40 protein-coding genes, 1 tRNA gene and 1 pseudogene are annotated in these 45632 nt (G+C 46.2%); 21 read left to right on the forward strand and 21 right to left on the reverse strand.

The window, feature by feature from the left end; genetic code table 11:
• A pseudogene (locus LGT40_RS06085) lies at positions 1-427 on the forward strand (DUF4124 domain-containing protein); the annotation flags it as partial.
• Here LGT40_RS06085 and hisC read toward each other — a convergent pair.
• From hisC to LGT40_RS06135, 10 genes are read right to left on the reverse strand one after another with little or no spacing between them, the layout of a single operon-like run.
• Positions 424-1479, reverse strand: a complete 1056-nt coding sequence (gene hisC / locus LGT40_RS06090) for a histidinol-phosphate transaminase (protein WP_226071535.1) — start codon at positions 1477-1479, stop codon at positions 424-426. The pseudogene LGT40_RS06085 and the gene hisC sit on opposite strands and share 4 nt — an antisense overlap.
• The gene (hisD, locus tag LGT40_RS06095; protein WP_226071533.1) at positions 1479-2783 is read right to left on the reverse strand and encodes a histidinol dehydrogenase; all 1305 of its coding nucleotides are present in this window, start codon (positions 2781-2783) and stop codon (positions 1479-1481) included. The genes hisC and hisD overlap by 1 nt, the downstream gene beginning before the upstream one ends.
• A complete protein-coding gene (gene hisG / locus LGT40_RS06100; protein ID WP_226071532.1) occupies positions 2767-3420 on the reverse strand; it encodes an ATP phosphoribosyltransferase in 654 nt (217 codons plus the stop codon). The genes hisD and hisG overlap by 17 nt, the downstream gene beginning before the upstream one ends.
• Entirely contained in the window at positions 3413-4699 is a 1287-nt protein-coding gene (gene murA / locus LGT40_RS06105) for a UDP-N-acetylglucosamine 1-carboxyvinyltransferase (protein WP_226071531.1), read from the reverse strand. The genes hisG and murA overlap by 8 nt, the downstream gene beginning before the upstream one ends.
• Positions 4700-4729: 30 nt before the next feature.
• Positions 4730-4954 (reverse strand): BolA family protein, encoded by a 225-nt coding sequence (locus LGT40_RS06110; RefSeq protein ID WP_226071530.1) that lies wholly within the window; start codon positions 4952-4954, stop codon positions 4730-4732.
• 23 nt (positions 4955-4977) lie between these two features.
• On the reverse strand, positions 4978-5274 hold the full coding sequence (locus tag LGT40_RS06115; RefSeq protein WP_226071529.1) for an STAS domain-containing protein: 297 nt from the start codon (positions 5272-5274) through the stop codon (positions 4978-4980).
• Complete coding sequence (locus tag LGT40_RS06120) at positions 5271-5897, reverse strand: MlaC/ttg2D family ABC transporter substrate-binding protein (RefSeq protein ID WP_226071528.1); 627 nt, start codon at positions 5895-5897, stop codon at positions 5271-5273. The genes LGT40_RS06115 and LGT40_RS06120 overlap by 4 nt, the downstream gene beginning before the upstream one ends.
• A gap of 1 nt (position 5898) precedes the next feature.
• On the reverse strand, positions 5899-6363 hold the full coding sequence (gene mlaD, locus LGT40_RS06125; RefSeq protein ID WP_226071527.1) for an outer membrane lipid asymmetry maintenance protein MlaD: 465 nt from the start codon (positions 6361-6363) through the stop codon (positions 5899-5901).
• Positions 6364-7146 (reverse strand): lipid asymmetry maintenance ABC transporter permease subunit MlaE, encoded by a 783-nt coding sequence (gene mlaE, locus LGT40_RS06130; protein WP_226071526.1) that lies wholly within the window; start codon positions 7144-7146, stop codon positions 6364-6366.
• The gene (locus LGT40_RS06135; protein WP_226071524.1) at positions 7143-7949 is read right to left on the reverse strand and encodes an ABC transporter ATP-binding protein; all 807 of its coding nucleotides are present in this window, start codon (positions 7947-7949) and stop codon (positions 7143-7145) included. The genes mlaE and LGT40_RS06135 overlap by 4 nt, the downstream gene beginning before the upstream one ends.
• A gap of 202 nt (positions 7950-8151) precedes the next feature.
• Between LGT40_RS06135 and LGT40_RS06140 the strand changes: the two genes are divergently transcribed.
• The 3 genes from LGT40_RS06140 to LGT40_RS06150 are packed head-to-tail and all read left to right on the forward strand — an operon-like array spanning position 8152 to position 10468.
• Entirely contained in the window at positions 8152-8715 is a 564-nt protein-coding gene (locus tag LGT40_RS06140; RefSeq protein ID WP_226071523.1) for an SRPBCC family protein, read from the forward strand.
• Positions 8715-9707 carry a YVTN family beta-propeller repeat protein gene (locus tag LGT40_RS06145; RefSeq protein WP_226071522.1) on the forward strand — a complete coding sequence of 331 codons (993 nt, stop codon included), beginning with the start codon at positions 8715-8717 and terminating at the stop codon, positions 9705-9707. The genes LGT40_RS06140 and LGT40_RS06145 overlap by 1 nt, the downstream gene beginning before the upstream one ends.
• Positions 9708-9712: 5 nt before the next feature.
• Positions 9713-10468, forward strand: a complete 756-nt coding sequence (locus LGT40_RS06150) for a class I SAM-dependent methyltransferase (RefSeq protein ID WP_226071521.1) — start codon at positions 9713-9715, stop codon at positions 10466-10468.
• A gap of 6 nt (positions 10469-10474) precedes the next feature.
• Here the strand turns inward: LGT40_RS06150 and LGT40_RS06155 are convergent, their stop codons facing one another.
• From LGT40_RS06155 to LGT40_RS06165, 3 genes are read right to left on the reverse strand one after another with little or no spacing between them, the layout of a single operon-like run.
• Complete coding sequence (locus LGT40_RS06155; RefSeq protein ID WP_226071520.1) at positions 10475-11797, reverse strand: replication-associated recombination protein A; 1323 nt, start codon at positions 11795-11797, stop codon at positions 10475-10477.
• Complete coding sequence (gene lolA, locus LGT40_RS06160; RefSeq protein WP_226071519.1) at positions 11797-12429, reverse strand: outer membrane lipoprotein periplasmic chaperone LolA; 633 nt, start codon at positions 12427-12429, stop codon at positions 11797-11799. The genes LGT40_RS06155 and lolA overlap by 1 nt, the downstream gene beginning before the upstream one ends.
• Before the next feature lie 58 nt (positions 12430-12487).
• Positions 12488-14788: a DNA translocase FtsK gene (locus tag LGT40_RS06165; RefSeq protein WP_226071518.1), complete on the reverse strand. Its 2301-nt coding sequence runs from the start codon at positions 14786-14788 to the stop codon at positions 12488-12490.
• 134 nt (positions 14789-14922) lie between these two features.
• On the opposite strand from LGT40_RS06165, the gene trxB reads away from it, so the two are divergent.
• The 4 genes from trxB to LGT40_RS06185 all read left to right on the forward strand — a co-directional run bounded on the left by trxB (position 14923) and on the right by LGT40_RS06185 (position 18999).
• Complete coding sequence (trxB, locus tag LGT40_RS06170) at positions 14923-15861, forward strand: thioredoxin-disulfide reductase (protein ID WP_226071517.1); 939 nt, start codon at positions 14923-14925, stop codon at positions 15859-15861.
• A 54-nt stretch (positions 15862-15915) separates the two neighbouring features.
• A complete protein-coding gene (locus LGT40_RS06175; RefSeq protein WP_226071516.1) occupies positions 15916-16362 on the forward strand; it encodes a universal stress protein in 447 nt (148 codons plus the stop codon).
• 252 nt (positions 16363-16614) lie between these two features.
• Positions 16615-17934 (forward strand): MFS transporter, encoded by a 1320-nt coding sequence (locus LGT40_RS06180; protein WP_226071514.1) that lies wholly within the window; start codon positions 16615-16617, stop codon positions 17932-17934.
• 27 nt (positions 17935-17961) lie between these two features.
• Positions 17962-18999 carry a GGDEF domain-containing protein gene (locus LGT40_RS06185; RefSeq protein ID WP_226071512.1) on the forward strand — a complete coding sequence of 346 codons (1038 nt, stop codon included), beginning with the start codon at positions 17962-17964 and terminating at the stop codon, positions 18997-18999.
• Here LGT40_RS06185 and LGT40_RS06190 read toward each other — a convergent pair whose 3' ends face one another.
• Together LGT40_RS06190 and LGT40_RS06195 are read right to left on the reverse strand one after the other, a co-directional pair.
• Positions 19000-19275, reverse strand: a complete 276-nt coding sequence (locus LGT40_RS06190) for a cytochrome c (RefSeq protein ID WP_226071510.1) — start codon at positions 19273-19275, stop codon at positions 19000-19002.
• 3 nt (positions 19276-19278) lie between these two features.
• Positions 19279-20523, reverse strand: coding sequence for a M48 family metallopeptidase (locus LGT40_RS06195; RefSeq protein ID WP_226071509.1), 1245 nt, complete (start codon positions 20521-20523; stop codon positions 19279-19281).
• Between the two features lie 109 nt (positions 20524-20632).
• Between LGT40_RS06195 and orn the strand changes: the two genes are divergently transcribed.
• The 6 genes from orn (at position 20633) to LGT40_RS06225 (ending at position 26217) form a co-directional block, all read left to right on the forward strand.
• Positions 20633-21184, forward strand: coding sequence for an oligoribonuclease (gene orn, locus LGT40_RS06200; RefSeq protein WP_226071508.1), 552 nt, complete (start codon positions 20633-20635; stop codon positions 21182-21184).
• An 87-nt stretch (positions 21185-21271) separates the two neighbouring features.
• Complete coding sequence (locus LGT40_RS06205; protein WP_226071507.1) at positions 21272-21424, forward strand: DUF2256 domain-containing protein; 153 nt, start codon at positions 21272-21274, stop codon at positions 21422-21424.
• Positions 21421-22866, forward strand: a complete 1446-nt coding sequence (locus LGT40_RS06210) for an exonuclease domain-containing protein (RefSeq protein WP_226071506.1) — start codon at positions 21421-21423, stop codon at positions 22864-22866. The genes LGT40_RS06205 and LGT40_RS06210 overlap by 4 nt, the downstream gene beginning before the upstream one ends.
• On the forward strand, positions 22866-23279 hold the full coding sequence (locus LGT40_RS06215; protein ID WP_226071505.1) for a DUF3429 domain-containing protein: 414 nt from the start codon (positions 22866-22868) through the stop codon (positions 23277-23279). Before LGT40_RS06210 ends, LGT40_RS06215 begins: the two co-directional genes overlap by 1 nt.
• Positions 23272-24804 carry a cryptochrome/photolyase family protein gene (locus tag LGT40_RS06220; RefSeq protein WP_226071504.1) on the forward strand — a complete coding sequence of 511 codons (1533 nt, stop codon included), beginning with the start codon at positions 23272-23274 and terminating at the stop codon, positions 24802-24804. Before LGT40_RS06215 ends, LGT40_RS06220 begins: the two co-directional genes overlap by 8 nt.
• 9 nt (positions 24805-24813) lie before the next feature.
• Entirely contained in the window at positions 24814-26217 is a 1404-nt protein-coding gene (locus tag LGT40_RS06225; protein ID WP_226071503.1) for a cryptochrome/photolyase family protein, read from the forward strand.
• 31 nt (positions 26218-26248) lie between these two features.
• Here LGT40_RS06225 and LGT40_RS06230 read toward each other — a convergent pair whose 3' ends face one another.
• The 4 genes from LGT40_RS06230 to queG all read right to left on the reverse strand — a co-directional run bounded on the left by LGT40_RS06230 (position 26249) and on the right by queG (position 33010).
• A complete protein-coding gene (locus LGT40_RS06230) occupies positions 26249-27748 on the reverse strand; it encodes an alkaline phosphatase D family protein (protein ID WP_226071501.1) in 1500 nt (499 codons plus the stop codon).
• Positions 27749-28026: 278 nt separating this feature from the next.
• The gene (locus LGT40_RS06235) at positions 28027-29910 is read right to left on the reverse strand and encodes a PhoX family protein (protein WP_226071500.1); all 1884 of its coding nucleotides are present in this window, start codon (positions 29908-29910) and stop codon (positions 28027-28029) included.
• 28 nt (positions 29911-29938) lie between these two features.
• Positions 29939-31876 (reverse strand): methyl-accepting chemotaxis protein, encoded by a 1938-nt coding sequence (locus tag LGT40_RS06240; protein WP_226071498.1) that lies wholly within the window; start codon positions 31874-31876, stop codon positions 29939-29941.
• Positions 31877-31936: 60 nt separating this feature from the next.
• A complete protein-coding gene (queG, locus tag LGT40_RS06245) occupies positions 31937-33010 on the reverse strand; it encodes a tRNA epoxyqueuosine(34) reductase QueG (protein ID WP_226071497.1) in 1074 nt (357 codons plus the stop codon).
• Between the two features lie 48 nt (positions 33011-33058).
• Here queG and LGT40_RS06250 point away from each other — a divergent pair, with 48 nt between their 5' ends.
• The 5 genes from LGT40_RS06250 (at position 33059) to LGT40_RS06270 (ending at position 39382) form a co-directional block, all read left to right on the forward strand.
• Positions 33059-34549, forward strand: coding sequence for an NAD(P)H-hydrate dehydratase (locus LGT40_RS06250; RefSeq protein WP_226071496.1), 1491 nt, complete (start codon positions 33059-33061; stop codon positions 34547-34549).
• Complete coding sequence (gene tsaE, locus LGT40_RS06255) at positions 34549-35001, forward strand: tRNA (adenosine(37)-N6)-threonylcarbamoyltransferase complex ATPase subunit type 1 TsaE (protein WP_226071495.1); 453 nt, start codon at positions 34549-34551, stop codon at positions 34999-35001. The genes LGT40_RS06250 and tsaE overlap by 1 nt, the downstream gene beginning before the upstream one ends.
• Positions 35002-35102: 101 nt before the next feature.
• The gene (locus LGT40_RS06260) at positions 35103-36512 is read left to right on the forward strand and encodes an N-acetylmuramoyl-L-alanine amidase (RefSeq protein WP_226071494.1); all 1410 of its coding nucleotides are present in this window, start codon (positions 35103-35105) and stop codon (positions 36510-36512) included.
• Between the two features lie 47 nt (positions 36513-36559).
• On the forward strand, positions 36560-38239 hold the full coding sequence (gene mutL / locus LGT40_RS06265) for a DNA mismatch repair endonuclease MutL (protein WP_226071493.1): 1680 nt from the start codon (positions 36560-36562) through the stop codon (positions 38237-38239).
• A 27-nt stretch (positions 38240-38266) separates the two neighbouring features.
• Positions 38267-39382: a hypothetical protein gene (locus LGT40_RS06270; RefSeq protein ID WP_226071492.1), complete on the forward strand. Its 1116-nt coding sequence runs from the start codon at positions 38267-38269 to the stop codon at positions 39380-39382.
• A gap of 39 nt (positions 39383-39421) precedes the next feature.
• Here LGT40_RS06270 and LGT40_RS06275 read toward each other — a convergent pair whose 3' ends face one another.
• Together LGT40_RS06275 and LGT40_RS06280 are read right to left on the reverse strand one after the other, a co-directional pair.
• Entirely contained in the window at positions 39422-42544 is a 3123-nt protein-coding gene (locus LGT40_RS06275; RefSeq protein ID WP_226071491.1) for an efflux RND transporter permease subunit, read from the reverse strand.
• A 45-nt stretch (positions 42545-42589) separates the two neighbouring features.
• Complete coding sequence (locus LGT40_RS06280) at positions 42590-43663, reverse strand: efflux RND transporter periplasmic adaptor subunit (RefSeq protein WP_226071490.1); 1074 nt, start codon at positions 43661-43663, stop codon at positions 42590-42592.
• A 134-nt stretch (positions 43664-43797) separates the two neighbouring features.
• Here LGT40_RS06280 and LGT40_RS06285 point away from each other — a divergent pair.
• Together LGT40_RS06285 and LGT40_RS06290 are read left to right on the forward strand one after the other, a co-directional pair.
• Positions 43798-43873: transfer RNA gene (locus LGT40_RS06285), tRNA-Phe, on the forward strand.
• Between the two features lie 484 nt (positions 43874-44357).
• Entirely contained in the window at positions 44358-45554 is a 1197-nt protein-coding gene (locus tag LGT40_RS06290; RefSeq protein ID WP_226071489.1) for a porin family protein, read from the forward strand.
• The last annotated feature ends 78 nt before the right edge of the window (positions 45555-45632 follow it).

Here is a 45632-nt window from a genome sequence, read left to right on the forward strand (position 1 = left end):
AAAAAAAATGGAACTAGAACAACAAAAACAGGCGGAAGAAGCCGCCAGAATAGCAGCCGAAAAACGTCGTAAACAGGCTATTTATGATCATAATCTGCTCTCCGCGTATCAATCTGAACAGGACTTGCTCAATGAACGGGATGAAGATCTGCAATATCGTGAAAATCGCATTGAAATATTAAAAGCCAAACGCAAAGGCTTGCAGCAACGTCTGCAACAAGTGCAACAGCAAGCAGCAGATAATGAGTTAAGTGGATTAGGTCTTAGTCCCAATCTGCAAAGCAGATTAAAAGCCGCGCAGCAGGAGCTGGACAATAATCAGTCCAGCCTTCAACAGTTACAAACGGAAATTGATGCGCTCAATATGCAGTATGAACTGGATCAACAGCGCTTACGTGAACTGCTGGGTAAAGCGACTGCTGATTAAACCAACAAGTCCAGCTGGCTCATCAATAATTGATTTTCTGTATGGTTACCAATACTGATACGTAAAAACTGATCAATCCTCGGCTTTTTAAAGTGGCGAACAATCACGCCTTTTTCCCGCAATCCTGCTGCTAATGTCGCAGCATCCTGTTGAGGATGACGGGCAAACACAAAATTTGCTGCCGAAGGTAAAACATCAAACCCCAACTCAGTTAAAGACTGGGTTAACCATTCACGCTCAGTAATAACTTGTTGCTGACACTGCTTGAAGTAGGCTTCGTCCTGATAGGCTGCGACGCCTGCGGCAATTGCCAAACTATCAAGCGGATAAGAGTTAAAACTATCTTTTACCCTGACTAAAGCTTCAATCAATTCTGGATGGCCCACTGCAAACCCGATACGCATACCTGCCAGCGAACGTGATTTCGATAGCGTCTGGGTAACCAGCAGATTGGGGAATCGTTGAGTTAACGGGATGGCCGTTTCTCCGCCAAAATCGATATAAGCTTCATCAATGACCACCACACTGTCACGATTCATTTCTACCAGACGCCGAATATCATCCAGCGATAACAAACACCCGGTCGGTGCGTTGGGGTTTGGCAGAATAATGCCGCCATTATCACGCTCGTAATCGGTTATTTCGATTTCAAACTCGGCATTTAATGGCACTAAAACCGATTCAATTTCATATAACTGACAATAAACAGGATAAAAACTATAAGTGACATCGGGGAATAACACCGGTTTTCCATGCTTGAAAAAAGCATTGAAAGCATGGGCTAACACTTCATCCGAACCATTTCCCACAAACACACACTCGGCTGGTACCTTATGGTAATCCGCAATTGCCTGTTTTAATGGGCCACCGTCTGGAACAGGATACAGTCGTAACCGCTCTGTTGTGGCCATACGGATCGCTTCCAGTACCTTGGGTGAAGGACCGAATGGGTTTTCATTGGTATTGAGCTTGACCAGATTATGGCCGCGCGGCTGTTCACCCGGCACATAGGGTTCTAGTGAATGAACGAAATCACTCCAGAAACGGCTCATTATTTTTCCTGTAAACGATACTCAGCACTGCGAGCATGCGCTGTCAGACTCTCACCACGCGCCAGTACTGATGCAATTTGTCCCAGGCTTTGTGCTCCTTGCGATGAAACCTGAATCAGGCTCGAACGCTTTTGAAAATCATAGACACCCAGGGGTGAACTGAAACGTGCAGTGCGTGAGGTTGGCAAGACATGATTAGGCCCGGCACAATAATCACCTAATGCTTCAGGAGTATAACGTCCCATAAAAATTGCACCTGCATGACGGATTTGTCTGGCCATTTCCATTGGCTCATCCACTGACAGCTCCAAATGTTCAGGCGCAATATAATTACAGACCTCTACCGCTTGTTGCATATCCTCAACCAGAATCATGGCGCCTCGATTTTTCAGCGATGTTTCAATAATCGCCTGGCGTTCCATTGTCGGTAATAATCGGGTAATTGAATCTTTTACTTTCTGCAGAAACTCAGCATCAGGAGAAATCAGAATTGATTGAGCATCTTCATCGTGTTCAGCTTGTGAGAACAGATCCATGGCGATCCAATCCGGATCCGTCTTGCCATCACAAATCACCAGAATCTCTGATGGACCGGCAATCATATCAATACCAACGGTACCGAAAACCATGCCTTTGGCCGTGGCCACAAAGATATTGCCCGGACCGACAATTTTATCGACCTGCGGAATGGTTTCAGTCCCATAGGCCAATGCCGCAACGGCTTGTGCACCGCCTATAGCAAAAATACGATCAACACCGGCAATCGCTGCTGCCGCTAATACCAGATCATTTACTTCATCATCGGGAGTAGGTACCACCATGATTAACTCTTGCACACCTGCCACTTTGGCAGGGATAGCATTCATCAACACCGATGAAGGATAAGCCGCTTTACCACCAGGTACATATAATCCAGCACGGTCTAACGGAGTAACTTGCTGGCCCAATAAAGTGCCATCGGCCTCAATGTAGTGCCACGATTCCTGTTTCTGATGTTCATGGTACTGTCGTACACGATCCGCTGCCTGCTCCAGCGCCTGACGCTGCGCAGCCGGGATAGATTCCAGAGCAGCGGCCGCCCGAGTCAGAGGAATCTCCAAATCCGTCATCGCAGTGGCTTTAACACGATCAAACCGCTGGCTATACTCAATAACCGCTTGATCTCCGCGCTGTTTTACGTCCACTAAAATAGCTCGAACAGTATCTGTAACTGCTGTATCCGACACATCTTCCCAAGCCAATAGCTCAGAAAGCTTTGACCAGAAATCAGCTTGTTTGAAGTTTAATTCACTTATTTGCTTCATTTGCCTGCTCTTTTACTGCTTTGCGGATCTGCTCAATAAATTGTTGAATCCGCGCATGCTTGGTTTTCATGGATGCCTTATTGACCACTAATCGCGAACTTATATCCGCGATATGCTCCATTGGTATCAAACCATTAGCTCGTAAAGTATTGCCAGTATCCACCACGTCGACAATCCGGTCAGCCATACCCACCAATGGGGCCAGTTCCATTGAGCCATATAATTTGATGATCTCGACTTGTTGTCCCTGCTCGGCATAAAACCGCTTGGTGCTCTCAACAAACTTGGTTGCCACTTTCAATCGGCCCTGCGGCTGATCTGCATCTTTTTTACCCGCCGTCATCAGTTTGCAGCAGGCAATATTCAGGTCAACCGGTTCGTAAAGCTCTGCTTCCGGGTGCTCCATTAGGACATCCTTACCCGCGACGCCCATGTCTGCACCACCATACTCAACATAAGTCGGCACATCTGAGGCTCGCACGATAATCAATCTGACATCCGCTAGATTGGTTTCCAGAATCAATTTTCGGCTTTTTTCCGGATCATCCAGAGGTTCAATACCCGCCGCCTTTAAAAGGGGTAGCGTTTCCTGAAAGATTCGTCCTTTAGATAATGCCAGCGTTAACATTTCAGCCATTGGATGCCACCCTGGCCTGCGTCGGAATTCGGCGGATTCGCGCACCTAATTGCTGCAACTTCTCTTCAATACATTCATAACCACGGTCAATGTGATAGATACGTTCAACCTGGGTTTCCCCTTCTGCCACCAGCGCGGCCAACACCAGACAGGCGGAAGCACGTAAATCAGTGGCCATTACCGGAGCAGCAGTTAATTTTTCCTGTCCTTTACACACCACGGTATTACCTTCGATCTGTAAATTAGCACCCATACGCTGCATTTCCTGCACATGCATAAAGCGGTTCTCGAAAACCGTTTCAACGATGGTGGCCTGTCCTTCGGCAATGCTATTCAGGGCGGTAAACTGGGCCTGCATATCCGTTGGAAATGCCGGATAAGGCGCGGTGCGAATATTGACGGCCTTGGGACGTCGACCTTCCATATCTAAGGTGATCCAATCCTCACCCACTTCAATTTTTGCTCCTGCCTCTTCCAGCTTCAGCAACACCGCCTCTAATTGATTAGCATCGGTATCTTTAAGTTTAACGCGGCCACGGGTGATTGCCGCCGCAACCAGATAAGTACCCGTTTCGATACGATCAGGAAGAATCGCATAATGTGTACCATTGAGTTTCTCAACCCCTTCAATCTGAATGGTCGTTGAGCCAGCACCGGTGATTTTGGCGCCCATTTGATTAAGATACTTGGCTAAATCCACCACTTCAGGTTCACGCGCAGCATTTTCGATAATGGTGGTACCAGTAGCCAGGGTTGCCGCCATCATCAGGTTTTCAGTTCCGGTTACTGTCACTTGATCCATAAAGATGTGAGCCCCTTTCAGGCCTTTTCCGCTCGTGGCACGGATATAGCCGTTTTCCACTTTAATTTCGGCGCCCATCTGCTCCAGACCGCGTAAATGCAAATCCACAGGACGTGAACCAATCGCACAACCACCAGGTAATGAAACATCGGCTTTGCCGAATTTGGCTAATAATGGTCCCAGCACCAGAATCGACGCTCGCATGGTTTTGACCAAGTCATAGGCCGCTTCAGTAATGGTCAATGTCGAAGGATCAATTAGTACGCCGGAACGTTCATCCACGGTTAGTGTGACACCCATGCGGCCCAATAACTCCAGGGTAGTGGTAATGTCATGCAGATGCGGAACATTACCGATACGTACAGGCGAATCAGCTAACAATGCCCCCATCAATATTGGTAACGCAGCATTCTTGGCACCGGAAATACGGATCTCGCCATCGAGCGCGACACCACCTTTAATGATTAATTTGTCCATGAATTTGCTCTGGAAGAATAAGGGAATGGATTAGCGAGAGACACCCGTTTTGAGTGACAAGGCATGCACAGCACCACTGCTGAAACTGTCTCCCAAGGTCGCTTTGACCATACGGTGTTGCTCGATCAGGCTTTTTCCAGAGAATGACGGACTAAAAACCCGAGCATCAAAATGCTGGCCATCTTCACCAAACACCTCAACATCAGCATCAGGTAAGCCTGCTTCTATCATTGCTTTGATATCTGCTGCTTTCATGTTTCACCACTTAATTTATAAATTTATTGCAGAGGAAGAAGTTCTTCCAATCCGCTTGCTTCCGCCATCGCCAACATTTGAGTAGGCATATTAAAATAACGAATTGGTTTATTTAATTTCTCAGCTTGACGCATCCATTCAATCAATAGCGCCAAGCCCGCACTATCACTTCGTGTGACTTCACTAAGATCAACATCCAGAACGGCGATATCCGTAAATAACTCTTCGGTCATGTCGATCCCGTTTGCTGCCGTGTCAAACGTTAGTTCTCCCGAAACCAAAATACGTTTCGCGACTTCATCAAAAATCAGATTCATCATCTGGCTTTATCATTTCGTTTGGACAAGCTTTCAATTAACGCATCCATACCGTTGGTGCGAATATCACGATTGAAAGTAGAACGGTAGTTTGTGACCAAACTGATGCCTTCAATCTTGACGTCATACACTTTCCATTCATTATTTTTGTTTTTGTAGAGAGCCAACGCCATGGGAATAGATGGACCATTAGGCTGAACCACTTCCATCGACACGTTTACCCGACCTGTTTCAATATCGTCACGGAAAGGTAAAAAGCGAATCTCTTCGTTGGTGTATTCCAGCATTGCCGTTGAATACGTCCGGACTAGCAACAAACGAAACTCTTCCACGAACTTGGCTTGCTGATCAGCCGAAGCATCGCGCCAACTCCGACCCAATGCCAATCTCGCCATCCGCTCAAAATCAAAATGGGGGATGAGAATATCCTGAACCAGGGAGTAGATTTTTTGCGGATCACTTTGCAACTCTGCTTCATGCTCTTTAAGTGCTTTCAGCATATTGTCTGAGGCTTCTTTTACCAAAGCCTGAGGTTCCGGCATCGCCTGTGCGGAAGCACTAATCGTAATAAAGCCTAAAAACAGGGCCGTCAGGATCTGAGTGGAATATTGCTTGATTCTAATCATCTTATTCACCTTCTGCTGTGCTGTATAAGAACTGGCCAATTACCTGTTCTAAGACAACTGCCGGTTGAGTTAAATCAATAATGTCACCATCCTGCAGGAAGAAATCATCTGCCCCCGGTGACAAACTGATGTACTGCTCGCCTAATAAGCCTGCTGTAAAAATACTGGCAGACGTATCTATAGGAATGTTGTCATATTGTGGATAGATATTAATGGTGACTTTCGCATCATAGGAGTCTGGATCCAGTGAAATAGAGGTTACGCGTCCCACTCTCACTCCGGCCATTGTCACTGGAGAACGTGCTTTCAACCCGCCAATGTTCTGGAAGTGAGCGACCACCTCATAGCCTTTTTCATCGGTAAAGTCGCCTAGATTACTTACCTTCATTGCCAGAACGAATAATGCGGCAATGCCAGCAGCTACAAATAACCCGACAAGGATTTCGGTACTTCTTTTCGAATTCATTTAAATATCTCCAAACATCAACGCAGTCAGAACAAAGTCCAGGCCGAGAATAGCGAAAGCGGAATGGACAACTGTCCGCGTTGTGGCACGTCCCACACCTTCAGATGTTGGGGAGGCATCATATCCCTCAAACAAAGCAATCCAGGTGACAACAAAACCAAAGACAATACTTTTCACAACACCATTCAGAATATCTTCATACCAGTCGGTTTTGGCCTGCATTTGTGACCAGAAAGCGCCATCATCGACTCCGAGCAGGCCATGCCCAACCAAAAATCCACCCAAAATACCGACAGCACTAAATATAGCTGCCAATAATGGCATGGAGATCAAACCAGCTAAAAATCTTGGGGCAATGATGCGACGCATCGGGTCGACAGCCATCATTTCCATACCGGATAACTGCTCAGTACTTTTCATCAAACCAATTTCAGCCGTCAGCGCTGACCCGGCACGGCCGGCAAACAACAACGCGCTGACAACGGGTCCAAGCTCTCTGACCAAAGATAATGAAACCAGCACCCCGAGAGATTCTTCGGCGCCAAAATCGACTAGCGTATTATACCCTTGAAGACCGAGTACCATGCCGACAAATAAGCCTGATATCAAAATAATCAGAATCGACAACACACCGACATAGAATAATTGCTGAATAACCAGGGAAAAACGGAATACCGAACTTGGAACCCCTGCCAGCATCTGCATCAAGAAAATATGGCCTCGACCAAGTCGCTGAAAAGTATTAATACCCCAGCCACCGAGGCTGCGCAGCAGCTCAATCATCGTTTTTCCTCTGCATTCAACAGGTCTTTTTTAAACTCATTACCAGGATAATGAAATGGAACCGGCCCATCAGGTAAACCTTGTAAAAACTGTTTAACCCACTCAGAACCTGAATTCTTGAGCGTCTCCGGTGTGCCTTGTTCGATGACTTTGCCACCGGACAACAGATAAATCTCATCGGCTATCTGAGTGGTTTCAGCGACATCATGAGAAACAATGATACTGGTCAGCCCCATTGCATCATTGAGGCGACGGATAAGATTAACCAATGTGCCCATCGAAATCGGATCCTGTCCGGTAAAGGGTTCATCATACATAATCATCATTGGATCGAGAGTCACGGCACGTGCCAGGGCGACTCTTCTGGCCATACCACCAGACAGCTCTGCAGGCATCAGATCCCGGGCATTCCTCAAGCCGACAGCCTGCAGCTTCATCAGCACTAAGTCACGAATCATCGATTCGGGTAATTTGGTGTGTTCGCGTAGCGGAAAAGCTACGTTTTCAAAAACATTTATATCCGTCAGCAAAGCGCCACTTTGAAACAGCATCCCCATTCGCTTGCGCAATTCATAAAGCTTTGAATGAGACAGTTTGTGAACATTCTGACCATCGACTTCAATGCTGCCGCGATCGGGTTTGAGTTGGCCGCCGATGAGTTTCAGCAGAGTTGTTTTTCCGGTGCCGCTCGGCCCCATGATTGCGGTTACCTTGCCTTGGTAGATATCAATATCTACGCCGCTGAAGATAACTTTGTCTCCACGGTTAAAATGCAAATCCCTGATTTTGATCAGTGGTGCCATTATTTATTGCCGATATCAAATATAAAGACCGCTAATTTTCTTGAATCGCTGATACTAAGTCAAATCGCTGTGTGGAAAATCCAACCGGTATCGGCTAAAGTGTTGTCGCCATGTTCAGTTTCAGGAACTTGTACAGTCATCGTTGACTCGAACTTTCTGTAAACATTTTGGCAAATAACCGATCAAACGGAGACTTTTAAGAATGAAGAAATTTTTGCAAATCGTTGCAGCCACCGTTATTGCTTTACCTCTGGTAGCAACAGCTCACGGCCCAACTCGCCAGGAAGTTGATGAGAAAATTGTGATTAACGCAGCACCAGAAAAAGTCTGGGGCATGCTCAAAGACTTCAGCGCCATTGATAAATGGCATCCAGCAGTAGAAAAAGTTGAAATGAAGGATGATAAGGTTCGAGTTTTAACGCTGAAAAGTGAAGGCAACCCAACTATCACTGAAGAGTTGGAAAAAATTAATGACGAAAAAATGTCTCTGATATACAAAATCACGGATATGAGTGTTGTTAAGACGATTACTTTCAATAGTAAAGATACTCCTTATTACACACTGCCTGTTTCAACCTACAAATCATGGATGTTCGTAAAAGAAGTCGATGGTGGTACGGAAGTAAGATGGCGTGCTAAGTTTTATCGGTCTTTCATGGACAACCCGCCTGTACCAGAAGGTCAATCTGATGCTGAAGCGGTTGAAGCCGTTACAGCTGTTTACAAAAGTGGTTTGGAAAATCTGAAAAACATCATGGAGAAATAATGCGAATTTCTGCCAAGGAAAACGCATTTCTGAAAGCGACCCTTAATCGGGTCGCTTTTTTTGTGCTCACTGCTTTTAGTCTGACGACTTATGCCGAGCCCGCAAATTATGCGTTTATTACCAATCAACTAAGTAACGATATCAGTGTCATTGATATCGATAAACAAGTTGTTGTCAGTACGATCTCTGCGGGCAAAGCGCCTGCTGGAATTGCGCTGAGTCAGGATGGGCAAAGAGCCATTGTAACGAACCCTGACAGCCAGAATATATCAGTACTGGACGCGAAACAGTTTACTGAGATCAGCCAGATTCCGGTAGGCCAAGGCCCAGTAGGAATTGCCACCAATCATGATGGCAGCATTGCCTATGTTGCCGATTGGTATGAGCATAAAATCAGCGTGGTTGATGTCAATAAGCAACGAATTCGCCACCGCATTGATGTGGGTAAATCTCCCGCAGGCATCATTTATGATGAACCCAGAAATCGGCTTTACGTTGCTAATCGTGATGATAATACGGTGAGTATGATTGACGCGAAGAGTCAACAGGTTTTGGCTACAGTCGCCGTGGGTAAATCGCCGTTTGGTCTTGCATTAACAGCGGATGGTCAACGTCTTTTCAGTGTGAATGTTCAGGATAGCAGTGTCACGATGATTGATACGCAAAACTTAAGCGTCGCAGCGACTATCGCGGTTGGTGAATGGCCTTATTGTGCCGTCAGCAGTCCAGATGGCAAGTTTCTTTATGTGACCAATCAGGATGAAAACAGTGTCTCCGTTGTAGATATTGCTGCGGCTAAAAGCATCAACACTATTGATGTCGAAGACAGTCCGGAAGGTATTGATATCTCCGCCAATGGCAAGCATTTGTACGTATCAAACTGGGGTGATGACAGCGTTTCTGTCATAGATACCACTACCGGTGCTCGAGTTACTGATATCAAAACCGGAAAAGGCAGCCGCGCTTTTGGTGATTTTATTATCAGTCAATAAACTCTGTGACAATTCAGATAAATACGCTGGCGGTGACCGATCCGGCCTTAGATGATAAGGCGGCTTTTATCGCTGATCAGTATCAGCTTGAATTGACGCCTCTTGATGCAAATAGACCTCAACTGGTTTTAACCGATCTCAGATTGGAAATTCGAGCACCTCAGCTTGGTGGCCCGATCTTTATTGATTTTGCAGCCGGTAAAAATCAGCATCGGCGCCAATTTGGCGGCGGTCGTGGTCAACCCCTGGCGAAAGCCGTTGGACTCAAACAAGGTCTTAATCCCCATATTATCGATGCAACGGCTGGCTTTGGCAGAGATGCATTTGTCTTTGCCAGCCTCGGGTGCCGGGTGACGATGATTGAGCAGCACCCCTTGGTGGCCGCTTTATTAGAGGATGCACTAAAGCGCGGGCAGAGCGCTGCAGAAACCGCGCAGATTATTTCACGCATGCAGCTTCATCATGGCAATGCGATGAATTATCTGGCTACACTGAATGAAACCGACCGAGCAGATGTCGTTTATCTGGATCCGATGTACCCCGCCCGAGAAAAATCGGCGTTAGTTAAAAAGGAAATGCAGCTTTTACACCAACTGGTCGGGCCCGACAATAATAGCGAAGACTTGCTTAACCTTGCCCGTCGAGCAGCTTTGAAACGAGTCACGGTAAAAAGGCCCAAAGGCGCAGAATATTTTGCCGGGCAAAAACCGCATGTCAGCATTGAAAGCAAAAATACCCGCTATGACATTTATACGGGTTAATTTGCTTTAACGATGCTGTTTATCCAACGCCCTCAAATGGGCCAGCTTTTCAGCGATTTTAATTTCCAGGCCGCGATTCACCGGTTGATAATACTGCCGCTGTGGCATGGTTTCAGGAAAATAATTTTCCCCCGCCGCGTATGCATCGGGTTCATCATGGGCATAACGATATTCTTTGCCATAATCCAGCTCTTTCATTAACTTGGTTGGCGCGTTACGCAAATGTAACGGCACTTCAGCTGATCCAAAGTTCCTGGCGTCCTGCATGGCAGCTTTAAAGGCGGTGTATACGGCATTGCTTTTTGGCGCACTGGCCAAATAAACCACGGCCTGTGCAATCGCTAACTCACCTTCGGGGCGGCCCAATTTATCAAAACTTTCCCAGGCATCCAGTGCAATACGCAAGCCACGGGGATCAGCATTACCGATATCTTCAACAGCCATACGCACAATTCGCCGCATCAGATAAACCGGATCACATCCGCCATCAAGCATCCGACATAACCAATACAATGCCCCATCAGGTGAAGAACCACGCACCGATTTATGTAATGCCGAGATTTGGTCGTAAAAGGCTTCTCCACCCTTATCGAAACGCCGTAGCGTACCTGATAATACCTCAGCGAGATCAGTTTCTTCGACTTCAGTTTGCTGCTTGCTATCGGCAAGATCGATGGCAATTTCCAATAAATTAAGTACTCTTCTGCCATCCCCATCTGCGGCCTGTGCCAATTGCTCCCGCAACATCTCACTCATTTTAATTTCGCGGCCGGCAAGTCCACGAATACCATCTTGCATAGCCCGGTTAATAATCAGTATTAAATCCTGAATTTCCAGCGACTTTAGGACATAGACACGAGCGCGCGATAACAAAGCGTTATTTAATTCGAATGATGGGTTTTCGGTGGTAGCACCAATAAATGTAAAGGTGCCGTCTTCAACATAAGGCAGGAAAGCATCCTGTTGAGACTTATTGAAACGGTGCACTTCATCAACAAACAACATGGTTCGGCGGCCACGTTCCTGTTGCAATTGTTTAGCTCTGGTAACGGCTTCCCGGACTTCTTTCACACCCGCCAAGACGGCTGAGATACTGATAAACTCCGCATCGCAATAACCGGCAATTAATCTTGCCAGTGTCGTTTTACCGGTACCGGGCGGGCCCCAGAAGATCATGGAATGTGGATGCCCGGTCGCAATGGCTTGTCTTAAAGGTTTGCCCTCGGCCAGAAGATGTTGTTGACCGATATACTCATCAAGAGTTTGCGGCCGCATCCGATCAGCCAGTGGACGGCCGACCTGTGGATGCAGATTATCAAACAGACTCATTACGGAACGTCGCCCACCACATCAACACCTGGTGGCGCTTTAAATTCAAAACGCGAAGCTGGCAAGTCCGGATTAATTTGCAGATTTTTAAACACCAGACGAGTGCGTTGATCAAAACTATCGACCATCAGCATTTCACGAATACCATTTGCATCAAACGCCAGAGCGACGGTTTGATAATTGTTATCGGTTTCTTTGGGCACCAGTCGGACCCATTGCAGATCATCTTCTGATTCCAGCTCACGAATATGATATTCCGCTTCCGGCAGAGTATTGCCAGACAATAATCCAGCTGGTGTCTCAGCCAACGCTTCATCTTGCAATTTGACCGTGATTTGCTCTAAATCCACATCATAAAACCAGATCCGCTCTCCATCCGCGACGATTTGTTGTGGAAACGGTGTGTCGTAATCCCAACGAAACCTGCCTGGTCTGGATAACAAAAATTGTCCGGTGGCTTCTTCGACTACCTGACCATCGGTATCAATTACCGTTTGCTGGAAGTCTGCTTGTAACTCTGTCACTTCCTGAACAAAGTTGTTGAGTCTATCAACAGCTGACTCGGCCAATGCCAATGAGGGCAATATGAACCATCCAAGCATTAACAACTGTGATGCACAGCGTTTTATCATTTCTTTCTCCAAATAAATTCAGAATAGCTAAGACAGCAGATATGACCCACTAATTGCATTAGTTGCGTGGTGGTGGCGCCAGTACTTCCCTGCTGCCATTACTTTGCATGGCAGAAACCACACCAGCAGCTTCCATCGCTTCCACAATACGGGCGGCCCGGTTATAGCCAATTTTCAGTCGGCGCTGTACCCCGGAAACCGAAGCACGACGGCTCTCTGTCACAATCTGCACGGCCTGGTCATAAAGCGGATCTGTTTCCCCATCGCTGGCATCGCCAACGCCCCCACTTTCACCATCATCATCAGAATTATCCTGGGTAATTTCTTCCAGATAATTCGGCCCACCCTGTGTTTTCAGAAAATTGACCACCGCATGCACTTCGTGATCATCGACAAACGCGCCATGTACCCGTTCAGGTAAACCACTGCCAGGAGGCAGATATAACATATCGCCCTGTCCCAATAACTGCTCAGCACCCATCTGATCCAGGATAGTGCGTGAATCAATTCGCGACGATACCTGAAATGCCATTCGTGTCGGAATATTAGCTTTAATCAGACCGGTAATAACATCCACTGACGGTCTTTGGGTTGCCAGAATTAAATGAATACCGGCAGCCCGAGCTTTCTGTGCGAGTCGAGCAATTAATTCTTCCACCTGCTTACCCACCACCATCATCATATCGGCCAGTTCGTCGATGATGACGACAATAAATGGCAGAGTCTCCAATGTAGGAATCGGTTCTCCAGGTAACACTTCAGCCAATGGATCGGGGATCGGTTCACCACTATCGATGGCATCCTGCACTTTTTTGTTAAAGCCTGCGATATTACGCACGCCCAAGGCTGCCATCAGCGGATAGCGTCTTTCCATTTCAGCCACACACCAACGCAGCGCATTGGCGGCTTCTTTCATATCGGTAACCACCGGAGTCAACAAATGTGGAATATCTTCGTAAATTGATAATTCCAGCATTTTGGGATCTACCATGATCAGGCGAACATCTTTAGGTGTTGCTTTGTAAAGCAGACTCAGAATCATTGCATTGACCGCGACTGACTTACCGGAACCCGTCGTGCCCGCCACCAATAAATGTGGCATTTTTTCAAGGTTTGCCACCACCGGCCTGCCAGCGATGTCTTTACCCAAGGCCATCACCAGCGGCGATTTGCTGTTTTCATAATCACTGCACGCCAGGATTTCACGTAAACGCACCACCTCGCGAATTTCATTGGGAATTTCCAGACCAACGAACGGTTTACCGGGAATAATTTCTACAATACGTACACTGGTTATTGATAAGGCCCTGGCCAGATCTTTCGCCAGCCCACTGATACGACTGACTTTAATACCGGCTGCAGGTTGTAATTCAAAACGGGTAACCACTGGACCAGGTTGCACTTCAACCACCTGTACTTCCACCCCAAAATCTTTTAATTTCAATTCCACCAGACGAGATAAGGCTTGCAAGACTTCTTCGCTGTAACCGGCTGAAACAGCTTTAGGGAGATCTAATAGAGATAACGTCGGCATACCAGGCGCATCTGGCGTCTCGAATAAAGGTTGCTGTCGTTCTTTCTCTTCACGTTTACTCGGCTCTTTTACCTGTAATTGAGGTTCTAGCCGAACTTTCGCCTTATGCTGCATTTTTTCTTTCTGTGCGATAAAGCTTTCTTCACGTTGCTGGCGGGTACGTCTGACTTGCAAATTACCTTGCACCTCACGACTCCAGCGAGCTACATGAATCAGCACCACCATGGCCACAGCCCCGAGGCGATCAATCACCATGAGCCAGGATAATCCCGTGAATAACGTTACCCCGGTCAGCAATAAGGCCAATAATAATAAGCTGGTACCTGATGCGCCAAAAACCGATTCAAAACCATGGCCCACCACTTCACCCAGTACACCACCGGCTCCCAGTGGCAACAATGCTGCGTAATCCATCAAGCTCAAGGAAGACAGACCGCTGGCCGCAGCCAGCGCCATCACTAGCCCGACAGCTTTCAATACCCAGAAATGTAATGCATCATCGCCATCTGCCCGCTTGCCCCAACTAAATAAAAGCCAACCGCTAAAACCCACCATAAAAGGCGCAAGGTAAGCCGGGAAACCAAAACCATATAACAACGCATCAGCTAACCACGCCCCCACGATACCGCCCCGATTCGCGATAAGATCATCGGTTCCGGTAGTCGACCAACCCGGGTCAGTGGGTTCGTAGGTTATTAATGACAGAAGTAAATAAGCTGCCAAAGCCAGCGCCAGAATCAGTGCTGCTTCACGAAGTCTGAATCCGACTGCGCCAGCGGTGACATCTGTTTTATTTTTGTCGTTTGCCCGTGTCGCTTGTGCCAATGTGATAATTCCAATGAAGCCAATTAATTAAGAGCAAATTCTAACACAGGTTTTAACAAGTGATGCTTGTCCAAAGGTAAAGCAATGGGTACTCTAATCCATTCGTTTTTTATTCGATACTGGGAGACACTCTTATGGCGGACAGCAAACACTGCCGACTCTTGATTCTAGGCTCAGGCCCTGCGGGCTATACAGCCGCGGTTTATGCTGCTCGTGCTGCTCTGGAACCCGTTTTAATTACCGGTATTGAACAAGGCGGTCAGCTGACAACCACCACGGATGTTGATAATTGGCCTGGAGATGCTGATGGCGTTCAAGGTCCAGAGTTGATGCAACGCATGCAAAAACATGCTGAGCGTTTTGGCACCGACATTATTTTTGATCATATCCATACTGCGGATTTAAGCCAGCGTCCATTTAAACTCACTGGCGATGCAGGCGAATACACTGCAGATGCCTTGATCATTGCCACCGGTGCGTCAGCCAAATATCTGGGAATGGAATCTGAAGAAGCCTTTAAAGGACGCGGCGTTTCAGCTTGTGCCACCTGTGATGGTTTTTTCTATAAAAATCAGCCGGTCGCCGTTATCGGTGGTGGTAATACAGCAGTAGAAGAAGCATTGTATCTATCGAATATTGCTTCGAAAGTAACCGTTATCCATCGTCGTGACAGCTTCCGTAGCGAAAAGATCCTGAGTAATCAGTTATTGAAAAAAGCTGAAAATGGGAATGTCGAAATCCTCTGGAACCATACTTTGGACGAAGTACTGGGGGATGACGCCGGTGTCACAGGTATTCGTGTTAAAAGCACAGAAAACGATAATACTCAGGAGTTTGCTGTCCAGGGCGTATTTATTGCCATTGGTCACCAGCCAAATACGGCTATGTTTAAAGGCCAATTGGAGATGCAACACGATTACATTATCCTCAAAAAAGGCACGCAAACCAGTATTCCTGGTGTATTTGCGGCGGGGGATGTGTCCGATCCCATTTATCGTCAAGCGATTACTTCAGCTGGTGCTGGTTGTATGGCGGCACTGGATGCCGAGCGTTTTCTGGAAAGTGAAAAATAATACTAATTAAGGCAGGGATTTCTCTGCTTTTTTTATTTCCTAGGAGAGATAGCAATGGCCCTTTATCAACATATTCTAATTGCAGCGGATTTTTCCGATCATACTGATATGGTCATTCAACGTGCCAAAGCCTTGGCGGCAGCTAACAACACACGTTTGAGCCTTTGTCACATCGTCGAAGATTTTCCGTTAACCGATTTTGCCTATGAACCAATGATCAGTGTGGATGCTGATATGCGGGATGCATTACTCGATGCTGGTAAAAAACAGTTATCCGCTTTGGGCCAGAAATTTGATATAGCAACCGAGAATCAGTGGATTGAGTTTGGCAGTCCCGGCCGAGATATCGTACGTATTGCAGAAGAAAATAATGTGGACCTGATAGTCGTTGGTTCACATGGTCGAAAAGGCATCAAAATGTTATTGGGTTCGACCGCTAACGCCATATTGCACCATGCCCTTTGTGATGTATTGGCAGTCCGACTTCAGGATAAAAGTTAACCCAAAGAGGCTTTACGACTGTCGGCTTTAGGGTCGGTCTATCTTTCAGACCACCACTGGAGGTTTGTCAAACAAGGCGGAAATGATCGATGTAGCTGATCTGCATAAGTCATTTCCAAGGCAGTTGGACGAAAATAGCCGCCCTTCGCGTTGAGGCTGAAAGTGCACCACTCTTCGTTGCTCGTTGTTTATTTAAAATGATTACAAAAACGCCGGGAGCGTTTTTGAGCGTCAGCCCCGAAGGTGAGAGACATGAATGTATCTCACAAACTGCTCTCCTCGCGCCTGGATTGGTGCATTTCAGTCACAACAGAGGTGGCCATGAAAGATAGACAGACCCTAGCCCCCTTTCTTGCTGTGGCATTTATTAATGCTATGGTGGATCTGGGCCATAAGATTATTGTGCAAAATACCATTTTCAAGATTTACGATGATGCTGCACAAGTGGGCCTGACAGCCATTGTTAACGCTCTGATTCTCCTGCCATTTATTCTGTTATTTACGCCTGCGGGTTATCTTTCAGATCGGTTTGCCAAACCGGGCATCATGCGATGGTCAGCTCTTTCTGCCGTGATGGTTACCCTGCTGATAACACTTTCCTATTATCAGGGTTGGTTTATTTTTGCCTTTGCATTGACCTTTGTTCTGGCGGCCCAAAGTGCCATTTATTCGCCGGCTAAATATGGTTATATTCGTGAATTGGCTGGCAAAAATGAAATCGCACCGGCCAATGGTTTTCTTCAGGCAACCAGTATCGTGGCCATTCTAAGTGGCATCATTGTTTTTACCGTGCTGTTCGAATGGCTATTAAGCGGTCAGACTTATCAGAATGAGGCCGATATTATTCGATTGATTGCGCCATTGGGCTGGTGTCTGGTTGGTCTTTCATTATTGGAATTATGGTTAGCCTGGCGTTTGCCAGTAAAGCTATCAGGCCAATCTGACAAACAGTTCAACTGGAAAGCCTATGGGCAGGGCAAACAGTTAAAAACCAATGTTAAACTGGTTACCTCGAATCCTATCATCTGGTTTTCAATTCTTGGATTATCCTTGTTCTGGGCACTTTCTCAAACGATGCTGGCGGTGTTCCCCGCTTTTGCCAAAATTGTCCTTAACGAAGACAATACCATTGTGATTCAAGGCTTACTTGCCTGCTCAGGTCTTGGCATTATCAGCGGTTCATTATTGGCGGGTAAACTTTGCCGTCAACAGATCTATTTCTCGGTCATTTTAGTTGGTGCGATGGGAATGATAGCGATGCTATTTACTATTCCTTACCTCACTGCGGTCATACCGTTTGCTCTGAGCATAATTGGCTTTGGTTTTTTTGGCGGTTTGTTTATTATTCCGCTCAATGCATTAATCCAGACGCATGCTGATATCACTCAATTAGGAAGTGTTTTGGCTGCAAATAACTGGGTACAGAATCTGACAATGATCAGTTTCCTAATACTCACGTATATGGTGGCTAAAGCGAATACATCGAGCGCATTATTTTTAACATATTTACCCTGGTTGGCTGTTTTATTGATTGGTCCAGTGTTGTTCAAATTAAAACGCAAATTTGCTTGAATAAACCTCATCAAGAAGGATAATTTTGTGTCGACACCATCATCATTCCCACCTGTCTATACCGAGCCTTTTCATCAAGCCTCTGAAAATCTGCGTCGAACATTACCTTTTATCAATCAACATCAAACGCCGGTGAACCCGGTTAACTACGCTGTCTGGTATGAATATGTAGCAGGCACCAATCAGGAATTAAAAAAAGCCATCGATAGTCGATTGCAAAAACAACAGAAAATCACTGCTGAAATCACTCAACAGCTGTATGAAAAATATGTCTTGATGGGGATGCCGGAAAGGCTTGAGGCGACGAATAATGGTCTCAGACTGGTTGTTGACAATACGATAAATCAAATCAATAGAGTGGAACTGGCGGCAGATGATTTTTCTGAGGATTTAGCGGTTCAACAATCCAGACTGGAACGATCAGACGATATTTCTGAAATCAAAGGATTCCTTTCAGAAATTCTGGAAAATACTCGTAAACTTGGCCAATCAAGCAGCGACCTGAAACACGAACTGGCTGAAACCACCCAGGAAATTCTCAAACTGCGAAAAGAACTGGAAGCGGTAAAGCAGCAGGCTAAAACTGATAGTCTGACGGGTTTGTTAAATCGGGGCTGTCTGAATCAGAAACTGGGTGAACTTTGCCACAAAGGCGAAACCCTATTTACCTTTGCCCTGTTTGATATTGATAACTTTAAACTGGTAAACGACAAGTTCGGTCATTTACTTGGAGACCGGGTTCTGCAGTTTTTTGCCAGCCTGCTGAAAAAACATTGTCAGAATGAGCCTCATATTGCCGCACGTTTTGGTGGGGAAGAAATGGCATTAATTTTTATGGATATCCCTGCTCACAAAGCAGTACAAATTGCCGATGTCATTCGTCAGCAACTGGCCAACAGCAATCTGAAGAAAAAAGACAGTGAAGAAACTATCGGAACGGTAACGGTTTCTGTCGGCCTCAGCCAATATCAGCCCGGGGATACCACTTTGAATATCATTGAACGTGCCGATGTCGCTTTGTATGAATCAAAAGCGGCCGGCCGGAATTGTATTACGCTACGCTAGTCAGAATTTATAAAACTGACTGTTGAGATAATCCACTACTTGTTTTTGCTGAGCTGGAGTCCAGTTCACATCGGCTGCAATCGCGCAGTTTGCTACCCGCTTATTTAATCCATCCAGACTTTTCACTCCTCGCTCTGCACGAGTATATAGCGAATTTGGTTGACCACCGGTCAGCGAGGCATGACATTGCATGCAGTTATTATCGTGTAATTGTTTTCCCTGTGCCAGCGCTGTCGCGCTGACACCCAGAAAAAGCATTGCGATCAAATAACGCATTAATCAAACGGACCTTGTTTGCAATGCCGCTATACGCAGCGATGCAGGAGGATGCGAATCGTAAATAGCTGACACTAAAGGATCCGGTGTCAACGTACTGGCATTTTCCTTGTAAAGCGCCACCAGAGCCGTAATCAAATCATCAGCGTTAGAAACGGATGCGGCATAGGCATCGGCTTCAAATTCATACTTACGTGAGAGCGAGGTCATTAACGGATGCAAGAAAAAGCTGAACACGGGAATAACCAGCATAAATAGAATTAAGGCAATTGCATTATTTTGTGTCTCAACACCCAATCCAGTGTAAAACCAGGTTTGTGTTGAAGCCCAGCCCAATAATGCCAGACCGACCAGACTCATAATCGCCATCAACAGCATATTTTTGACCACATGCTTGCGACGGAAATGGCCAAGCTCATGCGCCAGCACCGCTTCAATCTGATCTTCATTCAAGGTATTGAGCAAGGTATCAAAAAATACGATACGTTTATTATTGCCCAAGCCAGTGAAATAGGCATTGCCATGTCCACTGCGACGTGAACCATCCATTACATAAATGCCTTGGCTTTTAAAACCACAACGTTGCAGTAGACTTTCGACCTTCTGTTTGAGGTCGGCATCATCCAACGGCGTAAACTTGTTAAATAACGGGGCGATAAAGGCTGGATAAGCCCACATCATCACCACAGCAAAAACCATCCAGGCAGCCCACAGATATAGCCACCAGAACTCACCGGTACTGTTCATTAACCATAAGGTTACCCACGCAATCGGTGCGCCAAGAACTAACATCAATAACATCTGTTTGCCAAAGTCACCTAAAAATAAGGCCGGGGTATTACGGTTAAAACCGAATTTCTCTTCCATTACAAAGGTTCGATACCAGGACAAGGGCAGTTCCAGTAGTGAACCAATTACCAGAAAACTTAAAATCAGTACCACTCCGGTTGTCATGGCAGACCAGCCCAGCTCTTCCCAGGCACCGGATAGCAGGGCTAATCCGCCCCCCAACGTCCAGAGAATCAACACAATGGCGCCAAACAAACTTTCACGACGCATTTGGGCGCCTTTGGCCACAGTGTAATCAGCAGCTTTTTGGTGAGCGGCCAAACCAATTTGCTCGCGAAATGCGGCAGGTACTTCATCACGATTTGCCAGCACATGGCGACGTTGACGTAATGATAACCAAATCTCTATCCCCGTCATCAGCGCGAGGGCAATTAAAAATATCCAGCTAAATTCATTCATAATTTTTTAAACCAGTTAGAATCGTATAAGGTGTCGTGTACATTAGCCTTTGATACAATCAATGGCAACATAGTTCACCTAATTCTGTAGCAATAAAAAGACGGAGCTCATGGCCAAAAGCAAACATAACCTGATCTGGATTGACCTGGAGATGACCGGTCTCGATACCAATAACGACTATATTATCGAAATCGCCACAATTGTCACTGACAGCGAACTGAATATTTTGGCAGAAGGCCCCATCATTGCGATTCATCAACCAGACACGATTCTGGCGGGCATGGATGAATGGAACACCAAACAACACGGTGGTTCAGGTCTCACCGAACGGGTTCGAAGCAGTGTTGTCTCCGTTGAACAGGCTGAGCAGGAAACACTGGAATTTCTGAAAAAACATGTGCCTGCGGGTATTTCCCCTATGTGCGGCAACAGCATCTGTCAGGATCGTCGTTTTATGGCGCGCTTGATGCCCGAATTGGAAGCCTATTTTCATTATCGCAATCTGGACGTCAGCAGTTTCAAGGAAATCGCGCGTCGCTGGGCACCTAAAGTTGAAAAATCGTTCAAGAAAAAATCATCCCATCTGGCGATGGATGATATCAAGGACTCAATTCGCGAACTGCAACACTATCGCGAGCATATGATCAAAGTGCCAGAATAAATTCGCCTTTATTGATTCATTATCATTCACGGTAATTTCACGACGCTCGCAGGATGATCATTACACTCAATTAATCTTGCGATTGTAATGGCGCATCTCAAACCACACTTACCGTCAAAACAGTGTCTCGTCTGTAAACGTCCATTCAGCTGGCGAAAAAAATGGCGTCAATGCTGGGAGCAGGTTTTATATTGTTCCGATAGATGCCGTCGCCAGCGTAAGCAGGTTAATAGTTTATGATCCCTTTATTCGGATTTCCGGAAAAAATGGTTTTGCTCGATTGTGAGACCACCGGAGGGAATACTATTCGCGACCGCCTCACCGAAATTGCTCTTATTGAAATCACCGATGGGGTTGTGACTGACCGGTGGCAAACGCTGATCAACCCGGGTATCAGCATTCCACCCTGGATAAGCAAGTTAACAGGCATTACCGATTCAATGGTGGTAAACCAGCCATCCTTTGCCGACATTGCTGAAGAATTACAACAACGCTTAGCCGATAAAGTCTTTGTTGCTCACCATGTACGCTTTGATTATGGATTTATTCGTGAATCATTTCGTCGAACAGGCATTATCTTTTCAGCCAAAACACTTTGTTCAGTAAAGATCAGTCGTCTGTTATACCCCGAGCAACGTCGTCATGGTATCGATGCGATTGTCGCCCGGCTTGGATTGACCATTAGTCAACGGCACCGGGCCATGGATGATGCCCAGGTGATTCTTGAATTTTTCCAGCAGACTCAACATGATTTTGATGAGTCCACTATCCAGCAAGCCTGTAAACAATTATCACAACAAACCCGTTTGCCCAGTCACCTTGATATAGCTGAAATCAATAAACTGCCAGAACGACCCGGGGTGTATCAGTTTTTTGATGAACATGGCGGCCTGCTATATATAGGCAAATCAGTTAATATCAAACAACGCGTCCTCAGTCATTTTGTACAGAATGGCAAATTGCGTAGCAGCGAAATGCAGCAACAGCTGCAGCATATCGATTTTATTGAGACACCCTCCGACTTTGGCGCACAGCTGCTGGAAAACCAGTTAATTAAAAGCAAGACTCCGCGCTACAACCGTCGGCAGACCAAAGCCAAACGACTGTACCAAATCGCTGTAACTATGGATGATAATGGGTACCAGCGCACCACGATTGAAATGGCTGACTTGCATCAGCCACCGGATATCAGCCAGCGTTATGGATTATTCCGTAGCCAGAAACAGGCTGAAAAAAAACTACTCGAATTGATTACTGAACATCAGCTGTGTCAAAAACTCTGTGGCCTGGAAAAAACCAAAAAAAGCTGTTTTGGCTATCAATTAAAAAAATGTGCTGGCGCCTGTTGTGGAGAGGAATCCGCATTGCGCTATAACTTGCGTTTGCAAATGGCGTTATCTGGTCTCAAAAATCAGCAATGGCCATGGCCCGGCCCGATTGTGATTACCGAATTGCCCGTTGATGGGGATTATACGGCAGCACATTTTCATTTGATTGACCAATGGCTCTATCTCGGCACCATTAAAAATGAGCACGATGCATACGAAAAGCTGCAACAGCGCTTTGCTGAACCACACTATTTTGATTTGGATGCCTACAAAATTCAGCTACGATTTTTGTTAAAACTGCGTCCCAAACAACTACAGATTGAAACCTTACGTTTACCAACCGAGGAGGCCTGATGATCACTACTCGTCATCGCATTTTAGGTTATGCCGGACTACTGCCTTTCTTTGGCCTGGACATGATGAGCTGGCTGGGCTTTTTATACGCAATCGACTGGCTACTCAGTTATGCCGCGCTGATATTCAGTTTTTTAGGTGGGTTACTCTGGTATATGAGCAGCGTTGAAAAGCTACCACGACATGTCGCCATAGTCAGTGTCAGTACAATGTTATGGGCCTGGTGCTGGTTATTATCACCAACCCATTACTGGCTGTGGCTGGCAGCCTTATCGTTTATCGGTTTACATATTTACGAACGGCAGCAACTGAGTGAAATTTATTCCGCTGAGCTGATGCGATTACGGGGTCATTTATCCTATGGCGCCGCATTCGCGTTATGGCTGGCGGCACTTTCGACATTAAATGTCTAAGTTGCGTTATCTCAATCTGATCCTTGGTGACCAGCTTGATGCCAAAAGTCTATTATTTGAAGACTTTAATCATCAGAGTGATCGCCTGTGGATGGCCGAAGTGACGGCTGAGTCCACAGATTATTTATCCAGTAAACAACGTACCGTGTTGTTTTTATCGGCAATGCGACACTTTGCTGAACAGCTCAAGTCAGATAATTATCCTCTGCTCTATTGGTCGCTAAGCGATAAACACAACCGTTTTTATGACGCCTTATCTGCCACATTGAAATTAGATTCATTTGAAAAAATCCGCTGCGTCTTGCCTGGTGATGTCCGAGTGATAAACGAGCTACAGCAATGCGCCAGGGATTTTAACATCGAGATTGAGTGGCTGGCCGATCAACATTTCATCAGTGAAAAAGGTGAATTCAAAGCCTGGCTGGCTGATCGCAAACAACCCCGCATGGAATATTGGTACCGCGAGCTGCGTAAAAGCCGGCAAATTCTAATAGAAGATGATGAGCCTGTCGGTGGTCAATGGAATTTTGATAAGGATAATCGCAAAAGCTTTGGTAAAACCGGCCCCAGCAAAATGCCTGAACCGTTGCTGTTTGAAGCCGACAACATCACCCGCCAAGTCATCCTTGATATGGAAAAATATCTGCCGGATCTCTACGGCAATATTGAACAATTCAACTGGCCAGTCACACGGCAACAGGCATCAGCGGCATTAAAGGATTTTATTCAGCATCGACTGAAACACTTCGGTGATTATCAGGATGCCATGTGGACTGATGAACCCTGGCTCTATCATTCACGCTTATCGACCTGTCTGAACCTGAAGTTGCTCTCACCCAAAGAAGTGATTGCTGCAACAGAACAAGCTTATAGAGATAAACATATTCCCCTGAATGCCGCTGAGGGCTTTATTCGGCAGATTCTTGGCTGGCGCGAATATGTACGAGGTCTCTACTGGAGCTATCGTGATGACTGGCTAAAAATGAATGCCCTCAATGCCCGACGAAACCTGCCAGCTTTATATTGGGATGCCGGAACTGACATGACCTGCCTGCATCAGAGTGTTAAACAAGTCCTGGATCATGGTTATGGTCATCATATTCAACGGCTGATGGTGACTGGCTTGTTTGCCTTGTTATGGGGTGTTAAACCTAAAGCGATTCACGAGTGGTATTTGGCAATGTATGTCGATGCCGTTGCCTGGGTGGAAATCCCCAATACACTGGGCATGAGCCAATATGCTGATGGTGGCATCGTCGGGTCCAAACCTTATATTGCCAGCGGCGCCTATATCAATCGCATGTCCAATTACTGCCAGTCCTGCCCTTTTGATCCCAAACAGGCCAGTGGTGACAATGCCTGTCCCATCACCACACTGTATTGGCATTTTGTCGACCGGCATCAGGACTTGCTCAGCAAAAATCCTCGCCTCGGCATGCAGGTCAAAAACTGGTACAACAAATCTCAAGATGAACAACAGGCCATCAGTCAGCGTGCTGAATACCTGTTCAGAAACTTACCGTAAGGAAACACCATGCAAGCAACGCAACTGGTCTGGTTACGCAATGATTTACGCCTGGATGATCATCCGGCATTGGCACTCGCCGCTGAACAAGGCCCGATCCAGGTAGTGTTCTGCGCCACACCCCAACAATGGCAGCAACACGATGAATCCCCCGCCAAACTGGGACTTCGTGCTGCAGCACTACAGGATATCGCTGATCGACTTGCTCAATTGGGCATTGCCTTTCATTTATTGCAAGTGGATTATTTTGCCGATATCCCCGCTGAATTGCTCAATCTCTGCAACCAACAACATATCAGCGATATCTGGTTTCAGGCCGAAACGCCGCTGGATGAACAACGTCGTGATAAGGCCGTTACCGATGCATTAACTCATGCCGCTATTAATGTGCATATGCTCGCTGAAGATTTACTGGTCGCCTTACCGGTAAAAACCCAGCAGGATGAACCCTTCAAAGTTTTCACCCCATATTACCGCCGCTGGTTGCAAATCCTCGAAGATATTCAGCAAGCTCCTTATTCCGAGCCAAAATCACAGGGCAAAGCCTTAAAACCAGAATTATTAAAATGCGATTGGGCGAGCGATTTTCGTGATGATTTATGGCCCGGTAATGAACAAAAAGCATTGGAAAGGCTTTCGGCATTTTGTGAAATCAAACTCGATGATTATAAAACCCAACGCGATTTTCCCAGCAAACCGGCTACCAGCACTTTGTCTCCTTATCTGGCCAACGGTCAGTTAGGGCCAAGAAGATTGCTCGCCACCATTCAGTTTTATTGTGGCGAAGCCAATCGGGACTGGCGTCATGACGACTGGCTTCGCGAACTTGCCTGGCGGGACTTTTACCGGCAATTGCTATTGTATTTTCCCCGCCTGAGCATGCGTAAAGCGTTTAAACCGGAAACCGAACAGGTTCTCTGGCGTGATGATGAAGCCAGCTTTAAAGCCTGGTGCGAAGGCAAAACCGGTTTCCCGATTGTTGATGCCGCGATGCGCCAGCTCAATCAAACCGGATGGATGCATAATCGACTGAGAATGATCACTGCCAGCTTTCTCAGCAAACTATTGTTGCTCGACTGGCGTCGTGGTGAACAGTTTTTTATGCAAACGCTTATTGATGGAGAATTTGCCGCCAATAACGGTGGCTGGCAATGGAGCGCATCGACCGGCGTCGACGCAGCGCCCTACTTTCGCGTCTTTAATCCTACCCTGCAATCTGAACGCTATGATCCACAAGGATTATTTATCAAACGCTTTGTCACTGAATTAAAGGATGTGCCCATCAAGCAACTACACAATCCACCAGCAGAATTACGTGATCAGTGCGGCTATCCGCAACCGATAGTGGATTACAAACAGGCCAGAAAGGATGCGATTGCAGCGTTTCAGGATTTGCCGAAAGATCAGCTCTAGCCGGTAGCCGATGGGCTTTTCGTTGTGTCTTTTACTCTAGCGGATAGCTTGGTTTTTGCGCGCTTTGATCGCATATCCAGTTAACCCAAAGTTTGTCATCGGTCCCTTCCTCAAGGGTCAAATAGTTTCGGGCACGAATATATTTATCTGAACCAAATGGTTTCAACATGGATATTTTGATGGTTCCATCTTCATTAAGAAACTCATCTCGATCATTTGTGACAGCCATAATACCCAACCAGGCAATACGGCTTGGCGAAGGATGCAATATGCCAGAGGACACAACCTGGTGAATTTTCAGTGGTCGATCATGTTTGCGTGAATCATTAATCACCCCAAGACACCCCAGATGAACATCACCAGACAGAATCACCGTTTTCTGATGTTGGGACTTAATTTTGTAGCGTTTTTCAGCATTTTGCAGCAAACGCATAATTAATCGGGCTCGTTCTCCCTGATGTTCTTTGGAACGCCAGTGATCTTTCAAATCATCGGTCAGTTCTTCTTCCCAGGGTGTGGTATCAAAACTGGCTTCGGTAAATGAAAAGTCACGATAAACAACCGGTACAGCTGACATGACGAATAAATCACCGTTGTTCACCTTGTTTTCAAGATAATCATTCACCATTCGCCATTGATTGGAACTCATGACCTGCTCAAGCGTGCGCTCGGCGCGATTATCGAGTGCCAGGATATGGTAGTCCCGGAATAAAAAAGCAAAAGCATAATGATTCGCCTGATTATCCAACAAGCTGATATTTTTACTGCTACGGATCTGGAATAACTCAAAATAACGTTTCGCAATCTCATACACGCCCTGATAGACATCGCATTGCTGCATATCTTCTGGATAGCTGCCCCATCCATCAAATATGTCATGATCATCCCACATCATGACGGTTGGAATGGAGGCCATCATCAGAGACATGGCCGGATTATCCCAACGCTGGCAGTATAGGTTTTCATAAAAACGATCGACCTGATCACGCATATTGCTATTAAAAGTACGTGAGATTCTTTCTGCTTTAGTCAGTTGTAACCATTTTTTTAATTCCGTTACAGCCGACCAGATTTCATCTGCATAAAGTTGATCGCCGCCCATCATCAGCAGGGAAAAGGGTTGCTGATAATGCTTGCGCTGCATGTCTTCCCACAAGGCGTATGGATTTTCGGTTTTGGTGAGAATATCGGCGCTGGAAAAACCATTGCAGGAGGTATAGGCAAAAAGCGGCTTTTCATCCGAACCTGGCACATAAAACGTCCAGCGATCACGGCCCTGTTTATCACTAGCGGTTTGGTCATTTAGTTGAACGGTATAACTGACAAACTTCCCTGAACTGTCTGCTGATATTTCTGCTTCAACACGCCAGAAATATCCTTTGGGTGTTGTCTGAACTTGCATCGCCTGAATTGAAACTCCATCCATAATGACCTTGGCAGAATGGACAGTTTTATCGGTCAGAAAACATACCGTGTAATTTCTGTCTGACTCGACCCCAAGTAAGGGGCCAACCATTAATGAAGCAGCCATATTTATCTCCCTGGATTTATCCACTGCAAGATGATTGCATATTTTTGGAATAATCACGAAGGCATTGAGAGTAATAAATAACGTTGGTAGGTTTAGTTGGGTTTCGTTCCTCAGCACCAACCTAGGATGTTTTTAAAATACCAATCCTGGTATTCAGGGAGACATGGTAAATCAACATTGCTTCTATATTAATCTGCGTCCAGCTGCAAAATTTGCGGATAAATCGCTTTTAACTCCCTATGCTCTGCGTAGCTTTGTGGTGATTAACCAGCAATTAATCACGTTCCAATCATCCCACCATCTTGTTTAGTGATCAGCACCGTGGCAGATCGAGGGCGGCCATTTGGTTGATGATCAGGCCAGTTGCTGGCCGCATTCGGGTTTTGAGGAGATTTATTAAGACCCTGGCTTTCCAATACATTCAGCATTTCACCAGGATGTTGAATATTGACCCACATGGTTTTCATATCCGGCGTCATGATAACGCCGGTGACTTCACAGCCGACTGGTCCCGTCAGAAAACGGCGGATTTCACCTGTGGTGGGATCAGCCGCCAGCATCTGGTTATTGCCAAATTTTTTAAACGGTCCATCATTCATCACACTGGCACTGACATCCGTCTGAATCCACAATACGCCGCGATCATCGATATATAAGCCATCCGGATTGGCAAATTGTTCGCCCTCACCTTCGTCAGCGAGTACAAATACCTGCCAGTTAAATTCGGTTGCGGTGGCATCAGTCTCATTGAATTTGATGATATGACCGAACAAATTCTGATTGCGTGGATTGGCGGCATCTTTAGCAGGTTTGCCTTCATTGCCGCGATCACTGTTATTGGTCAGTGAAACAAATACCTCATCGGTATGCGGATGCACCGTTATCCATTCAGGGCGATCCATTTTGGTTGCACCAACAATATCTGCCGCCGTACGTGCATGAATCAGAACATCTGCCTGATCCATAAAGCCGTTTTCCGCCGTTAAACCATTTTCACCAAACACTAGTGGCAACCAGCGGGCACTGCCATCTTCCTCAAAACGGGCGACATACAGAATACCGTCATCCAGCAAACGACCATGCTGCACCCCAAGCGTGCCATCCCAGCTATCTCGGGTAATAAATTTATAGATATATTCAAATTTGGAATCATCACCTGAGTAAAACGCCAACCGGCCATCCTTACCTATTTTGTGCACCACATTTTCATGAGCAAAACGGCCCAGCGCAGTACGTTTAACCGAAATACTCTGTGGATCATACGGATCAAATTCCACTACCCAGCCAAAACGATTGGCTTCATTCGGTTCTTTAGTTAAATCAAACCGGCTATCAAACTGCTGCCAGCCGTAATAACTGAAGCCTAGCTTATAACGTTGCCAGCGACGTTTGGTAACACTATCACCGGGCTGTTTGGGATCAGCCACAAAGTAATAATGAAAATTTTCTTCGCAGGTTAAATAGGTTCCCCATGGGGTTTTACCATTGGCGCAATTATTTAAGGTACCTAACACATTTTGCCCTTCAGGATCGGCATGGGTTTGCATCAACGCATGTCCTGCTGCCGGGCCGCTAATCCGCATTTGAGTATTAGCCGTCAGGCGACGGGCATAGTGGGAAGGTCTGACTATTTGCCATTGACCGGCAACCTGTTTGACCTCAATCAGCGATACACCATGCGCATTTTGCTCTTTGGCAACTTTATCAGCCGTATAGGTTTTTGGTGAATGTGTATGGCTACCATCACTGTGAATAACATCCAGATCCAGATATTCATGATTCATCACCAGCAGACCATGATCATTATTGTCAGATCCTTTTGGCAGCGGAAAATACTGCAAGGCATCGTGATGCATACCGGCCTGTTGCAATTGGTCAGCAGCGCTGTTGCTGGCGTCCATATTGAAAGCTGGTCCAGCAGAAACCGGATCCCCCCAACGGTAAAAAACCTTTGCGGTATATCCTTCAGGAACCACCACCTCATCCAGCAAATCCGCTGCAGGGATCGGTTTGAAACCCAGCAGCGAAGAATGATGCCGCAGCATTGTCGTCGCAGAAGATAATGACATGGCAGATGCCAGCATTGCGCCCAATCCGATCTGCAATACTGACCGTCGCGATAATTGCTTTTGCAACAGTTTGTCAAAGTGATTGTTCATCATGCTTTTACCTGACAAAGATATATATCCGTTATTGTTTAAGTTGCCCCACCAATTGATTCAGGCTCAGACTCACCTGATTCAGACTCTGACCTGACTGCTCAATTTCCATAATTTGCTGATTCACACTATCAGAGCGTTGTTTAATCTGTTCAGTACTTCTGGCAATGTCATCGACCACCGCCGTTTGTTGCTGGGTTGCGGTGGCGATCGACGCGTTTATCTGATGAATGTTCTGCACCGCAGCAATGACAGGCGTCATAGCGGTTTTCGCTTTTAAACCTTGTTCAGCACATTGCTCTGCAGACAGACTCTGTGATCTAACTGTTTCAGCGGCTTCGCTACTGCTTTTGACCAAATCAACAATAATGGCCTGAATTTCTTCGGTAGATTGTTTGGTTCTGGTAGCCAATTGACGAACTTCATCGGCCACCACACTGAAGCCACGACCATGTTCCCCGGCTCTCGCTGCCTCAATAGCAGCATTCAAGGCTAACAGATTAGTTTGTTCGGCCACACTTTGAATCACTACCAACACCTGACTGATATCTTTTCCACGCTTTTCCAATGTATTCATCGTCGTTTCGAACGCCATCAACTCTTCAGCGAGTTGCCTGCTGGCCTCGGCAGCACTGATAAGTCGTTGACTGGCCTGCTCCGTTGCCTGTGATGCTTGCTCGGTAGATTCAGCGGCATTGGTTGCGCTATGAGCCACTTCTTTAAAAGAATAGGATAATTCAGTAACCGCTGCCGAAACCTCCTCGGTAGCCGCTATTTGTTGCTGATTAACCGTAACAGCTTGCATGGAGGCGGTCTGTAGCTCATTACTGGCAGACAATACTGTTTGCGATTGTTGGTTAAGCTTATCAATTAACTGTGCAAAATAACTTTGCAGTTTAAGTGCCGACTGTTCCACTGAGCGTGTTTCTCTGAATGGCAAGGCAGAAACCAGACTTTGTTGGAAATTGCTTTTTATCATCTGACTTAAATAATGTTCCAGTTGTAATAAAAATCGAATGAGACGTTTCTGTAATAAATAGAAAAGCAAGATGGTTGCAATCAACACCACGACCATCATAATCATGATCCATTGCACGCGCTGGCTGATCGCCTGTTTAATCGCTTCAATTTTTAACTGAAATTGATCCAGAGTATCAGAAAATGCTGAAATTTCGCTGCCTAAAGCCAGGCGTTTTTCCTGTAACTGCTGATCAAATTGCAAAGTATTACTCAATTCTTTTTCATAACGTCTACTGAGCGAAAGCAACGAGTCAATGCCTAACTGGCCAAGCTCTTCCGGCTCTTTCGGAATCAAAGCTTCAGTATTCACTTCTGAATAAATGCCAAATCTCGGCAAGCTGTTTAATTGTTCTACTTTGTTTAGAAACGCTAAATTAGCCGCCATTAAGGCTGATTGAATCTCATCGGTTTGTAATTCGATATAACGCTGACGCAGCCTGCCAATATCATTCAGCTGACGACTCAGCTCTGCCAGTTGTGCTGTAAAGGCTTGCTGATAAGGATGAGATTGTGCCTCATTATGTTGAGCGTAATCGATCAAAAGACCAATTTCACCATCTCGTTCCCGTTCGTTTTGAATTAATAATGCTTGTGGATTACCGGCCAGTTTTCCGGCTTCACGCACCTCAAACACTTTTTCCTGCAGCAGGCTGATGGCAGATTGAATTGTCTGATTGTCCTGTTCATTAAGCCAGCCCTGTTTCACCGTGGACAATTCGATAAGCTGGGACTCCGCCTGTTGCAGCAAGTCAGCATCGCCTGACGCCAGATAGCGGGCCAGCAAAACACGCACTTCAATATCAAAGCGAGATTTAAATTGCTGGAACTGTTGCGTGATTTGATAGGGTTTATCTAATTGCTGCCACCCCCATATCCCCGCCAGCACTGCAATCATTAATCCAACAGCCATAAATACTGCCAGCCATCTTGATACCACACTTAATCTCACGTCCGCTCCTGGTTAACTAGGCATACAGGCACGAGACTCTATCGACTATTAATGACAGCTTTATGACGCGGCACGATGTTGTTCCAATGCCCATTGCACATGCTCACGAACCATTTCCGATGAATGTTCAAGTCGACTCTTCAATGCGCTCACCACCGAGTCACTGGTTTGGGCATTGCCCAGCGCCACCGCAATATTTCGCAACCAGCATTCATATCCTATACGGCGGATGGGACTTCCTTCCAAACGCTGCAGAAATTCCTGTTCAGTCCAGCCGAATAAGTCCACCAGTTTTGGTGCATCAAGACCTTCACGGGGTAAATAGGCTGATTCCGTAGTCATTTGGGCAAATTTGTTCCACGGACACACTAACTGACAATCATCACAACCATAAATACGATTTCCCATCATGGAGCGTAACTCGTGCGGAATACTGCCGCGTAACTCTATGGTCAGATAGGAAATACAGCGTCGGGCATCAAGTTCGTAGGGTGCCACGATCGCCTGCGTCGGGCAGATATCAATACATGCAGTGCAACTGCCGCAATGCTCTGTCACCGGTTCGGTCAACGGTAAGGGAAGATCGGTGTAGATTTCACCCAGAAAAAAATAAGAGCCATTTTGCCGGTTTAATACATTGGTATGTTTGCCTATCCAGCCCAGTCCCGATTTTTGTGCCAGCGCTTTTTCCATTACCGGTGCACTATCAGTAAATACTCGATAACCCATTTGGCCTACAGCCTCTTCAATACGCTGTGACAACCGAAGTAAACGCTTACGTATTAGCTTGTGATAATCGCGACCAAGAGCATAGCGGGAAATAAAGCCCAGTTCACTTTCGCCCATTACCTGCCAGGCATTAGCAGCGGTTTCTGGCCAGTAATCCATTCTGGCGGTAATCACACGAATAGTGCCCGGTACTAATTCTTCGGGATGACTCCGTAAACTGCCATGGCGCTCCATAAAGTCCATCTCACCATGAAAGCCGCGTGCGAGCCATTGTTGCAATTGTTGCTCTGCTACTGACAGGTCAATATCACTCACGCCGAGCTGTTGAAAACCCAGAGAACGTGCCCAGGTTTGCATGTCAGCAAGAAGCGCACGGGAGAACTGCACTGTATTCGGATCGGTCATGCAAGCTATTATAGTGAACTGAACGCCTTCCTCGGGACTATATTTTTTATGTCGAACTTGCCACACGCGCTATATACAGCCGAACAAATCCGTGAGCTGGAACGCATTGTCATTCAGCAGTACGCTATTTCTGCTGCAGAATTAATGTCACGCGCAGGCGCTGCCGCTTTGGCTTCGATAAAAACGCACTGGCCACAGGCCGAACATCTTGTCGTGGTTTGTGGTGCTGGAAATAATGGCGGGGACGGTTTCGAGCTTGCGGGTCAGGCGATTGCCAATGGTTATCATGTCAGTGTATTTCAGGTCGGCGATGGCAAAAACATGAGTGATGAAACTACGGCAGCCCGCAATACTGCTATCGCAAATGGTATCGACATTCATCCGTTTGAAAATGTGTTACCTCCTGCTGATGTAATTATAGATGCACTATTTGGTATTGGACTTAGCCGTGAAATAACTGGCGACTACGCTTTGGCGATTGAGACTATCAATACTTACTCTCCCCATATACCGGTGCTATCACTTGATATTCCCTCCGGCATACATGCGGATACTGGCCAGAAAATGGGGCATGCGGTTCGTGCAACCCTCACGATCAGTTTTCTTGGCTTGAATCAAGGCTTGTTTACCGGCGATGGGCCAGATTATTGTGGTGAAATCGGCTTTGATTCGCTAAACGTACCATCGGCTGTTTATAACGCTTTTAGTCCTTTCGCCTGTCGCGTCAGTCTTGAAAACGATGCGACCGGACTGGTTCAGCGTGAACGCACAGGGCATAAAGGTTTATATGGACATTTAGTCATTATTGGTGGTGAACATGGGATGTCCGGTGCCGCGCGCCTTGCAGCAGAAGCAGGAGCTCGGATAGGAGCAGGTTTAACCAGTATTGCAACCCGAAAGGCCCATGCGACCACGTTAAACCTTACCCGTCCCGAGTTAATGTGTCATGGCATAGAAGAGACTCATGAGTTGGAAGAGCTGTTACAACGAGTGAATGTCATAACCATCGGTCCCGGTCTGGGACAAAATAACTGGGGAAGCTCGCTGTTTGACAAAGCAATTGAGTCCAAGCTGCCCATGGTGGTTGATGCAGATGCTTTAAATCTATTGAGTAAAAATCCACAATATCGCGATAACTGGGTCCTTACCCCACACCCAGGTGAGGCAGCACGGTTATTAGGTTGCAGCACGAAAGAAATTCAGGCCGACCGCTTTGCTGCAGTTTATGAACTGCAAAAGCGTTATGGGGGTGTGGTGATTTTGAAAGGGGCCGGTACATTGATTTGTAATGGTCAATCCCCGCTACGATTGTCTACCTGGGGTAACCCTGGCATGGGCAGTGGTGGCATGGGGGACGTTCTGGCCGGCGTTGTTGGTGGCCTGATAGCGCAACATTTCCCAATAATGGAGGCTGCCTGCGTGGGGGTAACCTTACATGGTATGGCGGCAGATAAAGCCGCTGCAATCGATGGAGAACGCGGTATGCTGGCAATGGACCTTATGTCTCATCTGCGTCAATTAGCCAATCTTATCTACTGATGTGTTGGCTCATTGACGAACAAGCTACTCTGGATCTGGCTGCTGAGCTGGCTAGCTTACTGCCTGACTCAGCATTCTGCATTCATTTGAAAGGCGATTTGGGTGCCGGTAAAACCACATTTGTAAGAGGGCTGCTTACCGCGCTGGGTCATACTGGCAAAGTAAAAAGCCCAACCTACACGCTGGTTGAACATTACCATATCAATGCACGGGATATTTATCATTTCGACCTTTATCGACTAGCCGATCCGGAAGAATTGCTTTATCTCGGCATTGAGGATTATTTTTCCTCTCATGCCCTGTCATTCATTGAATGGCCGGAACAAGGCAAGGGTGTCCTGCCTGAACCAGATCTGCTTATCTCGTTGAATTATCAGAAGTCGGGCAGACAAGTGACTTTCACCCCTTTTTCTGCGGCGGCATCGATTATCTGCGATAAACTTCACAATTAATTCAGCATTACACGCTATCTTATTTAAAAATATAGAAAAAAGGCTTGATTTTTTATGTCTTCAATCACAAACTAAGGCTGTGTAAATTGCAGGAACTGACTATGTCTCGTTTGTTATTGGGATGGATAATGCTGATATTAGCTGCCACGGCACATGCTGCTTCGGTAGAAAATATCCGTGTATCCCAAAATGCAAATCTGACTCGAGTGGTGTTGGATTTGGATAAAGCGTTGGAGTATCAGAGTTTTACTCTGACCAATCCGCATCGGTTAGTGGTTGATATCAAAGCTGCCAAAGTCAACAAGTCCTTAATTGCACCCACATTTAATAGTGCTGTTGTGGAAAAAATTCGCCATGCTCAACATGATCAAAATACCTATCGGCTGGTTTTTGATCTTAAGCAGGCAACCGACTATGAGATCCAGCCACTTGGACCAGAAGGTGAATATTCCTATCGACTGTTAGTGGATTTAAAGCATGGCCCGGCCACCGCTGTAGCTCAGAACAAACCTGATGAGCCGTCTTCACAGAAACCCGTTGCAACTACTTCAGACAACCCAACCGTCAATCAAGCGATAACAGAAAACAAACCGGCCGCAGTCCCAACTACTTCCTCTGATCTGCCTAAGGCGACCCCGACGACTGTGAGAAGCAGACCGGTATTACCCCGTCGCGATATTGTCATAGCCATCGATCCGGGACATGGCGGACGGGATCCGGGGGCGATTGGCAGAAAAGGCACTCGTGAAAAAGATGTGGTGCTGGCCATCTCGCGCCGGTTGGCCAGACTGGTTGATAATGAACCCGGAATGCGTGCGTATATGACACGTGATCGAGACGAATTTATTACGCTGAGACAACGTATTCAGCGCGCCAAACAAAATGGTGCTGATATGTTTATCTCCATCCATGCCGATGCATTTCAACGCACCAGTGCCAAAGGGTCTTCGGTATATGTATTGTCTCCTAGGGGCGCCAGTAGCGAAGCGGCTCAGATCTTGGCAGACCGTGAAAATGCCGCCGATTTAGCGGGTGGTATCAGTCTGGAAGATAAAGATGATCTGTTGGCCTCGGTATTACTCGATTTATCACAAACAGCCAGTCTGGAAGCCAGTTTAGAAGTGGGCAATAGCGTGTTGAGCGGCTTGAAACGAGTGGGTGCAGTACATAAAAAGCAAGTTGAATCCGCGGCCTTCGTTGTGCTGAAATCACCGGATATTCCGTCAGTTCTGGTTGAAACCGCATTTATTTCCAACCCGGAAGAAGAACGCAAGCTGAATGATGTAAATCATCAAAACAAGCTGGCTCAGGCAATGCTGGCCGGTATTCGCAGCTATTTCCAACGTAATCCGATTACGCAGCAGGTGAAGCCGCAGCAGCATATTGTCAGCAGTGGTGATACCTTGAGCACGATTGCACAGCGTTATCGAGTCAATATGTCGGAACTCAAATCTACCAACAACTTGCAAACCAGCAAACTGATGGTAGGTGATGTGCTCAAAATTCCATAATTGAAGTTGACTGCGGATTTCCTGTTCGCAACTGTTAAACTGTGTCAATGCTGACACCGAAACGTATACATGCCCTGCCCCTACAACTTGCCAACCAGATTGCAGCTGGTGAAGTTATCGAACGTCCGGCATCAGTTATTAAAGAGTTGGTCGAGAATAGTCTTGATGCATCAGCCACCGAGATTGACATCAGCATTGATGGTTCAGGCAGCCAACTTATTCAGGTTAGGGATAATGGTTTCGGTATTCACCCTGAAGATCTTGGTCTGGCGCTCAGTCGGCATGCCACCAGTAAAATTTCATCCAGTGATCAGCTGAGTCAGATATCCAGTTTAGGTTTTCGTGGAGAAGCCTTGCCCAGCATCAGTTCCGTGTCCAATTTAAGTTTAATCTCAAGACAGGCTGATAGCGAGTGTGGTTGGCAAACTCATTGTGAAACCGATCTACCTGAGCCGGTACCACATCCAACAGGTACCACTGTCGCAGTACGAGACTTGTTCTTTAACCTGCCAGCACGCCGGCGTTTTCTTCGCAGTGCAAGGACAGAACAACAACAAATTCTTACCACGGTGCAGCGTCTGGCATTAAGCCGTTTTGATATCCGTTTTCAATGTGAATTAAATGGTCAACTCAAACTGAATTTACCGATAGCTCAGACTGAGGCACAACAACTGGCGAGAATCGGCAAAATCTGTGGGCAAAATTTTGTTAAACAGGCTTTGTATTTCGAACAACAGTACGAATTCATCTCGATAAAAGGTTGGCTGGGCCACATTGATGCTCATCGCCCCCAAGCCGATCAACAGTATTTTTTTATTAATGGCCGCGTCATCCGTGATCGATTAATCAGTCAGGTCATTCGACAGGCCTACGCGGATCTCATTCCAACCGGCCGACATCCGGCTTATGTGTTGTATATGAACATTCCGCTGGATCGCGTTGATGTTAATGTTCATCCCACCAAACATGAAGTCCGTTTTCGGGAGACCCGTTTAATTCATGGTCTTATTCACCGTGCCATCAGTGATGAATTACAGCAGCAAACCAAGACGACACCATTGCGAGAATCAGCATCAGCATCTTTTAAACCAGAGGTTGCTGAGACTTTCTCTGAATATCACAAGCACGATTTTTCCGGGCTCAAAGCTGGGGTGTCAATGCCTACAGCTTTTTCACCCACTCAATCCACCACACAAGATCGTTTTCAAATAATCCAGGTGTTGCATCAGCGTTTTGCCTGGGTGTATTCCGGGCCACAACATTATCTGATTGATTTAAAACAAGCTATCGCAAATTCGCGCAAACAACAGTTTGTTAAACAACTACAACAACTTCCACTTAAAAGTCGGCCGATATTAGTCCCACTCAGTCTGCCCTGCTCAACAGAACAGCAATTTGCTGTGGCAGAGCACCAAACTTTGTTAAACACTTTTGGTTTTGATTTGCAGGAAAACGGGGACACGATTCTCATCAAGAGCATTCCGATTGCCTTGGCACAGCTGGATCTCAAGACCTTGGTTGGGCAGGTCTTGCAAGCGATAAGTCACACAGATTTGGATGCCGAACAATTGGGAGAGCATTTAGCCACGATGCTGGAGCTTGCCGATCAGCTTGAGGCCCAACAAGTAGAGGATTGGTTGAAAAATTCATCTATAGAAGACTGCCTCCATCAACCATGGTGTCAGGAACTTGATTTGGGGACACTTGGTAGCTTATTCTCGAACTGATTAAACATGCACTGAGGCAGTTTTCAAATGGATCGAGCCCGTACAGGTTCTACAATTGTTGCGGCGATACTCGCTGTTATCGTGATATTACTTTTTGGTTATTTATTATGGAGTGACTCCCCGCCAAATCGTAGTGAATTAACCGTCGATCCGCCGATAGAAGTTATTGAACCTGATTTGCCTCTGGAAGTTATCCGCTCCGCAGAAGAGTTACCTGACAGTGAAGCCATTCGTGAGCAGCAAGCTGAAGCGTTTGTCGATAATCTGGCTGATTCTGACTCTGATTCAATTATCGTAAACGAATATGCAGATATGTTTGTCCGGCCAGATAGCATTGTTGCTCTGCCAGAACTCGAAGAGCGGGTGACAACATTAAAAAGTCTGAAACAGGATTCATCGCTTAATCCAGATACTCCGCTGACGCTCCGTTATACAGAAGAAATTCGTGAAAATACCACCTTGCAGGAACTGGAAACGGAAGAAGAAGATCATATTGCCCCCATTACCATCGTAACTGAACAAGGTGAGACAATCACCGCGCCGCTGGTCGAGTTATTAAAACGTGAGGATATCGATCATCAGGCACCTGTCACCCAAATCCGCCAGCAGAAACAGGTCAAGCAAATTAAAGCTCGTGAACTGGACAATACCGCTATTCCGGAAGACCAGGAAATTGCCGTCACAATTAGCCGTGGCGTACAAAAGCTGGATATCGGTAAGTTGATTGACAGTAATTCAGATGAACTGCAGGACAGTTTATTTTATCTGCACCGGGTAACCGAGGAAGATATTCAGGGTCTGTGGGGTATTATCCAAACGGGATTGATTCGTAATTTCCGTCAAGGTATCCGTCTGCAAAGGAATGGCGCTGAGCGAAATGTCAGTGTGTTGATTCCAGCTGATGCCGATGAACCGCTGCCAACAGGTTTAAGTTCTTTTTTAGGTAAAATCCTGCATCAAAAAGTTTCCACCAGTTATGTGTATAACTTCAGTACACATACTATGGGATACGACCCGGATCTGATTCGCCCGGGACAGGAATTGATCTTGATACGCTTTTCGGGTGATGAACTGAAAGACATCTATCAATTTTTTGCTGAACAACGCAGTAATACGACAGAAACGTTTGCCATTGGTCGCTGATGATTATTGAAATCATTCTGATCGTATTTGTACTCGGCATTATTGCCTTTGCATGGTGGTATCCGTTTGAGTGAGGCGCTGTTTTTTGAACTCGCCATAACGTAACAAGACGCTGGGCAAGACCAATAACGTCAGTAGAGTCGATGATATCAGCCCACCGATAATAATAGCGGCCATTGGGCCCATAATTTCCCGTCCAGGACTATCCGCATTAATGGCGATGGGCAGCATTGCCAAAGCGGTCACCAAGGCTGTGATAAGTATCGAAGGTAAACGTTCCAGCGCGCCCTGAATCGCGGTTTCCAGCACCCAGGCTTTGCCTTCATGCTCGATCAGGTGTTGGTAGTGAGAAACCAGCATAATGGCATTACGCAAGGTAATACCAAACAACGTGACAAATCCGACCAGTGATCCTATGGATAACACGCCCCCGGTCAACCATGCCGCAACGATCCCGCCTAATAATGAAAAAGGCAGATTTAATAACACCAGCCAGGTATTACGCACACTGCGTAGCGCCATATACAACAAAATCAACACAATCAGTCCCACCAGCACTGAGTGGACCAACAGATCTTTTCGTGATTCAGCTTCCGCCACCGCCGTGCCGGTAAATTCAGGATAGGTATCTGCATCAAACTGCACATCCTGATGCACCCGTTGTTGCAGCTCTTTAAAAAATGAACGCAAATCCCGTCCCGCCACATTACAGGTTATGGCCTGCAATCTTTGTGCACCATGATGCAAAATCGCATGCCGTCCGGCGACTTGTTGTAACTCAGCAACATCTCCCAGCGTCAATATCCGATTATCCAGTGTACGCAAAGGCAAACTCAGTAATTGATGAGGTTGTTCTCTTAAATCAGGTGGCAACACCACGCGAATATCAAATAATCGATTACCTTCTGTGATCTGCCCAACTTGAATGCCATCAAATGCCGCTTTGATATTCTGCATCACCGTAGCAGGCTGCAGTCCCCACTGTGGTAGCTCTTCAAGTTTAATACGTAACTGCAGCTGTGGTTCGCCGGGAGGTGCTCGTAATTGAATATCCGTAGCGCCTTCAATTTCGGACATGACCTCGGCAACTTCACGGGCTTTATAATCCAGCGCATCTAAATCATAACCATAAATATTCACCACAACCGGTGAGGTATATCCCGAGATAGTTTCATCAATACGCTCTGTCAGGAAGGTATTCACTTCCGAACTGATTCCGGGGAACGCTTCAAGTATGTCACGAATTTCATCCAGAACAGCTTGCTGTTCGGGACCTGAAAGTGGTTCCAGATCGACCTCATATTCACTGTAATGGGTGCCAAAGGTATCGGCTCCTCGCTCAGCACGTCCCGCCCATTGTGATGTTGCTCTTACCCCGGGGATTTCGGCGACTTGTTGCTCAATCAGACCACCAATTCGTAAGGATTCCTCCAACGATGTACCAGGCACACTGGCTGTGTGAATAATGTAGTGACCTTCGCGCAGTTCGGGTAAAAAACGTCCTCCAAAATAAGGCAATAAACTCGCTCCGGCGACACAGAAGATCAGTACAGCAATTATCATCAGCCGGGGGAAATGACAGGTCACTTTTAAAACACGGCCATAAACGATTTGCAACCAGTGAATCAATGGCGGCTCAGCGGTTCGTGTAACACCAATTCGACTCAGCAAGGTATGACACAACGCGGGGGTGACCGTTAATGCAACAAATAATGAGGCCAAAATTGCCAGAATATAAGCCTGACCCAATGGCTCAAACATCCGCCCAGCCACTCCGCTCAAAGTGAGTAATGGCACAAAAACCAGCATGACTATCAAACTGGCATAGACCACAGAGCCACGAACTTCCATTGAAGCTTCATAGACGATTTGAATCACCGGACGAGGTTCTTTTAGTGCGGCATTTTCTCGCAACCGGCGAAAGATATTCTCTGTATCGATAATGGCATCATCAACCACTTCCCCCAGAGCAATAGCAAGCCCCCCCAGCACCATAATATTGATATTAACCCCGAACTCCAGTAGCACAATCAAAGCGGCAAACAACGACAGAGGGATTGCGGTCATCGAGATTATGGCTGTTCGTAAATTAAACAAGAATAAAAACAGGACCAATAAAACGAGCCCACCGCCCACCAGCAAATGATGCTGGATATTGGCCAGTGAGGTTTGAATGTAATTTGCTGGACGGAACAAGTCAGCATGTAACTCAATCCCATCCACTTCAAAGCCATCACGAAATTCATTTAATGCGGTTTCGACCGCCTGGGTTACCGCCAAGGTATTCGCTTTGTATTGACCAATCACCATTAAGACGATACCCGGCTTGCCACTAATGGCGGCACCCCCAATAGCTGGTGCGGGCCCGTATTCAATGGTCGCAACATCACCCAGATGCAAAACAGACTGACCTTGCTGACGAATCACCACTTTTTCCATCGCTGCCGCATTTATTGGCTGGCCGACAACCTGCAGCATCATGCGTTGATTACTATTTTCAATAAAGCCGCTGCCTTGCAATACCGTCGCTTCTCTGGCTGCCGCAACGACATCCAATGGAGATAAGTTATATAAAGCGAGTTTTTTCGGATCGAGCTGGATCTGCATTTGTTTTTCAGCGCCACCGAAAACATTAATATCCGCCACTCCGTCTACCGCCAGGAGTCTTGGTGTTAATGTCCAGTCGACCATTTCTCGCAAACGCATCAGACTCTGTTCATCCGAGGTCAAACCAATGGTCATAATGGTGCCGGAAGAAGATTCGAGTGGGACCATCAAGGCAGGTCCTACTCCTTGTGGAAGATTCCCTTGAGCTGGCATCAATCTCTCAGAAACTAATTGACGGTTGAGATAGATATTCGTTCTATCTTCAAAGGTGATAATCACCACGGACAAGCCGGGGGTCGAAGCAGATCGTACAAACATCACATCAGGTAAGCCACCTAATGCATTTTCGATGGGTTGAGTAACCAGCGTCTCGACTTGTTCAGCAGTAAAACCAGAAGCCTCGGTCTGAATAATGACTTGTTTGGGAGCGAATTCGGGAAACACATCAAGGCTGGCTTTATACAGTTGGTATCCGCCATAACCGAGCATCAATAAAGCTAAAGCCAGTACAACGCCACGTGCGCGAACCGAAAAAGCAACCAAATGAGAAAGCATCCGTGTTCCTGTTAATTATTAAATAAGTGGTGGTAGCCGATTCGACTAGTCATCATCATCGTCTTCATCATGTATTTGCCATTTGAATTCTTCCGATAATAACGTCTGAGCACCAGAAGTAACGACGGCGTCGCCAGGGTAGATTCCATGCTGCAAATAAATGCCTTCTACAGAGTTGACGCCCGAGGTTAACGAAATGCGTTGAAACCGCTGCTCGTCCATCTGCAAATAAGCCCATGGTTGTCCGGCATACCAGACAACGGATTGATAAGGAATCATCACCGCAGAGAAAGTCCTTTCTTCACGTGGCACCCAAACTTGTAATTGCGCCCCCTCCTGCAATGAAGAAGCCTTATTAAGGAAATACCAGGTTTCACCTCCCGAAACCGGATCAGCCGCAATTGCAGGGGCAAGTCTTTGTGCCTGACCCACAAGACTTTGCTGATTGGTTTGTTGCCAACGGACAGTAGTTACATTCTGATTCAGGGTTTGTTTGGGTGGCAAAGTAACTTTAATAATGGATTGCTCTCGCGCCATCAGTCTGGTGAACTCATCTCCCCCCTTAATAATCCAGTCCGCAATCGGCTGAGGCCATTGTTGGCGGACTTCCGCATGGCAATTGCTAAGCAATTGCAGTTTTAGCGCAGATTCTGCTTGGGCAAGTGATAAATTGGTTTGTACGTAGTTCACTTCTTTTGAAGCGATACTGCCGGTCGCTTGTTGCAGTGTTTTCAACCGTGATAGCTCTTTATTGATACCCTGTTCGTTCACTATCGCCTTACGGTGGTTCAGCTCTGCTTCAGCACATCGTGAATGCGCTAATCGCCAATCCTGCGTCGGCATGACAACAGCCATGGCCCGTATTTCTGGAGTAAAGAAACTCTCCATTAATGTCTGACTTTTAATTGAGGCCATTTCTTGTGCGGCTTCAGATAACGTAACTGAAAGCGCAAACTGATGACTCACCTGCTGGTCATCATTGTCATCTTCCTCCTGGTGTTCAACATTCTGGAAGTCTGAGCGGTTTTTCAGTTCAAGTGCTGGCGAAAAAAAATAAAGCGCTGACACTATCGCTAAAACACTGACTATCCACAATAAAACGCGTTGACTGGAATTCATTTTTCGCTGCTGCCCCGATGCAAAACTGCTCGCCATTACAGCATGGCTGCACAAATGCCACAAGGATAACTTCCCAAGCAACTTTTCATGACTTGACAGCAGACACTTGGACAGGTTTAATACCGCACCTTGTTGGCTCGATAGCTCAGTTGGTAGAGCAAGGGATTGAAAATCCCTGTGTCCCTGGTTCGATTCCAGGTCGAGCCACCATCGAATTCAAAAGCCCGATATGAAGTTCATATCGGGCTTTTTTCGTTTTCTCTTTCCAGTATTTGTTTTGTAGCATTCTCCTTGGTATGGATTAGAACCCAAGATTTGGGCTATCTATATAGGATTGATTACATCTCGAGAGTCGAGCGGAATCAGCGCGAAAATCGTCACACAAGGCTTTTTAGCAAAACTTTACATATCCATCGACAAATCACTACCGTTTCAGCCAACCCTAACCTATCGAACCTAAAATCAATAATACCAAGGCTTTCCAGTTATAGTTATTGCAGAAATACCTTGTTAAGCTGAAACCGTTGTTGTAAAAAAAACACACATTCCACTAAAAAAGACCAAAGTCGCATTTTTTTGTTGTAAAAGTGTTGCAATGAATTTTTAGATGTGGAAAATACACACTTAACCGAGCACGACTCTGGTTACGAGAGAAACTTAAAGTAATCTGTTAACAACTAGAAGGTGAACAGACATGAAAAAAACTACATTAGCAACATTAGTCGGTGCAGCAGCATTTGCAGCAGCCGGCGCAGCCAACGCAACAATCGTTGTTGGCGGTGAAAACGGATATGAATTCAGCGTTGACGGTAACATCAACCAATTCTTCATTGCATCTGATCAAGATAGCGCCAGTGGCGTTGATCAAGATAACCAAGGCGTAGCGAACGGCTTGTTACCAACGTTCTTTGGCTTTAACGTTAAAGCCCCAGAAATCAATGGCTTGACAGTTGCAGCGCGTGTTTCAATCTCTCCATCAACTAATAACGGTAGCTATCCTGACGGTGCTTTGGAAGGTCAAGGCTCGATGGAACAACGTGAAGCGTTTGCCACTGTAGACGGTGCTTTCGGTCAAATCATGTTAGGTAAAGGCTTAGGTCTGTACTCAGCAAACAACATTTTGTTAGATCAAACTTTATACGGTGTTGGTGCAACTGGTGTTTCAGCTGCTGGCGATCAAAACACTGGACAAACATCTTTAGGCCGTATTGGTTACGGTTATGAATATGCTAACTGGCGTTCACAAATTCGCTGGACTTCAGTGGATATGGCTGGTTTCAAACTTGCTTTGGCTGTAGCCGATAGTGATGATTTATTACAACCTGCAGATTACGCTGTTACCCCTTATGAAAAAGATGCACGTTATGAAGCATCATTAAGCTATGCAACTGCATTTGATGGCGGTTCAGCCAAATTATGGTTGGATGGTATGACTCAGAAAATTGACCTGATTGATGCTGGCGAACGTAAAACTAATGCCTACACAATTGGTGGTCAATTAGTATTAGGTGGTTTTGAAGCTGTTGCTGCTTGGTATGATGGTAAAGGCCAAGGTATTGGTGGTCTGGGTCTGGGTGCATTTGGTGCTGATGGTGACGAACGTGATGGCGATGGTTACTATGCACAGTTAGGTTACCGTTTCGCTGGTCAAACATTTGTAGCTGCATCTTATGGTGAATCTACACTTGACCGTGACAGTAGTCTGCTTGTATCAGATGGTTCTTTTGGTGACTTAGATAAAAACAGCATGGCTACAATCGGTATCTACCATGATGTTACAGCTAATCTGAAACTGGTTGCTGAATACTCACGCATGGAAACTGAATATCACATTCAATCTGATGAAGATGAAGTTGATGTTCTGGCTATCGGTGGTTTCATCAGCTGGTAAGCAGTTATTTTCTAAACCTTCGGGTTTAGTTTAAAACTGATAAAAAGCCTCAACCTTTGGGTTGGGGCTTTTTTTTTT

This window comes from Methylophaga pinxianii (assembly GCF_020447225.1).
In the GTDB taxonomy this organism is placed as follows: Bacteria; Pseudomonadota; Gammaproteobacteria; order Nitrosococcales; family Methylophagaceae; genus Methylophaga; species Methylophaga pinxianii.

Excerpts from the sequence above, each read along its gene's own strand:
- hisC (WP_226071535.1), bottom strand. The coding sequence starts at position 1,479 with ATGAGCCGTTTCTGGAGTGATTTCGTTCATTCACTAGAACCCTATGTG.
- hisD (WP_226071533.1), bottom strand. The coding sequence starts at position 2,783 with ATGAAGCAAATAAGTGAATTAAACTTCAAACAAGCTGATTTCTGGTCA.
- hisG (WP_226071532.1), bottom strand. The coding sequence starts at position 3,420 with ATGGCTGAAATGTTAACGCTGGCATTATCTAAAGGACGAATCTTTCAG.
- murA (WP_226071531.1), bottom strand. The coding sequence starts at position 4,699 with ATGGACAAATTAATCATTAAAGGTGGTGTCGCGCTCGATGGCGAGATC.
- LGT40_RS06110 (WP_226071530.1), bottom strand. The coding sequence starts at position 4,954 with ATGAAAGCAGCAGATATCAAAGCAATGATAGAAGCAGGCTTACCTGAT.
- LGT40_RS06115 (WP_226071529.1), bottom strand. The coding sequence starts at position 5,274 with ATGATGAATCTGATTTTTGATGAAGTCGCGAAACGTATTTTGGTTTCG.
- LGT40_RS06120 (WP_226071528.1), bottom strand. The coding sequence starts at position 5,897 with ATGATTAGAATCAAGCAATATTCCACTCAGATCCTGACGGCCCTGTTT.
- mlaD (WP_226071527.1), bottom strand. The coding sequence starts at position 6,363 with ATGAATTCGAAAAGAAGTACCGAAATCCTTGTCGGGTTATTTGTAGCT.
- mlaE (WP_226071526.1), bottom strand. The coding sequence starts at position 7,146 with ATGATTGAGCTGCTGCGCAGCCTCGGTGGCTGGGGTATTAATACTTTT.
- LGT40_RS06135 (WP_226071524.1), bottom strand. The coding sequence starts at position 7,949 with ATGGCACCACTGATCAAAATCAGGGATTTGCATTTTAACCGTGGAGAC.
- LGT40_RS06140 (WP_226071523.1), top strand. The coding sequence starts at position 8,152 with ATGAAGAAATTTTTGCAAATCGTTGCAGCCACCGTTATTGCTTTACCT.
- LGT40_RS06145 (WP_226071522.1), top strand. The coding sequence starts at position 8,715 with ATGCGAATTTCTGCCAAGGAAAACGCATTTCTGAAAGCGACCCTTAAT.
- LGT40_RS06155 (WP_226071520.1), bottom strand. The coding sequence starts at position 11,797 with ATGAGTCTGTTTGATAATCTGCATCCACAGGTCGGCCGTCCACTGGCT.
- lolA (WP_226071519.1), bottom strand. The coding sequence starts at position 12,429 with ATGATAAAACGCTGTGCATCACAGTTGTTAATGCTTGGATGGTTCATA.
- trxB (WP_226071517.1), top strand. The coding sequence starts at position 14,923 with ATGGCGGACAGCAAACACTGCCGACTCTTGATTCTAGGCTCAGGCCCT.
- LGT40_RS06175 (WP_226071516.1), top strand. The coding sequence starts at position 15,916 with ATGGCCCTTTATCAACATATTCTAATTGCAGCGGATTTTTCCGATCAT.
- LGT40_RS06180 (WP_226071514.1), top strand. The coding sequence starts at position 16,615 with ATGAATGTATCTCACAAACTGCTCTCCTCGCGCCTGGATTGGTGCATT.
- LGT40_RS06190 (WP_226071510.1), bottom strand. The coding sequence starts at position 19,275 with ATGCGTTATTTGATCGCAATGCTTTTTCTGGGTGTCAGCGCGACAGCG.
- LGT40_RS06195 (WP_226071509.1), bottom strand. The coding sequence starts at position 20,523 with ATGAATGAATTTAGCTGGATATTTTTAATTGCCCTCGCGCTGATGACG.
- orn (WP_226071508.1), top strand. The coding sequence starts at position 20,633 with ATGGCCAAAAGCAAACATAACCTGATCTGGATTGACCTGGAGATGACC.
- LGT40_RS06205 (WP_226071507.1), top strand. The coding sequence starts at position 21,272 with ATGGCGCATCTCAAACCACACTTACCGTCAAAACAGTGTCTCGTCTGT.
- LGT40_RS06210 (WP_226071506.1), top strand. The coding sequence starts at position 21,421 with ATGATCCCTTTATTCGGATTTCCGGAAAAAATGGTTTTGCTCGATTGT.
- LGT40_RS06215 (WP_226071505.1), top strand. The coding sequence starts at position 22,866 with ATGATCACTACTCGTCATCGCATTTTAGGTTATGCCGGACTACTGCCT.
- LGT40_RS06220 (WP_226071504.1), top strand. The coding sequence starts at position 23,272 with ATGTCTAAGTTGCGTTATCTCAATCTGATCCTTGGTGACCAGCTTGAT.
- LGT40_RS06225 (WP_226071503.1), top strand. The coding sequence starts at position 24,814 with ATGCAAGCAACGCAACTGGTCTGGTTACGCAATGATTTACGCCTGGAT.
- LGT40_RS06230 (WP_226071501.1), bottom strand. The coding sequence starts at position 27,748 with ATGGCTGCTTCATTAATGGTTGGCCCCTTACTTGGGGTCGAGTCAGAC.
- LGT40_RS06235 (WP_226071500.1), bottom strand. The coding sequence starts at position 29,910 with ATGATGAACAATCACTTTGACAAACTGTTGCAAAAGCAATTATCGCGA.
- queG (WP_226071497.1), bottom strand. The coding sequence starts at position 33,010 with ATGACCGATCCGAATACAGTGCAGTTCTCCCGTGCGCTTCTTGCTGAC.
- LGT40_RS06250 (WP_226071496.1), top strand. The coding sequence starts at position 33,059 with ATGTCGAACTTGCCACACGCGCTATATACAGCCGAACAAATCCGTGAG.
- tsaE (WP_226071495.1), top strand. The coding sequence starts at position 34,549 with ATGTGTTGGCTCATTGACGAACAAGCTACTCTGGATCTGGCTGCTGAG.
- LGT40_RS06260 (WP_226071494.1), top strand. The coding sequence starts at position 35,103 with ATGTCTCGTTTGTTATTGGGATGGATAATGCTGATATTAGCTGCCACG.
- mutL (WP_226071493.1), top strand. The coding sequence starts at position 36,560 with ATGCTGACACCGAAACGTATACATGCCCTGCCCCTACAACTTGCCAAC.
- LGT40_RS06270 (WP_226071492.1), top strand. The coding sequence starts at position 38,267 with ATGGATCGAGCCCGTACAGGTTCTACAATTGTTGCGGCGATACTCGCT.
- LGT40_RS06275 (WP_226071491.1), bottom strand. The coding sequence starts at position 42,544 with ATGCTTTCTCATTTGGTTGCTTTTTCGGTTCGCGCACGTGGCGTTGTA.
- LGT40_RS06280 (WP_226071490.1), bottom strand. The coding sequence starts at position 43,663 with ATGAATTCCAGTCAACGCGTTTTATTGTGGATAGTCAGTGTTTTAGCG.
- LGT40_RS06290 (WP_226071489.1), top strand. The coding sequence starts at position 44,358 with ATGAAAAAAACTACATTAGCAACATTAGTCGGTGCAGCAGCATTTGCA.